Raw genomic sequence first — 55,596 nt, forward strand, 5'->3', positions numbered from 1 at the left:
AATACCTGCTCCCCGGCATCTTCGTCATGACGATCGTCATGAGCTCCCAGATCACCGGCTACACGCTGACCCAGGACCTGCAGAAGGGCATCTTCGACCGGTTCCGCACGCTGCCGATGTCGCCCTCGGCGGTGCTGGTCGGCCAGACCGTCAGCGACGTGATCATGAACCTGGCCAGCGTCATCACGATGGCGCTGGTCGGGCTGCTGGTCGGCTGGCGGATCCACAGCTCGCCGGGGGAGGCCGCGCTCGGCTTCCTCATGCTGCTGCTGTTCTCGTACGCCTTCTCGTGGGTGACCGCGACGGTCGCGCTGGCGCTGCGCACCCCCGAGACGTTCAACAACGTGGCCACCATCGTCTCGTTCCCGATCGTCTTCCTGTCCAACGCCTTCGTCGACAGCGCCCGCCTGCCGGGGCCGCTCAAGCCGATCGCCGAGTGGAACCCGGTCTCCACGCTGATCCAGGGCGCGCGCGAGCTGTTCGGCAACACCAGCGCGGCCATGCCCGTGCCCGACGTGTGGCCGCTGCGGCACGCGGTGGCGGCCTCGCTGCTCTGGTCGGTGGTGCTGCTGGCGGTGTTCGTGCCGCTCGCCACGCGGCTCTACCAGCGGGCGATCAGCCGCTGACCCGCCCGTCGGGCGGCGCGGCCCCCTCGCTCAGCCGCGGTCGGGGGCCGCGCCGTCGAGGACGTGGTCGATGCGGGCGGCCAGCTCGACGTCCCGGGCCGTCACCCCGCCCGCGCTGTGGGTGGACAGCCGGAACCGGATGCCGTCGGAGGTGTGCTCGATCTCCGGATGGTGGTCGAGCACGGCGGCCTCGTTCATCACCGCCTCGGTCAGCCAGCCGTGGCTGTCCGGCGTCACCGGCACGTCCTTGAGCAGGGCGTCGCCCTCGCGGCGCCAGCCCTCCAGCGCCGCGAGCGCGGTGTCGATGTCCTCGTCGGTCAAGAGCCCCTTGGCCATGTCGCCTCCCGTGTCGAGATCCGCTTCTCGCCTACCACGGGCCGGGGCGTTCACACCTCGATCAGTCGGCGAGGTAGCTGATCGAGCTCACCTCGTAGCCGCCGGCCCGGGTGCCGCGCACGTGCATCAGCATCGCGCCGCCCTCGTACGAGTAGGCGCACGCGGACCCCTTGGGCTCGGCCGTGCACCCCTGGAAGTGGTAGGCGACGCCGCGCGGGTCGTACTTGACCTTGAACAGCGTCTTCACCGCGCCCGTGGAGGCGATCTCAAGGGCGCTGTAGCGGTCGCCGCGCCGCCAGGCGGCGAAGAGCCGCGTCGCCGCCGTGGACGGCTTGGTGACGTGCCGCGACTGGTAGACCTTCGTGACCTTGGAGCCGGTCACCACCATCGCGATGCCGTCCAGCCCGCCGGGCACGCGCACGCTCGTGTGCGTGAACCGGCACACCGCGCCGGAGCAGCCGGCGAAGCGGTCGGGCGCGCGGTAGGGGTAGGCGAAGATCGTGGCGACCGCGGCCGGGGTGGCCACCTTCGCGGCGGCCGCGCGGTCGGCGGCCAGCCAGGCCCGGAACAGCTTGTTCGCCACTCCGGCGGGCGCGGCGGCGGCGGTGGCAGGGGCGGCGGAGGCGGGGCCGGCGGTGGTGAGCGTCGTCGTCGCGGCCACCGCGAGCGCGGCGCCGCCGAGAAGCAGTCGTCTGTACACGGCCCGACCTTACGGCCGGCGTCTTGCGCCCCGATTGCCCGCGGCTTGCAGCCGCTTGGATGATCTAATCGACATATGGGATTACCTCGCTCGATAGGCGTCTTGATGCTCCTGGGAGGCAGTCTGATCGGCTGCGCCCCCGGCCACGAGGCCATGTCCAGCGGCGGCCAGGTGTGCGTCGACCGGGCGAACCGGGAGAACGCCCTCTATCTGAAGGCGGTCAGCGCTGTTCTGCCGTGGGGCAAGCGCGTGAGCGTCGACGAGTGGAACGGATGCGACTCCGCCGACAACGGCGCCTCACTGTCCGTCCTGGTGGACCCGGAACTCCGACGTGATCAGTTGTGGCAGGCGTTCGTCAAGGCGGGGTGGTCGCCGGCCTCGCAGACCTGCGGCACTCCACCCTGCAGATTCCAACTTGTCCACCAGGTGGGCAAACGGCTCGTCGGGATCGCCTTCGACGAGACCGGACGAGAGGGCCTGCGGGTCGTCGCGGCCGCGGCCGACTCCTGCTGGGACGACCGCGGCTATCGGTGCGAATAGGCACAGAGACGGCCCCGTGATCACGGGGCCGTCTCTGTCTGATCAGCCGTCTCAGCGGTGGTCGGTCACCTGGCGGGCCTGCTCGCGCGCGTGCTGCGCGGTGTCGCCGGCGGCCTCGGCGGCGGTCTCCCGCACCTGCTGCGCGGCCTGGCCGGCCACCTCCTTGGCCTCCTGGCCGAGCTGCCGCACGCTCTCCATCCCGGCCTCCCTGACCGGCTCCAGCACGTCGCCGACCTGCTCGCGGAGCTGGCCGACGGCCTGCTCCTCGGCCTGCGTACGCGGGATGAGCGCGGCGGCCAGCAGCCCCGCGCCGAACGCGATCAGCCCGGCGGCCAGCGGGTTGCCCTGCGTGCCGCGCATCGCCTGCTCCGGCGCGGCCCGTACCGCCTCGGCGGCCTGATGGGCGCCGTGCCGTACGGTGTCGGCCGCCTGCTGCGAGCCCTCCCTGACCGTCTGCGCGGCCTGGTGCGCGCCGTGGGCCACGGTGCCCGCGCCCTGGTGCGCGCTCTCGCGTACCCGGTCGGCGGCGTGGGCCGGCGTGCCCATGACCCGCTCGCGGAACGTGCGCGCGGCCCGCCGTACGCCCTCGGTCCGCCGCCGCGCGATGCGGGACGGGCTCGTCCGGTCGGCCAGCCGGTCGACGTCGGCGGCCAGCTCGGCGCGCGTGGCCGCGATCTCGCTTCTCATTTCCTCAGGTCGCGTGCCCACTGCACGTCCTCCTTGAGCGTCTCGATGGTCTGCTCGGGCTTGGGTTCGACCTCACGCATCCGGTTGCGTCCGGTCGTGTACATCACGCCGCCGGCGATCGCCCAGATCACCGCGACGATGAACGCCGCCCAGCCCAGGTCCATGACGTTGCCCAGGCCGAACATGACGGCCAGGGTCAGCAGCAGCGCCGTCATGGAGGCGGCGAACCCGGCGCCGCCGAGCAGCCCGGCGGCCTTGCCCGCCTTGGTGGCCTCCTCGCGGATCTCCGCCTTGGCCAGCGCCACCTCCTGGCGGAACAGTTTGGAGATGTCCTCGCCGATCTCGCCGACCAACTGGCCGATCGTCGGTTCCTCCGGTTGCACGGTCATGGCAGGTCACTCCCGGCGCCGTAGGTGGGGGGAGTGGAGCGCGGCGGCACCTGCCGCGGCTCTTCGGGGCCGGGCACCGCCGGTCCGGGCTCCTCGTACGCGGGCGGGACCACGGGCATGGTCTCCTCGCGGGCGGAGAACGCGTCGCCGACCGGCGCGGGCGGGGCGACGGGCGCGGGCGGGACGACCGGGGCGGGGCCGCTCGGCACGGTGTCGGCGGAGGACAGCGGGGACCGCTGCCCGGGACCGGACGTCGTCTCCGGGCTCTCGTTCGCGGCCTTCATGATCCGGCCCACCAGGAAGCCCGCGGCCAGCGCCCCCGCGAGGAACGCGCCGGGGCGGCGGCGGGCGAAGCTCTGCACGTCGTTGACCATGCCGGCCAGGCCGTTGCGGTCCAGGTAGTCGGCGGCGCGGTGGCCCTGGCCGGCGATCTGGCGTACGACGCCGGTGACCGGGGAGTCGGGCTTGGCGTGCTCCTGCAGGGACGACAGGTCCTCGGACCACTGCCGCAGGCTCTGGGCGGCGCGCTGGCTCTGGTGATCGGACTGCTCGCGCACCCGGTTGCGCAGCTCGTTCACGGCGCGGCGGGCCTGGTGCCTGGCCTCGTCCGCGACCTGCGCCGTGCGTTCCACGGCGGTGCCTGCCACCTCGCGGGCGGCGTCCTTGCCCTGTTGGAGCGTTCCTTCCTGTGGAGAGGCCGGTCGCCCGGTCCCCGTCGGATACTCGCTCATGGGATGCCTCCTCGTGCGACTGATGTCGCCTGCGGCTACCCAGAGTGTCAACAACAAACCAAAACAGCCCCAACGCAGGGCAAAGCGGGCTCCCTACCAGAGCACCCAGGGGCTCTCCAGACCGCCGCCGAACGTGCTGGTGCCGGTCCGCCGCCAGCGCTGGCGTACGTCCAGCTTCGCGCCGCCGGGCTGGGCCTTGACCTGGAACGGCCCGCAGGTCGCCACCCCGCCTGCGGTCGCGGGGGAGACGCCGGTGCAGATGAACGGCTCCGAGGCGTTGGTCTCCGCGTCGGTGTCGTAGAGCTGGACATGGATGTCGGAGCCGGCGGCGTTCGCGCCGCGGACCCGGCCCTGCAGGTGGAAGACGCCGTCGACCAGGGCCACGCACGGCGACATCTCGACGCCGTCCGCCGTCCGTCCCCAGGAGCGGCACTTCCACTGGGGGGACGTGTCGGGCCGGCTGGGCGGCTCGGCGTCCTCCACGGGGTCCTCGGTCACGGGCGGCGAGTGGACGGGGCGGGGGGTGCGTACGGACTTGGTGGGCGGGTCGGTCATGGGGCGCTGGGCGGCGGTGGCCGGCGTGGTGGTGCGCGGGGTGCGTACGGGCGCCGCCGGGGTCTTCAGCGCCCGCATGGAGCCGTTGTCCGGCGTGACCGCGGTGGTGGTGGCGGGCGGCGGGACCGAACCGAGGGCGGCCAAGGCGTCGGCCATCCCCTTCGGGTCCGGCTCCCGCCACGGCGCCACGACGGCCACCGCGACGCCGGTGAGCGCCAACGCCGCGACCGTCGCCGCGACCACGACCAGAGGCCGCCGCCCCCGCCGCCGCCCCGACACGCCCGTGACCTCACCGCCCACCCCAGGCGCGGCAGGAGACCCCGCGAGACCCGACCCCCCGGCCAGGCCGGCCGCCCCAGAAGGTCCGGCGGCCCTCTGCGGTCCGGTCGGGCCCGACGGCGCGGACGTGCCGGTGCCCCCGTGTGGTCCGGTAAGGCCAGATGACCCAGGTACGCAGGCTGCCCCTTGCGGTCCGGACGGGCCTGCCGGCCCGGACACGCCCATCGCTCCAGAGGAGCCGGGGGAGTGGGGCAGGCCGGGAGGGCCTGGGACGCCGGAGGCACTGGGGCCGCTCGAAGGGGCGAGGAGCGGGGGCAGGGGCTCGGGGGTGGGGGATGCGGCGAGGAGCGGGGGCAGGGGCTCGGGGGTGGGGGATGCGGCGAGGAGCGGGGGCAGGGGCTCGGGGGTGGGGGATGCGGCGAGGGGTTCGGGGGCGGAGGGGAGGGGTTCGGAGGTGGTGGAGGGGGAGTCGGTGCGGGGGATCGGGGGGAGGGCGGGGTGGGCGGCCAGGGAGGGGGCCGCCTCGGCCAGGGCGCGTGCCACCGCCGCCGCCTCCGGCCGCGCCCCCGGCTCCTTGGCGACGCAGGCCGCGACGACCTGCCACAGCACGTCCGGCATCCCTGGCAGCCGCCGCGGCATGCTGGCCGCGTGCTGCCGGAGCAGCGCCATCGGGTGCTCCCCGACGAACGGCGGCCGCCCGGCGAGCAGCTCGTAGAGGATCAGCCCGAGGGCGTACACGTCCACCGCGGGCGTCGCGGAGTCGCCGCCGGCCACCTCGGGCGCCAGGTACGCGGGCGTGCCGATGATCGACGACGTCTGCGTGAGGCCGGGCCCGTGCACGATGCGCGCCACCCCGAAGTCGGTCAGCCGGGCCGTCCCGGTGCCCGCCTCGATGAGCACGTTCCCCGGCTTGACGTCGCGGTGCGCGACCCCGGCGGCGTGCGCGGCGGCCAGGGCGGCGGCGACCTGGGCCAGCAGCCGGGCCGCCTCCCCGGGCGGCAGCGTGCCGCGCCGCCGGAGCAGGTCGCGCAGGTCGCCGCCCTCGACGAGGTCCATGACCAGGGCGAGCCTGTCGCCCTCGATGACGAAGTCGCGCACGGTGACGATGCCGGGATGGCGCAGGGCGCGCATGACGTTGCGTTCCTGGACGAAGCGCAGCACCAGGTCGGGATCGCCGGCGAGCCCGTCGCGCAGCAGCTTCACCGCCACGACGTCGCCGGTGTCGCGCTCGCGCGCCCGCCACACCGTGCCCATGCCCCCGGCGCCGATCTCGTCGAGCAGCGTGTAGCGGCTGCCCAGGGATGACTCCGGTCTGTCCTGCCCCATCAGTTTGATCCCCCTGTGCCGTGCGCTGAAGATCAAACTATAAGGATTTCACCTTGGCGAAACCTTAAGCGAACAGCGAACGGGTACATTGCCGCCATCCTCACGAACATGGACCCCTTCATCGGCACAGCGGCCACCGACCTGCCTCCCGCACGCGGTCTCGCCGCCACTTGGTGGTGGCCGAAGCCGCAGGTCGGCAACACGCACCCGGGTGCGACCTCGCCGCTCGGCATGGTTTCCGCCTGCGCCTACTCGGGCGCCTACCCCACCGGCTACGGCCGCTACGCCAAGAACACCGAGGGCGTGCCCGAGGAGATGTTCGAGCGGCTGCAGGCATCCGGATTCACCCACTTCCAGCAGTCCGGCACCGGCGCGATCCGCAAGTACTACAACTACGTCCGGGTCACCCCGATGGTGCAGCCGCTGGACGACCTCAACGAGTCCTGGCCGCTGCACGACGAGGTGGCCGAGGCGGGCTACTACGCCGCCACCCTCGACACCGGCATCCGCTGCGAGCTGACCGTGGGCACCAAGGTCGCCGTGCACCGCTACACCTTCCCCGAGCACTCCAGCGCCCGCGTGGTGATCGACCTGTCCTGCGGCGGCCTCGGCATCGACCTCGGCCGTACGGTGCCGGTCCGGGCGCAGGCCGAGAGCATGGGGCTCGGCCGGGCGCAGGGCACGGTGGTGATGGAGGGCGTCCCGCTGTCGGTCTACCTGGAGGTGGACAGTCCCGGCTGGCGGCAGATGCTCTGGTACGACCGCCGCCTCATCCACGGCGGCACCCGCCTCGACTTCGACAGCATCCGGCAGACCACGCTGCGCCCGTTCGGCATGCTCTTCATGGGCCCGGCGCGGGCGGGGCAGACGGTCGAGGTGCGGCTCGGGTTCTCGCTGCGCGGCTGCGAGCAGGCCCGCGCCAACCTCGAACGCGAGTGCGGCCAGTCGAGCTCCGCCTTCGACACCGTGCGCCTGCGCACCCGCGCCCGCTGGGGCGACCATCTCGGCCGCGTCCAGGTCGAGGGCGGCACGCCCGCCCGCCGTACGGTCTTCGGCACCGCGCTCTACCACGCGCTCATCAAGCCGTGCTTCGGCGACGACGAGAGCCCGTTCTGGCCGACCCCCGGGCCGTTCGCGTTCGACGTGTGCACCATGTGGGACATCTACAAGACCCAGCTCCCGCTGCTGTCCGCCATCGTCCCCGAGCGGGCGAACGACCTGCTGGAGTCGCTGATCCGGGTCTGCGAGGAGGAGGGCAACTTCCCGATCGGCTACCGCATGGCCCGCGGCGCCGACCGGTTCTTCCGCCAGGCGAGCGCGCTCGTCCACACGGCGCTGGCCGACGCCCACGCGCTCGGCCGCACCGCGCTCGACTGGAACTGGGCGCTCGTGCACATGGTCGGCGACCTGCGCCGCATGTACGGCGAGGACTTCTTCGAGCACGGCGTGGTGCACCCCATCACCCACACCCTCGACCTGGCCTACGCCCACCACTGCACCGCCAAGGTCGCCCGCGCGCTCAACGACCGCCGGCTGGCCGACGACCTGGAGCGGCGCAGCAGCCAGTGGACCAACGCCTTCGACCCCGGCACGGGCCTGCTGCGCGACTCGGAGTTCTACGAGGGCGGCAAGTGGAACTACTCCTTCCGCCTGCTGCACGACATGGCCGCCAGGATCGACCTGGCCGGCGGCGACAAGGAGTTCATCGACAAGCTCGACCGCTTCTTCGGCTACGGGGCGCGGCCGGTGCGGCAGCCGGGCCGGCGCCCGGACCCCGCGGAGATGGCGGCGGGATACGCGCTCAACCGGTTCGAGGGACTGAACAACGAGCCCGACATGGAGGCGCCCTGGGCCTACCACTACGCGGGCCGCCCCGACCGCACCGCCGAGGTGGTGCACGCGGCGCTCACCTGGCAGTTCGGCACCGGGCCTGGCGGCCTGCCGGGCAACGACGACTCGGGCGGCCTGAGCTCCTGGTACGTGTGGGCGTCCCTGGGCCTGTTCCCGGTCGCCGGGCAGAGCCTGTTCCTGGTCAACGCGCCCGCCTTCGAACGGGCCGTGCTCCGCACCGGCGACGGCGAGTTCGTCGTCGAGACCAGCGGCCATCGCGAGACCCCGATCGGCGTGGACGGCCCGGAGGGCCACCCGCCCCCGCAGTACGTGCAGTCGGCGACGCTCGACGGCAAGCCCCTGCACGCGACGCACCTGGACGCCGTCACCGTGCACCGCGGCGGCGTCCTCCACCTCCGGCTCGGACCGGAGCCGTCGGCGTGGGGCCGGGAGCTCCGGCCCCCGTCTCTTTCCGATCCACCCGCGACATAGGAGGTAGCGCGATGCTCCCCCCACATCGCCGTCTCGTCATCGTGGTCAGGGCCGACCCGGTCATCTGCGGTCACTCGGGCGAAGCACGCAATCTCGCCGAGGTGGCGCTGACCCGCGGGTTCACCGACGTACGGCTGCTGACATGGCCGATCCCCGCGCTGCAGGCGGCAGGGCTGCCGCTCAAGCCGCTGGACCGGCTGCTGCCGTACAGTCCCGGCATCACCGTGGAGCGGCCGGGACCCGTCGGCGACTACCGGGTGCCGGACGGACGCCATCAGGCCGGGCTCACCGGGCGGCTGGTCGAGCTGCTGGCCGAGCCGGTGCCGACCGTCTGCCTGTCGATGTACCTCGCGCCGCACACCTCGGTCGTCGTGGACGCGGTCGCGGCGGCCCGCGCGGCCGGTTACGCGCCCGACGTCCACACGGTCGCCAAGGCGGTCGGCTCCGACGTCACCAACGTGATCCGCTCGTGCCTGCGCGAGGGCCGGTTCGGCGCGGCGACCGTGCTGTTCACCACGTTCCTCACCAACGACGAGGTCGTCGCGGTCTCCGACTACACCAGGGACGAGATCATCGCCTCGGCCGAGCAGGTGGACGCGCACTGCGGCACCGACTTCGCCGAGCAGTGCCGGCGGCGGGTGACCGTCAGCTACCCGCCGATCGACTCCACGGCCTTCCTCGGCCTCGACCGGGCGGAGGTGGACGCGGCGCTCGCCCGCCGCGGGCTGGACCGCGACGGTTACGTGCTGTTCCTCTCGCGGGTGACCCGCGCCAAGGGCATCTACGAGCTGGTGACGGCCTTCGCGCGGACCCGCTGCCGCTCGCGGGTGAAGCTGGTCGTCGCGGGCACGGGCCCGGCGCTGGCCGAGGTCAGGGCGCTGGCCGCGGCGGACGAGCGGGTGGTCTTCCTCGACGATGTGGACGACCGGGAGAAAGCGCTGCTCATGAACGGGTGCGCGGCCTACGCGCTGCCCACCAAGCCCGAGCCCGACTTCGTGGAGACCTTCGGCATCGCCCTGGCCGAGAAGATGCTGGCCGGCGGCGGGCCGATCATCACCACCACGACGGGCGGCGCGCCGGAGGCGGTCGGCGACACCGCCGTCATCGTCCGGCCCGGCGACGTCCCGAGCCTGGTGGCGGCCCTGGACCGGGTGGTGCTGGACCTGTCGGCCGCCGAGCGGCACGACATGGAGATGCGGGCCCGCGCCCGCGCGCTGCGCTTCGACCGGGCGGCGGTGTTCGACGACCTCTTCCCGCCGACACCGGCGATCGAGGTCGCCTGACGCTCCTACGGCGGGCGGGCCTCGCGTCCGTGCGAGGCCCGCTTGCCGCCGGCGGGCGGGTGAGCGCCTACAGCGGCGGCCGGCGGTCGCCCGGCTTGGTGCCGTGGGTCGTGTCGTCCTCGTCGATCTCCACGTGCTCCTTGCGGACCTGTCCGCCCACCGTCTTCTCCTGCTCGACGGACTGCTTGTGCGCGTGGATGTGCTCCACGGGCCGGGTCTCCTTGCCGATGACCGCGCGCTCCTCGTGCAGGGTCATGGTCTGCTCGTCCTCGCCGATGTCGTACGAGCCCGTGACCGCCTCGCCCTCGCGGATCGGCTCGCGCTCGATCACCACCTCCTCGTGGCTGAGCGGTACGGTCTCCTGCACGTTCTCGGTCTCGACGTACTTGCGGAGCCGCACCCGGCCGCTCTCCACGGTCTCCTTGCCGATGCGGAGACGCTCCTCGGACATGGTCATGTCGATGTCGGAGTCGGCCATGTCCCCCGTGCGGCCCATCTCCGTCTTCGCTTCCATGCCGCTGGTCCCGGTCCCGGTCGTCTCGTGTTCACGGCGTACGCGTTCCATGTCGCCCATGTCCTCGCGGTCGCCCGTCGTGCTGGCGGTGGGCTTGGTCGGCATGGTGGGCGTGGCGGTGGGCCCGGCGGTGGGTGTGGCCGGACCGGGGACGGGTCCGGGGCGGGCCTCGCCGGTGGGCGAGGTGCTGCGCTGCTGCGGGACGGCCGGCGGCTGGAGGCCGTAGTGCTGGTAGAGCCGCGCCTCCTCCTCGATGGTCAGATGGCCGTCCACGTCGATGTTGGGTGCGTCCTTGATCTTCTCCTTGTCGAAGGGGACACGGATCTCGTCCCCGCTGCGGTGGCAGCCGGAGAGGGGCACGAAGGTCTCCTTCATGCCGAACATCCCCGTCCGTACGGTGACCCACTCCGGGTCGCCGGTACGGTCGTTGAGGTACACCTGGCCTACCTGGCCGATGGACTGCCCGTCCGACCCCACGAGGTGGCAGTCGAACAGGTGCCGGATCTCTGTTTGCAGTGCCACGACGATTTCCCCCGTTTGCTCGTGTGATTCAGGAGGGACGTACCCGCAATCCTCACAAAACACCGCAATTCGGACATATGGCACAGTCAAGGTTGGGCCGGTCGCATGGAGAGGGGCCCGTCGCGTACGGCGGGCCCCTGGATGAGAACGTCGGCGTGCTACCGGCGCATGTTGCGATTGCCGACGTGCTCGGCGGTGCCGACGTCATGGTGCTCGCGACGCCGCATGCCGGCGAAGCCCAGAAGTCCGAGCAGGCCCAGCAGGCCCCACAGACCGGCATTGCCGCCGCCGTCGTTGCTCTGCCTGTTGTTGTCCTGCGGCGCAGGAGTGACCTGACTGTGCGCCACGGGCGCGACCGGCGTCTCGGCCGTGGCCGCAGCGGCCGGGGCGAGCGTCAGGAAGAACGCCAGTCCCAGTCCGGTGAGTGTCTTGCGCATTGGGTTCCCCCGATCCGGCGGCCCCGCGATTGCCGAGACCGCCTGTTCTGCCTCCCTTGAAGGAAGGCCCCAAGCGGGGCGATCTCTGTCTCCCCCTGCTCATCAGGTCCCATACCGTCATGAATCTGTCTCAAACGCCTTCTACTTTCGGGCGGAGGGCCCCGGCGAGAGGGCTCCGACCGGCTTACTCGCCGGAGTGACCTGCGTCTCTCCCCAGCACGTAAGGTTTCAGATCTCTTCCTTCGGGCAGTAGCACGAAGTCAACACATCCGACTGAGCCCCCCGGCTCCGACCCCTTCTGCCTGGAGACGATCATGCCTTCGACCGCAACTCCCGCCGATCCTGCCGGATCCCGCATGTTCTGCTCTGGTGACCCGTCCAACCTGGCCGGCAACGCCCACTGGTGGAACGAGTTCGGTGAGGACGGCAGGGGCACGCTCTACCGGTGCGAAGTGTGCGGGGTGACCGACCTGGGGTGAGGTGCCCGATGTGAGTAGCCTGCCGGATTGATGGCAGGCTGTCCCGCATGGAAAACTCCCAGCCCCTCCCGGAGGAGGCCGTCCTCGAGGAGCTCCAGCGGCTCCGCTCCAGCATCGACAACCTCGACGCCGCCCTTGTGCACCTGCTGGCGGAGCGGTTCAAGTGCACGCAGGAGGTCGGCCGGCTCAAGGCGGAGCACCGGCTGCCGCCGGCGGATCCCGAACGCGAGGCGCGGCAGATCCGCCGGCTGCGCGGCCTGGCCGAGGAGTCGAAGCTCGATCCGGTCTTCGCCGAGCGGTTTCTGAACTTCATCATCGCCGAGGTCGTACGCCACCACGAGCTGATCGCCAGCAGCATGTCGGAGAGCCGCGCGCGGAACTGACGAACGCCCAGGCAGCGGCCGGTGGGCACGGAACCCCGCCCGAGTCAAGACTTTCTTGACGAAGATCGGCGGGGTATGTTCGGCCCACCGGCGAAAGAAACTTTCATCCGAAGAGGTGAAATGGGCAAGAAGTTACACCCGCTGCTGACTCTGCCGATCGTGGCGCTCGCGCTGCCCCTCATGTCCGCCCCGGCGCAGGCCGCCACCGGCTACGACCGTTGCCATGAGGGCTATTACTGCCTGTTCAGCGGCCTCGACGGCACGGGCGACATCGTCGAGCTGAACACCAACGTCCCCGACCTGGCGGTCTACGGCATGGCCGACCGCGCCAAGTCCGACTGGAACCGCACCGACTCCGTCATCCACCTCTACTCCGAGGCCAACTGGGGCGGCTGCACCGCGGCGACCGGGCCACGCGGGAAGGGCAACTTCTACAGCACCTACCGCGACTTCTTCAACGGGGTCCGCATCGGCGGCCCGAACGGCCCCTCCTGCGGGATCTCGGACGAGTTCCGCGTCAAGTCGCACCTCTGACCTCACCGCTCCGCGCTCTCAGGCGGTGCCCGGCACTGCCGGGCGCCGCCCTTTTTGCGTCCCCGATCCGTATGCTGTACGGTACGGCGTACGGCAAGCACGAGCACAAGGGAGTCGCACATGTATCAGCCGAGCGCCGAAGAGCTGAAGAGCATCGAGGAATGGTTCGCCGAGTACGACGCCCTGGCCGAGCGGGGCGAGCTCGACAAGCTGGCCGACCTGGGCGTCTTCCCCATGAACGTGGCCACCGACGTGCCCGGCGGCCACGCCGCGGTCCGGCAGTGGACGCGCGAGGAGTACCTGGAGACGATGAAGGAGGCGATGGGCGGCGGCACGGCCGGGCTGGACCTCCGCTCGCGGCGGACCCCGCACTTCCTGAGCCCGAACCTCGTGGTCGTCGAGACGCGGGCCACCATGACCGTCGAGGGCCAGGAGCAGGAGATGCACTACGCCGACCTGCTGGTGCGCACCGAGGACGGCTGGGCCTTCCAGACGATGATCCAGGGCGGCTGGGGCTACGGCTGGCCCGCCGCCAGGCGCGGCTGAGCCCGGGGCCTCACAGGTACGGGCCCGTGCCGCGCGGCCGGTCCGGCAGTGCGTGGCCCTGACCCTCGGGCCGCGCCGGCCGGGCGCCGGCCTGCTGGAGCGCCAGCCCGGCCTTGATGCCCTGGAAGACGCCGTCCAGCCAGCCCACGAGCTGGCCCTGCATGATGCGCAGCTCCGCCTGGCTCGGCAGGCCGGGCGGCTCCTCCGGCATCAGGCGTTCGAGCTCCTCACGCAGCTCGGGCGCCACCGAGTCGCCGATCTCCTCGATGGCCCGCAGGTGGATGTGCCTGAGCTGGTCGCGGGCGCGCTCGTCCAGGGTCGTGTCCTGGGCCTCGTCCAGCAGCATGCGCACCATGTCGCTCATGCGCAGCAGCCGGGCCGGCTCGGTGACGCGGGCGATCTCCCGTTCCGCCGCGGTGGCCTGCGGCGACACCGCCGGGGGGCCGTGCTCTCCAGGGCGGGGCGGGCCGGGTGTCGATGTCATGAGCCGTCCTCCGGGGTGCTGTTCGCGCGTGCGATCTCGGTTCCTCACCCCCTGCCCACGAACGGCGGCCTGATTACCCGCCCTCCGTGGGCTGCGGGCGGCAGCACTCGCAGGTCGGGACCCGGCCGAGCTTCGCGGCCACCCAGTCCGTCCCCATCTGCACGCCCTCCACCGCGCGGCCGACGTGGTAGTAGAGCCTCGGCGGCACCCGCCCGAGCAGCGTGCCGTGCCGCTGGCCGAGCAGCGCGACGAACTGGTGCGGCGGAAGGGCGGCGTAGCGGGGCAGGTTCTCGTACCAGCGGGCGCTGTTGCGGGCCGAGCGCTGAGTGGGCCGGATGGAGGGGATGCGCTTGCGCGAGTAGAGGGCGAGCGCGGCCTGCGGGTCGGGCTCCTTGTGCAGCGCGTCGGCCAGGAAGGCGGCGTCACCCAGCGCGAGCGCGGTGCCCGCGCCGATGGAGTAGTGGGTGGTGTGCGCAGCGTCCCCCAGCAGGACCAGGTTGCCGCGGTGCCAGCGGCGGTTGGTGAGGGTGCGGAACCTGAGCCAGTGGGCGCTGCCGTCGGGCTGCTCGCGGCCGATCAGCGGGTGCCCGTCCAGGACGCCGGCGAACAGCTTCTCCAGCACCGCCAGGCTGTCGGCCTCGCTCGCCCCGTCGAGGCCGAGGCCCGTCCAGGTCGCGGGCGCGCACTCGATCACGCAGGTGCTGTGCTCGTCGCCGTACGGGTAGCCGTAGCACCAGATCCAGCCGTGCGCGGTCTCCACGAACGAGAAGACGAACGAGTCGAAGATCCTCGTCGTGCCGAGCCACATGTAGACGTTGCGGCCGACGGCGAACTCCGAGCCGAAGTGCTCGGCGTGCGGCTCGCGCATTCTGCTGTTGATCCCGTCGCCCGCCACGACCACGTCCATGCCGGCCAGCTCGGGCGCGTCGGGGCCGGTGATCTCGTGCTCGTACGCGATGTGCACACCGAGCTCGCCCGCGCGCCGGCCGAGGATGTCCAGCAGGGTGCGGCGGCCGATGCCGAAGCCGTCGTCGCTGTGCTCCATCGTGAGCGTCGCGCGCTCCTGGAGCTCGACCACCCAGCTGTCCCAGTGGACGGAGTTCTCCCTGATGGCCTGGGCGGACTGCGGGTCGAGGGCGTACAGGTTCTGCAGGAGCTGCACCCAGTACGTCACGCCCCAGCCGTAGGTCGAGCCGGCCGGGTTCCGCTCGTAGACCGTGATCTCGTGGGACGCGTTCATCCGCTTCATGAGGATCGAGAAGTACAGGCTGGCGGGCCCACCGCCGACGCAGGCGACCTTCATCATCGAGCTCCCATTACCCATATTGTGACCGGTATGTAGCAGAAAGTAGCAGGCCGGTTACAGGGTGAGGTCTACTCTCATAGAGCCCCAGGTCATGACCTCGCCACGGGGTCGTAGAGGGCCCGCGCAGACGTTCGAAGCCCGCCAGAAGTTCACGAGGCACGTGCCAAAAAATCTTTGGCGCGGCACTCCGGGGTGGCTCGCGCCGCAGGCAGGCCGGTGAAATTACGTTCTGTCGTGGCTCCTATCCGTGAGTTACCCAAAGGGGGAAACCGAATGCTTCGTCGTGCTCTGGCGGGCTGCCTCGCCCTTGCGGCCGCCGGTCTCGTCACCGCCGCCGGCTCCGCAGCAAACGCCGACATCAAGGCGCCGAACGCCCGCGCCGGGGCGATCGTGGACTCGTACGGCGCCGTGATCGACGGCAAGAACGTCATCCGCTCGTGGCGCCCGAGCGAAGGCAGCTACTGCGTGCAGATCGCGCCCCCCATCGACACGAGGGACGCGCTGATCCTGCTCACGTCGCGGACCGAGGGGCGGGTGCCGTCCATCGCCTACCGCTTCCCGTCGCAGCAGTGCGACAACCACCCCAACACCGTCGCGGTGCGTGTCCTCTCCACTGCGGGCAAGTCCGCGAACGGCGGCTTCGATCTGCTCATCCCCTGACGTCGGTCAGGCCGTGACGGCCGCGCGCCCCACCCGGGGCGCGCGGCCGCGCCGTTTCCGCCGGGGCTCGTCAGGGGATGTGGGCCACGGCTCCGTAGTTGCCCGAGGCGGCGGGCTGGTCGGCGCAGGCGGCGTCGTCCCCCGGGACCGGGTCGCCGGCGTGCCACTCGGGCACCCAGACCAGGCCCGGGTCCACCAGGTCAAGGCCGTCCAGCAGGGCCTCGACCTCCTCCTTCGTACGGATGGCGAGACGCGGGAGCGTCATGGCGAGCATGTCGCGGACGGCGGGAAGCAGCTCCTGGGGGACGGCGTCGAACGTGGTGTGCGCCAGGGCGAGGAAGCTGCCCGCCGGAGCCGTGTGGCGCAGGCGCTTGATGACGTAGTGGGCGTACTCCTCGTCGTCGAGGCTCTGCGCGGACAGCAGCAGGACCGCTATGGGCCGGTCCCAGTCGAGGAAGGTCTGGACGACCCGGTCGCCGAGCATCTCGTCGATCTCGTGGGCGTCGCCGTCCACGACCCGTACGAGGTCGGAGAAGGGCTCGATGGTGGCCTGGGCCATGGTGACGACCATCGGGTTGTTCTCGACGTACACGGTCCGGACGGCGGAGCTGGGGGAGGCCTGGCGGGCGAGGTCGTGCAGGCGGCGGCCGGGCGGGAGGCCGCTGGGCACGCCACTTCCGATGATCATGAATTGGTCGACGCCCTCGTGGGCGGCCAGATGGCGGATGACGCGGGAGAGGAATTCCAGGACGGCACGGGCGGCGGTGGTGACGACGGGAGCGGCCTGCTCGAAATGGCGCACCATGTCCTTGTCCGACTGGAAGTTGTTCTTCCCGCCGGCCGCGGCGTCGAAAAGACGCGTCATGCGCGCCTGCGTCGTTTCGAGCTTGGCCAGGTTTCGGACAGCCCTTTGGTGCATGAGCGTTGCCCCTTTCCCTCGCCGCCACCCGTCCGGGGTAGGCGATCTCCGGACCTCACTCGATGACTCTGACCATATGTTCCAACAATTCCAGTCAATCGCAATGCGGTAGACCGGTTATTTCGGGAAATGTTTGTGACCAGAATCGCGGCGACAGGGGTCTGTGAGGGTTGTTCGATCAAGAAATGGTGTCGCATTTCTGCACGTAGGTGGCGGTTTGCCGGAACGGGAAGAAGGGGGTCGGCGGGCCGCTGAATGATCGAATTCGGGGGCTGTTCCGGGGTTGTGATATTTCGGGCTTATGGGCTGAGTGAGGTTTGTGGGGTTGAGGGGCCCGCGTGTGGTTTCACGTCGGCGGCCTCGGCGGTCAACCCGCCGTGTCCGGAACGGACGGCCGCGGGCCGCCGGCCGCCGCCGCGACAGCAGGGGCGGGCGGGAGCCGGCACGGACGTCGCGCGGCGCGGGACGAGGGGATGGCGAACCCTTACAGATCGCGGAAAACAGGGTGATCGTGGAGACGTCCCCCTATAACCGCCTATAACCTTCCCGTCGGCAATCGATCCGGGAAGGAAATGGGGGTGGCCGGCCATGGCCGAGCAGGGGGACCCGCGGCGCGGGCCGAGGTTATCGAGCGTGACCGGCCAGGCGGGGGAAAGCCACCGGACGACGGCCTTCGAGCTCTTCTTCGACCTGGTCTTCGTGTTCGCGGCGACCCGGGTCACCGTCCTCATGGGGGGCGAGCACAGCGTGCACGGGCTGTTCCAGGGGCTGCTGCTGCTCGCGCTGCTGTGGTGGACGTGGGAGGGCTACACCTGGCTCGGCAACCAGGCACGCGCGGACGACGGCGTGGTACGCGGCGGCATGGCGGTGGCGAGCGCCGCGGTGATCGTCATGGCGCTGACGGTCCCCGAGGCGTGGCGCGACGCTCCCGGCGGGCTGGACGGGCCGCTCGTGCTCGTGGGCGCGTACGTGCTGGTGCGGGCCACGCACCTCACCGTGCAGTTCGCCGTGGACGGGGCCGTCGTGGGGACGGCGGCGGGAACCGGGGCGGTGGCCGGGGGCGGCGAAGGGGCGCGCCGCCGGCTCGGGCTCTCCTGGGCGACGTTGCTGGCGGTCGTGCCGCTGCTGGTGGCGGGGGCGCTGCTCGGCGGGTGGGCGCAGACGGCGCTGTTCGCCGGGGCGCTCGCCGTCGACCGGGCGGGGACGCACCTGGCCGCGCGCCGGGGCGGCCTGTGGATCGGCGACGCGGCGCGGTGGAGCGAACGGCACGGGCTGTTCGTGCTGCTCGCCATCGGCGAGTCGGCCGCGCTCGCCGGCGTGGGGGTCGCGGAACGGGCGGTGAGCGTCCCGCTGCTGGCCGGGGGCGTGCTCGGGATCGCGGTGGCCGTGTGCCTGTGGTGGCTGTACTTCGACGTGGTCGCGCCGGCGGCCGAGCACCGGCTGGTGCGCGCGCTCGGCGTGATCCGCGTCAAGATGGTCGTGGAGGGCTACACCTACGGGCACTTCCCCATCGTGGCCGGCGTCATCGTGACCGGGCTCGGCGTCCAGGGCGTGCTGGCCCACGCGGGCGAGGGCGTGGCGCTCGGCGGCTTCAACGCCTCCGTCCTGTACGGCGGCGCCGCACTCTACCTCGGCGGGCACGTGCTGTTCGGCGGTTTGATGCACGGCGTGCTCAGCCTGCCGCGGCTGCTCGCCATCGGCGCGCTGCTGGCCGGGCTGCCGGTGGCGATCGCGCTGCCGCCGCTGGCCGCGCTGGCGGGGCTGACGCTCGTCCTGGTCGTGCTGGTCGCCGTGGAGACCACCCGCTTCGCCGAGCAGCGCCGCGACCTCCGGGAAGCCTGAGCGGACCGGGCCGCGCGGTCGGGAACGCGGTCGGGAACGCGGTCAGGAACGCGGCGCGACGACCCGCCAGGCGGCCGGGCGGAGGGTCCAGGAGCGGCGCGGAGCGGGCGGGCACAGCTCGCCGTCGGCGTTGGCGGGCACCGGCTCGCCCTCGACCACGACCGCGCGTCCCCGGAACGTCGCCACGTCGTCCCGCTCGGGGTGCCGGCCGAGCCGCAGCAGCACCCCGTACGCCAGCCGCCCCCACGGCGAGACCGCGTAGGAGACGATCACGTCGGCGAGGCCGTCGTCGGGGCGCGCCTCGGGAGCCAGGGGAGTGCCGCCGCCGATCGAGGCGCCGTTGCCGACGCCCACCATGAGGACCCGCCGCCGCCCGTCGGCGACCAGCTCGCCGTCCACGCGCACCCGGAGCCGCCAGCCCTTGCTGCGCACGCCCGCGAGCAGCGCGCCGGCGGCGTACGCGGCCCGGCGCAGGACCGGCTTGAGCGGCGTCGCCCGCCGGCTGGCCTCCGCACCGACGCCGACGTGCACGGCATTGATCACGATCCCCCCGCTCCCGCCGGCCGCGTCCTCGCCGGGCCCGCTCCCGCTGGGCGCGTCCTCGCCGGGCCCGCTCCCGCTGGGCGCGTCCTCGCCGGGAACGCCGCGGGCGGACGCGTCCCCGACGCGCCCGTTCTCGCCGCGCCCGTTCTCGCCGCGTCCGTTCTCGCCGGGCGGGTCCTCGACGAGCAGGTCCAGGGGGCGGGGCGTGCCGTCCAGGACGACGTGGGCGGCTTCCTCCGGGTCCAGGGGGATGCCGAGCGTGCGGGCCAGGTCGTTGCCGGTGCCCATCGGGATCAGGCCCACCGGGCGGCGCTCCAGCTCGCCGCGGGCCAGCAGCGCCGCCACCACCCGGTGCAGGGTGCCGTCGCCGCCGAGCACCACGGGCTCGCGGTCCGGGTGTTCGGCGAGCGCCCGGTCCAGGTCGTCCGGCCGTTCCAGGGCGCGGAAGACCACGTCCGCCCCGCCCCCGAGCACGCCGAGCACCGCCCGGCGGGTCGCCTCGTCGTCCCCGCCCGCGGCCGGGTTGCCCATCGCCAGCAGCCTGCGCGCCATCCCACTCCTCCCAGGGACCGCCCCGGTGCCCCGCCACGGGCGGGCCAAACGCGGTCAGGCCGGCAGGATGCGTACCTCGGCCGCCGGCAGGGCGCCCCACCAGCGGGCGTAACTCAGGTACACGCGCGGGTCGCGGCCGGCCAGCAGCGCCAGCAGCTCCCTGGCCTCGGCGGCGAGCCCGTCCCACGTCGTCTCGGGCAGCGGGTGGAAGGCGGACGCCTCGATGCCGCCCTCCGCCGGCCGCCACACCCCGGCCACGTGGCCGTCCACCAGCAGCGTGGGCAGGACGTCGCCGTTGGCGCGGATGACGAGCTTGCGGTACGCGGGCGGGATGACGCGGGCCCGGTCGGCGTGGGCGAGCAGCAGGTTGTCCCACATGGCCATGAGCCGGGGCGGGGCGGGTGTGTCCCCGCCGGGCCGCGGCGCTCCCGGCACGTCGAACAGCTCGGTGCCGTCCGGCCCCTCCAGGCGCTCCAGCCGGTCGGACAGCGCCTGGATGGCCGCGCGCGCCCGTGGTCGGTGGACCAGCGCGAACTGGGCCACGTCCAGCACCGACGCGGGCCCGAACGCCTCCAGATAGCGCAGGGTGAGCTCCCGCAGGCAGTCGTCCTCGTCCCCGGGGACGGAGCCCGGCCGGGCGGCCAGGTACGCGGGCCGAGGCCCGAACGACCACGCCCCTCCGGTCGGCGCGTGCCGCAGCGGCGCGATCGAGCGCATCACCCGCAGCACGCCCTTCGGCGACAGGGGCGCGCGCTCGGCGATCCACGCCTCGATCTCGGCGCCCGTACGCGGCCGGTCGGCGGCGAAGGCCAGCAGGTCAGGCACGAGAGCGTCGGCCTCGGCGGGCGTGAGGCCGGTCTCGGCGAAGCGCCGGTCGCCGAGCCGTGAGCCCCGCAGCGTCCGCCGCAGGGCGAGGTGCATGGCCGGATGGTCGTCGGCGTGCACCACGTGCAGGGTGATCCGCATGAGCGTGGCCTTCACCAGCGAGCCGTCGGCGAACGCCGCGTCCAGCGCGGCCGGGTCGAACCCGGCGAGCCGGTTCCAGAGCGCGAGGTAGGGCGAGGCGGGCTGCTGCGCCTGCAGCCCCACCAGGCGGCGGACGGCGGGGGCGACGTCCAGCGCCTCCCGGCGCAGCAGGAACTGCCGGGCCAGGGTGGCGCGGTTGAGATCGCGGAGGGTCAGGGGCATGGGGACAATCTAGGCGTTCTGCGGCCGGCGCAGCCGCCGTCCCAGCCGCTGCGCCGGCGCCTCGATCAGGCGGTACGTCACCCCGCTCAACGGGACGAGCACGAGGTAGTACACCCAGATGTCGGGCGCGAGGTGCAGCAGGAGCGGATGCAGCAGGTAGAGCGAGAAGCTGACCACGCCGAGCCAGGTCAGCCAGCGCGGGAAGGCCCGCCCGCGCAGCGCGAACGCCAGCCCGAACACGGCGAAGGCCAGCACGAGCGCCGGCGCCCAGCCGGGGTCGTCCTTGGCCGGGATCCCGCAGCCGAGCACGGCCGCCACGGCGACGGCCGCCGCGCGCCACGGGATCTCGCCGCGTTCGGCCCGGTACACGGCGGTGCCCGCGAACATGGCGGCCAGGATGATCACGCCCTGCCAGGTGCCGCCCCGGCTGCCGGCGACCACCAGCGCGAGGCCGAGCAGGCCGCCCGTGACGGCGGCCGCCGTACGGGCCCGGCCGCCGGCCAGCGCGGTCACCACGACGGCGGCCACCACGGCGAGGCAGAGCAGCGCGGCGAGCAGGTCGCCGCGGCCGATCACGGCGCGCGGCATGAGCAGTCCTAACGGCACGGCGGCGACCGCCAGGGCCACGGAGATCCCCGCTGACCTGCGGGCCCGGCCGGTCACGTAGAGGGCCACGCTGATGAGGTAGAACGCCATCTCGTACGACAGCGTCCAGGTCACGGACACGACGGCGGGCAGGTTGAGCAGCTCCTGGAGCATCGCCACGTTGCCGAGCGCGACGAGGGGGAGCGGGCGGGAGCCGAGCCCGGAGGAGAGCGGGACCAGTCCGGCGGCGGCCAGCAGGAGCGCCGCGCAGCAGGCGGTGAGCAGGAGCGGGAGGAGGCGGAAGGCGCGGCCGGTCCAGAAGCCGCGTACGTCGCCGCGCCGCTCCAGCGAGGCGGGGATGATGTAGCCGCTCACCAGGAAGAACACGAACACCCCCCATGTGCCCAGATCGACGCGCGCGTCGACGACGGCGTAGAGGGCGGGGACGAAGGTCCAGCCGCCGTGGTGCGCGGTGACGGCCAGCGCCGCCGGCCCCCGGAGGGCGTCCAGCCAGGCCAGCCGGGCAGGGGGCAAGGACATTCGTCGGAGTCTAGGCCATCAAGGACGATGCTAAACCTGCGATTTATGGGGGAGTGTCATCCTTTAGGGCGCGATGTCGGGGGTGATGGCCGTGCCGAAGCCAGGAGAGCCCGTCAAAGTGGGGGTGGAGGAGGAGTTTCACGTCGTGGACCTGCGGACCCGCCACCTGGCGGCCCGGTCGGGACTGCTGCTGGAAGCGCTGCCCCCTGCCCGGTTCACGCACGAGCTGCAGCGCTCGATGGTGGAGTCCAACAGCCTGCCCTTCCGGGGGCTGACCGACCTGGCCGGTGACCTGTGCGGCATGCGCGCCGCGCTGGTCCGCGAGGCGGAGGCGCTCGGCCTCGGCGTCGTGGCCGCGGGCAGCCCGCAGCTCGTGGACGAGGACCAGCTCAAGATCTTCCCCGACCCGCGCTACGAGCGGATGCTCATCGACTTCCAGGTGCTCACCCGCGAGCAGCTCATCTGCGGCATGCACGTGCACGCCGAGGTACGTGACCGGGAGCTGGCCGTGGCCGTCGCGCACCGGCTCGCGCCGTGGCTGCCGCCGCTGCTCGCGCTCAGCGCCAGCTCCCCGTTCTGGGACGCCGCCGACACCGGCTACGCCAGCTACCGCACCCTCGTGTGGCAGCGCTGGCCCACGACCGGCCCGATGGCGTCCTACGGCTCGGCGGCCGAGTACCAGCAGATGATCGACACGCTGATCCGCTCCGGGGTCATCGCCGACCCCGGGATGATCTACTTCGACATCCGGCCCTCCTGCCACCTGCCCACGGTCGAGCTGCGCATCTGCGACTCCTGCCCGCGGCTGTCGGACGTCGTACTGATCGCCGGGCTGTTCCGCGCGCTGGTCGCCACCGAGCTGGAGGCGGCCCGCCGAGGGGACGGGCGCGAGGTGCGCCTGGAGGCGGTACGCGCGGCGACCTGGCAGGCGGCCCGCTCGGGGCTGGAGGGCGAGCTGGTCGACCCGGTGGAGGGGGTGCCGCGCCCGGCGGCCGAGGTGATCGCGCTCCTGCTCGACCGGGCACGCCCGCACCTCCTGGAAGCGGGCGACTGGGAGCTGGTCTCGGCGCTGGCCCGGCAGGCGCCGGCACGCGGCAGCTCGGCGGCGCGGCAGCGGGCGGCCCACGCCCGGCGCGGCCGCCTTGAGGACGTCGTGGACCTCCTGCTCGCCGAAACCCGCTCCTGCGACTGGTCCCCAACCCCACCCGACCCCCGCCCCGACCATCAGCCCGACGCCCGACCCGGCCCCGAGCCCGAACCTCAGCCTGATCACCGGCTCGACCCCGGACCCGAGCCCACCCCTGGGCCTGACCACCAGACCGTCCACCGAACCGACCCCCAGCCCGGCCACCAGACCGACCACCGAACCGACCCGCGGCCGGACCGCCAGGCCGACCCGCGGCCGGACCACCAGCCCGGCCACCAGACCGGCCACCAGACCGGCCACCAGCCCGAGCTGCGGCCCGGCTCCCATTCCGACCCCCATACCGACCCCCATACCGACCCCAGGCCTGATCACCGGCCGGCGGTCTGACGACAAGGAGGACTTTCGTAATGTGCGGCCTGTGCGGTGAGATCCGCTTCGACGACGAGGAGGCGGACATCGCCGCGGTGGACCGGATGACGGAGGCGATGCACGACCGAGGGCCCGACGGCTCGGGGTTGTGGTCGCAGGGCCCGGTCGCGCTGGGCCACCGCCGCCTGAAGATCATCGACCTGTCCGACAAGGCGGCCCAGCCGATGGTGGACGGCGAGCTGGGGCTGACGGTGGTGTTCAACGGCTGCCTCTACAACTACGCCGAGCTCCGCGACGAGCTGCGCCGCGACGGTTACACCTTCTACTCCACCTCCGACACCGAGGTGCTGCTGAAGGCCTACCACCGGTGGGGCACCGCCTGCGTCGAGCGCTTCAAGGGCATGTTCGCCTTCGCCGTCGCCGAGCGCGACACCGGCCGCGTGGTCCTGGGCCGCGACCGGCTCGGCATCAAGCCGATGTACCTGGCCGAGAACGGCCGCCGGCTGCGCTTCGCCTCCTCGCTGCCCGCCCTGCTGGCCGCCGGCGACGTGGACACCGGCGTCGACCCGGTGGCCCTGCACCACTACATGACCTTCCACGCGCTGGTGCCGGGCGAGCGTACGATCCTCGCCGGGGTGCGCAAGCTGCCCGCCGCGACCGTCCGCGTGGTCGAGCCGGACGGCACGAGCCGCGAGCACCGCTACTGGGACCCGCCCTACACCCGAGGCGCGCTGCCCGAGCACGCCGGTCTCGACGCCGACGAGTGGCGGGAGGCCGTCCTGGACGCGCTGCGCGCGGCGGTGCGCCGCCGCATGGTGGCCGACGTGCCGGTGGGCGTGCTGCTGTCCGGCGGCCTGGACTCCAGCCTCATCGTGGCGCTGCTGGCCGAGCAGGGGCAGGAGGGGCTGGCCACGTTCAGCATCGGCTTCGAGGCGGCGGGCGGCGAGAAGGGCGACGAGTTCGCCTACTCCGACCTGGTGGCCGAGCGCTTCGGCACCGCGCACCACCGCATCCGCATCCCCGACGGCCGCCTCGTCGACGGCCTGGAGCGGGCGGTGCTGGCCATGAGCGAGCCGATGGTCAGCCACGACTGCGTCGCCTTCTACCTGCTGTCGGAGGAGGTCGCCCAGCACGTCAAGGTGGTGCAGTCGGGCCAGGGCGCCGACGAGGTGTTCGCCGGCTACCGCTGGTTCCCGCCGCTGGCGGACGTGCCGCGCGAGCGGGCCGCCGAGGTCTACGCCCGCGAGTTCTTCGACCGCCCGCACGACGAGCTGGCCCGCGTCCTCGCGTCCGGGCACCTGCTGGACCACGACGCGAGCGGCGCGTTCGTCCGCGAGCACCTGGCCAGGCCGGGCGCCGACACCGCGCTCGACGCCGTGCTGCGCCTGGAGACCACCGCCATGCTGGTGGACGACCCGGTCAAACGGGTGGACAACATGACGATGGCGCACGGGCTGGAGGCCCGCACCCCGTTCCTGGACCACGAGCTGGTCGAGCTGGCCGCGGCCTGCCCCGCCGAGCTGAAGCTGGCGCACGGCGGCAAGGGCGTGCTCAAGGACGCCGCCCGCCGCCTGCTCCCCGCCGACGTCATCGACCGGCCCAAGGGCTACTTCCCGGTGCCGGCCATCCGGCACGTGGACGGCCGCGTCCTGGACCTGGTACGCGACGCGCTGACCAGCCGGGCGGCCCGCGAGCGCGGCCTGTTCCGCCCCGACTACGTCGCCCGCCTGCTCGCCGACCCCGACGCCGACGGCACGCCGACCGGCGTGAACCCGCTCTGGCAGCTCGGCCTGCTCGAAATGTGGCTCCAGGCACACGGGGTATGAGGGGGCGCATGACGCCGGATCTGGGCGGGCTCGCCCACGTTCCCTCGCCTGCCAGTCTGACCGCCGAGAGCTGCCTGGCGCCGGCGCTGGCCCCCGACGACAGTGCCGTGGCCTATGTCAGCGACCGCGACGGTCACCCCAAGGTCTGGGTGCAGCCGTTGCGGGACGGGGCCGAGGCGTGGCCGGTGGACACCGGGCCGCAGCCGGTCGTGGACGTGAGCTGGGCGCCCACGGGCGGGCACCTGGCCGTGCTGGTCGCGCCGGGCGGCGGGGAGCACACGCAGGTGGAGGCGGTGCAGACGCACGGCGGCGACCTGCGTACGCTGGCGGCGCCGCCCGGCGGGTCGGCGTCGATGGTGCGCTGGACCGGGCGCGGTGAGACGCTGCTCGTCGCCGAGACCGCCGCCGACGGCGTGACCAGCGCCGTCCTGGTGGACGCCGTCACCGGCGGGCGCAGGCCGATCGCCGCCGGCCACCTGCTGTGGCCGGCCGCGGTGAGCCGCGACCATTCCAGGATGCTGCTGCGGCGCGGCCCGCGCGGCGCGCGCCGGATGTACGTGGCCGACCTCGCGAACGGCGTGGAGCAGCCGCTGCTGCCCGGCCTGACCGGCACCACCGACCTCGGCGTGCTGTCGCCGGACGGCCGCACCGCCTATCTGGTCACCGACGCCGGCCGTGACCGCGCCGCGCTGCTGGCCGCCCGCCGCGGCGCGCTGGCTCCGGCGGAGGTGCTGGCCGAGCGCGAGGACGCGGAGCTGGACCGGTTCGCGCTGAGCGCGGACGGCCGCCGGGCGCTGCTGGTGTGGAACCGGTACGGCCGCTCCGAGCTGGACCTCCTGGACCTGGGCCGGGGCGAGCTGCGGCCGTTGCCGCCGCCGCCCGCCGCCGTGGTCACCTCGGCCCGCCTCTCCTGGCACGGCACCCTGGCCGCGCTCGCCGCCGAGAGCCCGGAGGAGCCGTCCCATGTGCTGGTGTGCGACCTCGGCACGGGCCGCTACCGGCGGGTGGCGGGGGCCGGTCCGTTGCCGGCGGCGGCCGGGGCCGAGCCGGTACGCCTGCGCGCCCGCGACGGGCTGGAGCTGACCGCCTGGCTGTACCGGCCGCCGCACGTGACCGGGCCCGCTCCGTACGCGCTCTACCTGCACGGCGGCCCGGAGGACGAGGAGCGGCCGACGTTCAACCCGCTGTTCCAGAACCTGCTGGCCGCCGGGATCGGGGTGTTCGCCCCGAACGTGCGCGGCTCCGGCGGGCACGGCCGCGCCTTCCGCCGCGCGGACGACGGGGCGCTGCGCTTCCGGGCCATCGAGGACGTGGCCGACTGCGCGGCCGAGCTGGTCCGCCTGGGGCTGGCCGATCCCGGCCGGCTGGCCTGCATGGGCTGGTCGTACGGCGGCTATCTGACGCTGGCCGCGCTGGTCGCCCATCCCGGCCTCTTCCGTGCGGGCGTGGACGTGGCCGGCATCGCCGACTTCGAGACCTTCTACGCCCGCACCGAGCCGTGGATCGCCGAGGCCGCCTACAGCGAGTACGGCCACCCGGAAGCCGACCGCGACCTGCTGCGCGCCCTGTCGCCGCTGCGCGCGCTCGACCGGCTGGCCGCGCCGCTCCTGCTCGTGCACGGCGCCGCGGACACGAACGTGCCGCTGTACGAGGCCGAGCAGGTCCTCGCCGCGGCCCGCGCGCTGGGCCTGCCCTGCGAGGCGCTGTTCTTCGACGACGAGGGTCACGAGATCCGGCAGGTCGCCAATCGGATCAGTTTCGTGGCCAAAGTGGTGGACTGGCTCTCACATCAGCTCAGAACGGTCGAGTACCGCCCAACCGGTCGCAAGGACTTCGGTCGCGCTCGGTAATCAGGCGATTTCCGTCAGAAGCCACGGGTACCGGATGTTCGACCCGTGGCGCCCGCATGACGGAGAGTGGCGATGACGACGTACCGGCCTGGCGAGGAGCCGCTGACCTCACCGCTGGCGCCCGTGCGCCACCACCGCAAGGGCGCGGTGATCGTGTCGTGGCTGACGAGCACCGACCACAAGGTGATCGGCTACCTCTACCTCATCACGTCGTTCGCCTTCTTCACCCTCGCCGGGATCATGGCGTTGATCATCCGCGCCGAGCTGGCCCGGCCGGGCCTGCAGGTGGTGAGCCAGCAGGCGTACAACCAGCTCTTCACCCTGCACGGCACGGCGATGCTGCTGCTGTTCGCCACGCCGCTGTTCGCGGGCTTCGCGAACGTGATCATGCCGCTCCAGGTCGGCTCGCCGGACGTGGCCTTCCCCCGGCTGAACGCGGTCAGCTATTGGCTGTTCCTGTTCGGCGGACTGATCGTGTTCAGCGCCATCTTCACCAACTTCGGCTCGCCCGACTTCGGGTGGACCGGGTACACGCCGCTGTCGCGCGCCACCTACAGCCACGGCCAGGGCGGCGACCTGTGGGTGATGGGCCTGGCGTTGTCCGGTCTCGGCACGATCCTCGGCTCGGTGAACTTCTTCACCACCATCATCTGCATGCGCGCGCCGGGCCTGAGCATGTTCCGGATGCCGATCTTCACCTGGAACGTGCTGCTGACCAGCATGCTCGTGCTCATGGCGTTCCCGGTGCTGACGGCGGCGCTGCTCGCGCTGGAGGCCGACCGCAAGCTCGGCACGCACGTCTACGAGCCGGCCTACGGCGGGCCGATGCTCTGGCAGCACCTGTTCTGGTTCTTCGGCCATCCCGAGGTCTACATCATCGCGCTGCCGTTCTTCGGCATCATCACCGAGGTCATCCCGGTCTTCAGCCGCAAGCCGATCTTCGGCTACGTGGGGCTGGTGGGCGCGACCGTGGCCATCGCGGGGCTGTCGATGACGGTGTGGGCGCACCACATGTTCGCCACCGGGCAGGTGCTGCTGCCGTTCTTCTCGTTCATGACGTTCCTCATCGCGGTGCCGACAGGCGTGAAGTTCTTCAACTGGGTCGGCACGATGTGGCGCGGGCATCTGTCGTTCGAGACGCCGATGATGTTCGCGATCGGGTTCCTCATCACCTTCCTGCTCGGCGGGCTGACCGGGGTCATCCTCGGCTCGCCGCCGCTGGACTTCCACCTGACCGACTCCTACTTCGTCGTCGCGCACTTCCACTACGTGGTGTTCGGGACCGTGGTGTTCGCCATGTTCGCCGGGTTCTACTTCTGGTGGCCGAAGATGACCGGCAGGATGCTCAACGACCGCATCGGCAAGTGGCACTTCTGGCTGCTGTTCATCGGCTTCCACACCACGTTCCTGGTGCAGCACTGGATCGGTGTCCTCGGCATGCCGCGCCGCTACGCCGACTACAGCGCCGCCGACGGGTTCACCACGCTCAACGAGATCTCCTCCGTCGGCGCGTTCATCCTGGGCCTGTCGACGCTGCCGTTCCTCTACAACGTCTGGTGGACGGCCCGGCACGCGCCGCGCGTCACGGTGGACGACCCGTGGGGGTACGGCAACTCGCTGGAGTGGGCCACCTCCTGCCCGCCGCCCCGACACAACTTCGTCAGCATGCCGATGATCCGCTCGGAGCGGCCCGCGTTCGACATGCACCACCCGCACACCTCCTACCGCCGCCACGAGGAGGACGAGCTGCCGGGCCCGGAGAGCGGCGCCGGCATCGAGCGGTGAGCCTGTCCGACCGCGAGCGGCGGCTGCTGGCGGAGATCGAGCGGGACCTGCGCTGCGGCGACCCCGGCTTCACGCGCCGGATCGACGCGCTGAACCGCCAGGGGCCGCAGCGCTACGCCTGCCACGTGAGCAACCGCCAGATGGTGGGCGTGCTGCTCGTCGTGGTCGTCCTGAGCCTGCTGTCGGCGGCGATCCTCGTGCTGACCGCTCCCACGAGCACCCCGCGCGGCGGCTCGGGGAGCGGCCGGGCTCACACGAAGGCGCTCAGCCCCGTCACCGCGCGGCCCACGATGAGGGTGTTGATCTCGCGGGTGCCCTCGTAGGAGTAGAGCGCCTCGGCGTCGGCCACGAAGCGGCCGATGTCGTAGTCGAGCACGATGCCGTTGCCCGCGAGCAGCTCACGCGCCCAGCCGACGACCTCCCGCATCCGCGTCGTGCAGTACGCCTTGGCCAGCGCCGAGTGCTCGTCCCGGTAGGTGCCGGCGTCCTGGAGCTGGGCCAGCCGCACCACCATGCCGAGCGAGGCCGTGGCGTTGCCGAGCATCCGCACCAGCAGGTCCTGCACGAGCTGGAACTTGCCGATCGGCCGGCCGAACTGCTCGCGCTCCTTCGCGTAGGCGAGGGCGATCTCGTACGCGGCCAGCATCACGCCGACCGCCTGCCAGGCCACCCCGCTGCGGGTACGGCGCAGGATGCCGGCCGTGTCGCGGAAGGAGTTGGCGCCCTCCAGCCGGTTCGCCTCGGGCACCCGGCAGCCGTCGAGCGTGATGTCGGCGTTCTGGACCGAACGCAGCGCCATCTTGTTCTCGATCTTGGTGGCGGTGAAGCCGGGCGTGCCCTTCTCCACCACGAAGCCCTTGACGTGCCCGTCGTCCGCGTCGCGGGCCCAGACCACGACGAGGTCGGCGAAGGTGGCGTTGCCGATCCACCGCTTGGCCCCGTCCAGCACCCACGTGTCGCCCTCCCGCCGGGCCGTGGTGCGCATGCCGCCGGACACGTCCGAGCCTCCGTCCGGCTCGGTCAGCGCGAACGCGCCGATCTGCTCCATCGCGCTCATCGCGGGCAGCCAGCGCGCCCGCTGCTCGGCCGAGCCGCAGGCGGCGATGCTGCCCATGGCGAGCCCCGTGTGCACGCCGTAGAAGGTGGCCATCGACGGGTCGGCGTGCGCCATCTCCATCGCGAGGAAGCCGCTGAGCAGGCTGCTCGGCTTCGGCCCCGGCAGCTCCTCGAAGGCGAGGCCGGCGATCCCGAGCGAGGCGTACTCCTTCACCAGGTGGGTGGGGAACTCCGCGCGGGCCCAGTAGTCGTTGGCGATGGGGACGACCTTCTCGCGCAGGAACTCCCGCACCCGCAGCAGCGTCTCGCGCTCCTCGCCGGCCAGCAGCTCCTCGAACGCGTAGAAGTCCCCCGTCAGCAGCTCCGCCATCTCCGCCCTTCCTCCTGTCGTCCGTCAGTAGGGACGGCCGGTGCCCTCGCCGGGCAGGTAGCCGCCGTCGTCGTCGGCCGTGCGGCCGGAGCCGCCGTCCGGGTCGTCCTCGTCGGAGGCCACCCAGTCCACGCCCGCGCCGATGTGCTCGCCGCCGGGCAGGCCGGGCTCTGGCTCCGAGGGCGGCTCGCCCTCGTCGTCGATCACCATGCCGTGCTCGGCCTCGTTCACCGGGCCGGTGACGCGGAAGCCGGGGTCGCCGCCCTCGCCCTGCGGCTCCAACCGGTCCGGCGGCATCGGGTGCGGGCTCGGGCCGTAGGTGGCGACGTGGTCCTCGATCTCGTCGGTACGCGCCGCGACCGCCTTCTCGTCGGAGCCCGCGGTCGCCGGCCATTCGTCGTCGCGGCCGGTGGTGTACCCCATCGGCGTCGCGTAGCCGCTCGTCGGCTCGGCGTCGTCGCGGGGCTTGGACCCGGGGCTCGGGTTCGAGCCGCGGATCGAGGCGGGGCCGACGTCGCCGCCCATGTTGTGCAGCTCGGCGTCGAACGTCGTGCCCCGGTCCTGCTCGCGTCGTTTGTCGCGTTGCTCGCGTTCCGCAGGTGTCTCCGTGGTGTGCTTCTCGTCAGACATGCCCCCTCCTCACTCGGGCTCGACCCGCATGGCGGCCTCTTCGGCGCTGTAGCCGCCCGAGTCCGGGCCCACCTCCGTGGCGATCTCGTCGGCCTCGGCGTCGGCGCGCGTCCCCTCGTCGGGCGCGACCAGCCGGCCGGCCCGGCGCGGCTCGTCCCAGACCTGGCCGGAGGGCTCCTCGGGCTGCGCCTCCCAGCCGGGGTCAACGTCGTCGTCGCGCTCGTAGCCCGTGTCCAGGTCCGCGCCCACGCCGAGGCCGCCCTCCTCGGTCACCCGCTCGACCTCGGGCGCGTCGTCCTGGTCGGTGGGCAGCCGGTCGGCCGTGGCGGACTCGGCCACGCCGAACACCGGCTGGTCCTCGGGAACCTCGCGGTCCAGCCGGCCGCTCAGCGACTCGCCCTGGATCTGCTCGTCGATGGTGGTGCCGAAGTCCTCCACGGCCACCGGGTGGTCGGCCGGCAGCGGGGCCTCCTGCGGGTCCACCGCCCACTGCTGCTGGGGCGTGCCGTCCTGCAGGTCGGGGATGCCCTCGTCCTCGAAACGGGAACGAGGGTCATGCTCGGGTGTGTTGTGACTCATGTTTTCGCCCCTACCCATACGTCGCAAAAGGCCACTTAACGGGCGTGATCCTCTTCGGCCACGACCCGGAACGTGTCGAGGGAGGAGTCGGCCGCGTCCGGGACGACCATGCCGCCCGCCAGCCCGCTCCGCAGGTAGCGCAGGATCTCGCCGTTCAGGCGCTCGCCCGGCACCACGGCGGGGACGCCCGGCGGGTACGGCGTGATGAGCTCGGCCGAGACCCGCCCGGCGGCCTGCCGCCAGGGCACGTGCTCGACCGGCGCGAAGAAGGCGTCGCGGGGCCGCATGGCCTGCTCCAGCCGCAGCCCGCCCGGCGGCGGGATCTCCACCCGCGGCGCGGGCGGCAGCTCGCCGGCCCGCGCGCTCAGGTCCCGCAGCGCGGCCAGCAGCCGTTCCACCGTCTCCTCGTCGTCGGCGTGCGTGAGCTGGACGCCGACCCGGCGGTGGTCGGAGTGGCCCAGGTTGATCCGGTGGTTCTCGCGCATCCAGTCGGTCGCCTGGTAGCCGCCCGTGCCGAGGCCGCTGACGTCCACCAGGAGCTGCATCGGGTCGGCGTCGAAGGCCCGGCCCTCGCCGCAGAGCTCCTCACGGGAATGCACGTGCAGGCCGTCGATGGCCTCGATCTCGATGCGCAGCGCCTCGGCCAGCTTCAGCGCGCGGTCGTACAGCTCGCGCCCGTGCTCGACCATCTGCCGCCGCCAGCCGTCGAGCGTGGCGTAGATCAGCGCGGAGGGGCTGGTGGTGCTGAACAGGTCCGCGCGCTCCTTCAGCAGCTCCGGCGCGACGAGGTCGCCCTGCAGATGGAACACCGAGCTCTGCTCCAGGGCCGAGCCCATCTTGTGGATGCTGGTGACGCACACGTCCGCGCCCGCGTCCATGGCCCAGGTCGGCAGGTCGGGGTGGAAGGGCAGGTGCGCGCCCCACGCCTCGTCCACGAGGAGCGGTTTGCCACGCTCGTGGCACAGGCGGGCCAGCGCGGCGAGGTCGGTGCAGGTCCCGTACGGGGTGGGCGTCACGACCAGCGCGCCCTTGGCGTCGGGATGCCGGTCGAAGGCCGCCGCGAACGCCTCGGGGCCGGGTGCGTGGGCCAGGTGCAGCTCCGTGTCCCATCGGGGCTCCACCCACACGGGGACGCTGCCCGACAGCACCAGCTCGGCCACCACCGACTTGTGCGCGTCCCTGCCGAGCAGCAGCTTCTCCCCGGGCCCCGCCACCGCGAGCATCGCGGCCTTGACCGACAGGGAGCTGCCGCAGGTGGAGAAGAACGTCGCCGACGCGCCCACGGCGTCGGCCATGAGCTCCTCGGCCCGCTGCAGCACGCCGCCCGACGACGAGCGGTCGTCCAGGCCGCCGGTGACCAGCACGTCGTCGCGGAAGACCGCCTCGCCCATCACCTCGGCGACCCTCGGATCGATCCCCCGCGCCTGCTTGTGACCCGGCGGGGTGAAGGGGAGCTGCCCGCTGTCGTGATAGGCCTGCAATGCCTGGAGGACAGGCGCCTGTGACTGATCCATGGGCCCGCTCTTGCCCTGACGTGCGGAGCGGAAACGCCGGAGGGGGCCGGGTGCGCACCCGGCCCCCTCCGTACCGTACGGTCAGGCGGCCGGCGGGAACCGCTCCCACACCCGGTGCGCCGCGAGCAGCCCGATCGTCTCGCGCAGGACCTGCTCGCCGTCCTCGCCGACGATCACGCCGGGCGCCTGCTCGGGCACGCCCGCCTGGGTGAGCGCCCGCGCCGCCGTGCCCCAGCCGCCGATCGCCTTGGCGTGCCGGTAGACCTCCATGACCATGAGCACGACGCGCGGGTCCACGCCCCCGTCCGGCAGGAGGTTGCCCGCCTTGGCGTCGCGCGCCCCGAAGGCGTCCTTGCCCGGCGCCGGCGCGCCCGCCAGCAGCAGGGCGTCGAACTCGACCGAGCGCGCGGTCAGGAACGTCCGCTGCACCGGCATCGTCCCCAGCATGCCGCCCTTCGGCGCGACGATCAGCGGCACCATGCCGGCGGCCAGCACGGCCGTCCGCACCGCGCCGACCACGCCGAGGTCGCAGGACTCGTCGGCGACGATGCCGATGATCCGCCCGTCGGTCGGCCACTCGCGGCCGACCTGCGACAGCGCGGGGCTCGGCGCGATCTCGGCCGGCGGCTCGGTCGGCTCGGGCACGGGCAGGCCCAGCCCCTGGGCGACCTCGCGGCACAGCACCGGGTCGATGTTGGCCAGCACCCTGAGCTGCCGCTCCTTCACCGCCTGCTCGTAGCACTTGCCCAGCTCGAAGGTGTAGGCGTCGATGATGTGCTCCTTCTCGACAGGAGACATGCTGCGCCAGAACAGCCGCGGCTGGCTGAAGTGGTCGGCGTACGAGGCGGGCGCCTCGCGCACCTTCCGCCCCGCCACCTCCACCGGCACCTCGACGTAGCCGCCCTCGGCCGCGCCCGCCTGGAAGGGACAGCCGCCGTCCAGCGAGTTCGGCCGGTACGGCGCCACCCCCCGGTGCACCGCGTCCTGGTGGAAGCCGTCCCGCAGCATGTCGTTGACCGGGGCGTGCGGCCGGTTGATCGGGATCTGCGGGAAGTTGGGCCCGCCGAGCCGGGTGAGCTGCGTGTCCAGGTAGGAGAACAGCCGGGCGGCCAGCAGCGGGTCGTCGGTGACGTCGATGCCGGGAACCAGGTGGCCGGCGTGGAAGGCGACCTGCTCGGTCTCGGCGAAGAAGTTGGAAGGGTTGCGGTTGAGCTCCATCAGGCCGATCGGCTGGACCGGCGCCAGCTCCTCCGGCACGATCTTCGTCGGGTCGAGCAGGTCGATGCCCTCGAACATCTGGTCAGGGGTGTCGGGGAAGGTCTGGATGCCCAGCTCCCACCGCGGGTACGCGCCCGCCTCGATCGCGTCGGCGAGGTCGCGCCGGTGGTAGTCGGGGTCCACGCCGTTGATGAGCTGGGCCTCCTCCCACGTCAGGGAGTGCACGCCGAGCTTCGGCTTCCAGTGGAACTTCACCAGCGTCGTCGCGCCCTCGGCGTTGACCAGCCGGAAGGTGTGGACGCCGAAGCCCTCCATCATCCGGAAGGAGCGGGGGATGCCGCGGTCCGACATGTTCCACATCGTGTGGTGGGTGGCCTCGGTGTGCAGGGAGACGAAGTCCCAGAACGTGTCGTGGGCGCTCTGCGCCTGCGGGATCTCCCGGTCGGGGTGCGGCTTGCCCGCGTGGATGACGTCGGGGAACTTGATGCCGTCCTGGATGAAGAAGACCGGGATGTTGTTGCCGACCAGGTCGTACACGCCTTCGGTGGTGTAGAACTTGGTCGCGAAGCCGCGGGTGTCGCGTACGGTGTCGGCCGAGCCGCGCGAGCCGAGCACCGTGGAGAACCGCACGAAGACCGGCGTCTCGACCCCTTCGGCGAGGAAGGCGGCCTTGGTGATGTTCGCGGCGGTGCCGTACGAACGGAAGACGCCGTGGGCGGCCGAGCCGCGCGCGTGCACCACCCGCTCGGGGATCCGCTCGTGGTCGAAGTGCATGATCTTCTCGCGCAGGTGGAAGTCCTGCAGCAGCACCGGGCCGCGCGGACCGGCCTTGAGCGAGTGGTCGGTGTCGGGCAGCCGCACCCCCTGGGCGCTGGTCAGGAACGCGCCGCCCTGCGCCATCGCGTCCTGCGACGCGCCCGTCGGCTGCCCCGTGGGGGAGAAGGTGTCCGGGCCCGTCTGGTCGGGCTTCGGCGCCAGCGGCTCGCGCGGCTCGACCGGCTCCTCCAGCGAGGGCGGCTCGCTGTTCGGCACGCCGGGGATCTCGGCCTTCTCCGGGTGACCGTGGTGGGCGACGGTGTCCACGACCTTCTCGACCGCCGACTTGATCGGGTTTGACTCGCTCATGGATAGCACTCCTCGGCACGCGCCGTGACATGGATGTCTTTGCTGTCAGGCGTCGTTCGCTACCCAGGCCGGTCGCGGCCATTCCGAGAAGTCCAGGTCAAGCCCGTGACACCGGTCACCGCGCAGGTGGCAGGCAGATCGTGAGCGCGCCGGGCGCGGCCTCGGCCTCGATCTCCGTGACGCTGTCCCGGTCGCCGCCGTCCAGCTCGTACGTCAGCGGCGAGCCGAACTTCGCCGACACCTTGCGCGCCCGCGTGATCCGCACGAACGGCGACTCGTCGGAACGCCCGGCCGCCATCCTGCCGAGCACCCGCGCCCACTGCACCGGGCCCTTGGCCGTCGAGACGCCCACGTCCAGCCAGCCGTCGTCCGGCCGGGCGTCGTCGAACGCCTCGATGCCGCCCGCGATCGTGCTCACGTTGCCCAGCAGCAGGCAGCTCGCCATGCCGTCGAACCAGGTGGAGCCGTCGATCTCGATCGTCATCGGCACCAGCGGGCCGCCGACGCCCTGGACGGCCGCCTTGACGTAGCTCAGTTTGCCGAGCTTCCGCTTGGCCGCCCCGTCGGTCGCGGCGATCATCTCCGCGTCGAACCCGGCCCCGGCCATCACGGCGAAGTGCTCGCCGTTGACCACGCCCAGGTCCAGCCGCTCGCGCCGCCCGTGGAAGCCGATCCGCACGGCCTCCTCCAGGTCGATGGGGATGCCGAGGTTGCCGGCGAACAGGTTCGCGGTGCCGGCGGGCAGGATGGCCATCGGCACCTTGGAGTCGGCGAGCGCGTCGGCGCAACGCTGCACCATGCCGTCGCCGCCCCAGACGAACACCAGATCGGCGCCCTTCTTCAGCGCCTTGCGCACCTTCTTGGGCGCCTTCTTGCTCTTCGGCACCTCGTACCAGAGCAGGTCGCCGACGCCTTCCTCGGTGATGAGCACCCGGAGCCGGTCCAGGCCGGCTCCTAACGTCTTCTTGCGGTGGGCGATCACCGCCACAGTGGGGGACATGTGGGTGCGACTACCCCGGCCGCGGCTTCTCAGACAGGAGCATTAATCGCGCGCCCGCTGGGTAGCCGTGGCGGACGCGCAACCGAGGGAAAGGGCGGGAGACGTGAGACTTCCACAGCTCAAAGATCCTGATCGCGGTCTCGGGCTGCGGCTGGCGCTGGCGAGTCTCGCCGTGGCGCTGATCATGATCCCGTTCACCCTTCTCCTCGTCGTGGCCAAGATGCCGCTGAACGACCTGGACCACCAGGTGGCGGTGGACCTGCACGCGTACGCGCTCGCCCACCCCGGCGTGACCACGGTGCTGATCGTCTGGACGGACCTGTTCGGGCCGTGGCCGTGGCGGATCGCGGTCGGCCTGTACGCCGCCTGGCTGTTCTACCGGGGCGCGCCGCGCCTGGCCGCGTGGGCGGTCACCACGATGGTCGTGGGCGGGCTGCTCGGGCTCGCGCTGAAGATCGTCGTGGCCCGGGCCAGGCCGCACCTCCCCGACCCGGTCGCGCTCGCGCCGGGCGACTCGTTCCCGTCGGGCCACGCGGTCAACGTGACGCTCGGCGTGGGCGTGATCGTCCTGCTCCTGCTGCCCTCGCTGCCCCGGTGGGGGCGGCGGCTGGCGTGGGCGGCCGGGTGGTTCGTGGTGCTGTCGGTGGCGTACACGCGGGTGGCGCTCGGCGTGCACTGGGTGAGCGACGTCGTGGGCGGCATCGTGCTCGGCGTGGCGGTGATCGCCGCCACGGCGGCGGCGTTCGAGATGTGGCGGCGCGAGCAGGGGCGCAGACCGGCCTCGCCGGTGAGCGAAGGAGTGGAACCGGAATCGGTGAAGGTGACCCATGAGTGAGCACGTGAAGTACTACGCCTCGACGATCTTCTTACCGCTGGTGCTGCTGGCCGCCGTGACGTACGGGGTCGGCCGGGCGATCCTCGCCTGGCCGACCGGGGAGGCCGGACTGAGCCGGGCGCTGGCCGCCGACCGCACCTCCGAGTGGAACACCCTCACCGACTTCGGCAGCAGCCTGTCCGACACGCCCTACATCGTGGCGCTCACCGCGATCGCCGCGATCGCCTTCCGGCTGGTGTGGAAACGCTGGCTGGAGTCGGTCTTCCTGATCGTCGCGGTGTGGAGCCAGTCACTGGTGTTCCTCGGGACCACCGAGGTCGTCGGCCGCCACCGGCCGCCGGTGGAGCACCTGGACCCGGCCCCGCCCACCTCCAGCTTCCCGTCCGGGCACGTCAGCGCGGCGGTCGCGTTCTACTGCGGCCTCGCCCTCGTGCTCGCCACGCACACCCGCAACCGGGCGCTGCAGGTGGTGATCTGGGTGCTCGGCGTCGCCGCGCCGCTGAGCGTGGCGTTCTCCCGCCTGTACCGGGGCATGCACTTCCTCACCGACGTGACCTGGGGCCTGCTGCTCGGCCTGGTCTGCGTGGTCGTGGCGGCGCGGGCCATCCTGTTCCGGCGGGTCGGGGCGGAGGGCCGGCCGGCGGTCGCCCTGAAGGCGCAGGCGCAGGCGTCCTGACGCCAGGGCGGCGGCCAGGCACGCGGGCGGGATGGCGGGCAGCACGTACCGGTGGTCGAAGTCGAGCGCGGCCACCGGCGCCACCAGCAGGAACATCGCGAACGCCCACGGCAGCAGCACGGCCCGCCGCTCCCGCCCCGCGGCCACGCCGAGCCCGCCCACGACGAGCAGCACCCCCAGCAGCGGGCCGTGCAGCGCCCACGGGTACCGGTAGGCGGCCAGGACCGACGCGTACGGCTCGATGGACGACATCCCGCTGATGTCCTGGTCGTACTCGGCGCGGACCTTCCCGATGAGGGCGTGCTCCTCGGGCAGCGACCACGACCCGACGGGGAAGTCCGCCGTGGCCGTGACCCGCTTCGGATGCGCGACCGGCTCCCAGGTGAAGGCCAGCGAGGTGTCCTTGATCACCTCACGCAGGTAGTCGAGCGGCTGGGCGGCGATCGCGGCGAGGGCGAACGACCTGGCCGCGTCGTTGTGCGTGAAACGGTCGCCGGGCAGGCGGTTGAGCGCGGCGCCCGGCGCCCAGACGTACTCGGAGGCGGCGTCCACGACGGTGCCGTTCGGGCAGAGCGGGGCCAGGTCGGGCGGCGGCTTGATCACCGAGCAGTCGGCGAACGTCATCGTGCGCGCCCACAGCGCCACCCCGTCGGAGCCGCTCAGGCCGAACCTGCCGTGGTGCTGGGCGTACCAGCCGGCGTAGGCCAGCAGCGGCAGGCCGCCCGCGAGCGCCAGCGCGACCAGTGGCCGCCAGTGCCGCCAGGGCGTGCGGCGCAGCAGCAGCCAGAGCGCGGCCAGGCCGAGCAGCGGCACGGCGGCGGTGCGGGTCAGCCCCGCCAGCGCGAGCAGCAGGCCCGCCGCGGCCGCGGCCCGGACGGAGATCTTCCCGGGCCGCCACATGAGCACCAGCAGCGCGGCCGTGACCAGGAAGATCACCTGGAGGTCGGACAGCACCGCGTGCTCCAGGCGGACGAACGGCGGGGCGAACAGGACCGGCAGGGTCGCCAGCGCCGCCCCCCAGCCGGGCAGCGAGCGCCGGCGCAGCAGGGCGTACATCATCACCGCGACCCCCAGGCCCATCACGTGCTGGACCGCGACCACGAGCCGGACACTGTGGAAGGGAAGCAGCGCCCACAGGAACCACGAGTACCCGGCGGGGTGGAACGCTCCCTGCGGCCGCATGTGCACGGCCGTGTCCAGGTAGGTGAAGGAGTCGTACCAGTAGACCTGCGCCGTGTCGTAGCCGAGCATGACCAGCACGCGCAGCGCGGCGGCCAGGGCGAGCACGCAGCAGAACAGCCGATGCGTCCGGAGCAGTCGGGCTGTCACGGACGTCCTCCCGTACGTCGGGCCGGTCGGTTCCGGCCGTAGGCAGGGCAGTCCAGCGGATGACCGATAACCTGATCGTCACGAGATTTGGTTATGCGGGCGTTATGTGGGTTCGGCGAGGATCTTCGCCGTTCATGGATCTCGCGAGGGGGCGCGCGTGCGGGTGCTGGTGGCTGAGGACGAGAAGATGCTCGCCGACTCGATCGCCGAGGGGCTGCGGGGCGAGGCGCTGGCGGTGGACGTCGCCTACGACGGCGAGGCGGCGCTGGAACGCCTCGCCGTGCACGACTACGACGTGCTCGTCCTCGACCGCGACCTGCCCCAGGTGCACGGCGACGAGGTGTGCAGGACCGTGGTGGAGAAGGAGTGGCTGGTCAGGGTGCTGATGCTGACCGCCGCCAGGGACGTGCGCGACCGCGTGCGCGGGCTGTCGCTGGGAGCCGACGACTACCTGCCCAAGCCGTTCGCGTTCGAGGAGCTGGTGGCCCGCGTGCACGCGCTCGGCCGGCGCGCGAGGAGGGCCGACCCGCCCCTGCTGGAGCGGGCCGGGGTGCGGCTGGACTGGGCGCACCGGCAGGTGTTCCGCGACGGCGTGTACGTGCCGCTGGCGCGCAAGGAGTTCGGCGTGCTGGCCGAGCTGCTGCGCGCCAGGGGCGCGGTCGTCTCGGCCGAGGACCTGCTGGAGAAGGTGTGGGACGAGCACATCGACCCGTTCACCAACACCGTGCGCACCACGGTCATGAAGCTGCGCAAGAAGCTCGGCGAGCCCCAGGTCATCGAGACCGTCCCCGGATCGGGCTACCGCATCCCGTGAGCGCGCGTCTGCGATTCGCCGTGTCCTGCGCCGTGGGGTTCCTCGTCCTCGGTGCCTTCGTGCTCGCCGGCGTGTGGCTCGTCGTGCGCTCCAACCTCGAATACCGCGCCGACCTGCTCACGCCCGCCTGCACGCAGGACGGGGTCTGCAGGAACGACCCGCTGTACGAGGTGGGGCGCCGGCAGGCGATGCGGGTGCGCGCCGCCTACCAGCGCGACACCCTCAAGGCCGTGCGCGACCTCGGCGCGCTCGCCGTGGTGGCGGGGGCGGCCGGGGCGTTCGGGGTCGGCTGGCGGACGGCTGGCTGGGTGCTGCGGCCGCTGCGGCGGATGACCGAGACCGCCCGCCAGGTCGCCCAGAGCCACGACCTCACCGAGCGCATCTCCTACGAGGGCCCGCGCGAGGAGGTCAAGGAGCTGGCCGACGTCTTCGACACCATGCTCGGCCGGCTGGCCCGCGCGTTCGACGCGCAGCGCAAGTTCGTCGCGAACGCCTCCCACGAGCTGCGCACCCCGCTGACCATCAACAGGACCCTCGTGGACGTGGCCGTGCGCCGGCCCGACGCCACCGACGACGTCAAACGGCTCGGCGAGTCGCTGCTGCTGGTCAACGCCCGGCACGAACGCCTCATCGACGGCCTGCTGGCGCTGGCGGAGGGCGAGCAGGCGGTGCTGGACCGGCGGCCGTTCGACCTGACGGACGTGGCCGAGCACGTGCTCGACCAGGCCGCCGCCGAGGCCGCCGAGCGCGAGGTGACCATCCACCGGCTGCTCGACCCCGCGCCGACCACCGGCGAGGCGGTGCTGGTGGAGCGGCTGGTGCAGAACCTGCTGGAGAACGCGATCCGGCACAACCACCCGAAGGGCGAGGTGTGGCTCTCGACCCGGCGCAGGGCCGAGCGGGTCGAGCTGGTCGTGGCCAACACCGGGCTGCCCGTGCCCGCCTACGAGATCGAGACGATCTTCGAGCCGTTCCGGCGGCTGCACGGCGACCGGCTGCGCTCGGACCGGGGGAGCGGGCTCGGCCTGTCGATCGTCAAGGTCATCGCCGAGGCCCACGGCGGCACGGTCACGGGCTGGCCGCGCGAGGAGGGCGGCCTCACCATCACCGTCGAGCTGCCGGTGGACCCGGCCGCGTGACCGCCTGGTCGTCGAGGGTGCCGTAGGCCGTGGCGCGGAACAGGAAGGACGCCCACGAGCGGTAGGGCCGCCACGCGTCGGCCAGCTCGCGGTAGGCGGCCGGCGGGGCGTCCTCGGGCAGTCCGTACGCCTCCCGCAGGATCGCGAACAGCCGCGGCTCGTCGCCGGGGAAGGCGTCCGGCGCGCCCGCGCCGCGGATCAGGATGAGCCCGGCGGAGAACGGCCCCACCCCGGGCAGGGCCCGCAGCTCGGCCAGCGCCTCCTCGGGGGCGAGCGAGCGCAGGTGCTCGGTGGTGAGCACGCCGTCGAGCGCCGCCCGTGCCAGCCCGCGCACCCACTCCTCCTTCTGCGCGGGCAGCCCGAGCCCGCCCGCCTCCAGCAGCGACACCGGCGGCGGGAACGCCTGGAACGCCTGCCCGTCCACGACGACCTCGGCGCCGAAGCGGGCGGCGATGCGCTGCTTGACGCGCGAGGCGACGAGCATCGACGAGCGCTGCACGATGACCGCCCAGCACGCCGCCTCCCACGGGCTCCAGAAGCACAGCGGGCGCAGGCCGGGACGCCGCCGCTGCACGTCGCCGAGCACGGGATCGGCCTCGCCGGCCTTGGCGAAGCCCGTGCCGTCGACGTCGAGCGAGAAGATCCGCGCCACCTCGCCGCGGATCGACGGGCCCGCGGGCCGTGTGGTGGCCACCTCGACCCCGCCGGGCGCCGCCGTCACCCGCACCCCGATCGGCTTCCAGTCGTGCTCCGCGCAGTAGGCGAAGCGCAGCGCCCGCCCGTCGGAGGGCAGCGCGCTGGTGGCCGGCCAGTCCTCGGCGAAGCGCAGGCAGCCTCCGAAGTCGAACGGACCGTCGGCGGTGATGGTGAATCCGTGCGGGGTCATACCCGTAGGGTAGAAGCCGCCCCCGACAGACCCGGTTCGCTCCACCGGAACGCCTCGGATTCCCGGTAAAGTCCATAGGCAATGAGGAGAATCCTAAAGAAGGGGCAAGCGGCGATGTCCGGCACCCAGTCCAGCCCTACGCTCGGTCCCATGCCGATCGACGAGAACGCCCTTCTGCCCGACCCCGACCGCGCCCGCGTGGCGATCGGGCCGCCGTCGCCGGGGGAGGGGCACTGGGCGGGCGCGCCCAGTGCCGTCGCCGCCGGCGGGCTCATCCACCTGGCCTACCGGCTGCGCCGCCCCGTCGGGCAGGGCCGCGGCTACGCGGTGGCGATCGCCCGCTCTGTGGACGGCGAGCGCTTCGAGACGCTCGCCACGATCACGCGGGAGGAGATGGACGCCGAGTCGCTGGAGCGGCCCACCCTCGTCCACCTGCCCGACGGGCGCTGGCGGCTCTACCTGAGCTGCGCGACGACCGGCACCAAGCACTGGCGGGTGGAGGTGCTGGAGGCCGACGAGCCCGGCGCGTTCGACCCGCGCACCCGCGTGACGGTCCTGCCCGGCGACCCGAAGACCGGGGTCAAGGACACGGTGATCGTCCGGCGCGACGGCGTGTGGCACCTGTGGGCCTCCTGCCACCCGCTCGCCGATCCCGACGAGGCCGACCAGATGGTCACCGACTACGCCACCAGCGCCGACGGTCTGGAGTGGACCTGGCAGGGCACGGCGCTGACCGGCCGGCCGGGGATGTGGGACGCGCGCGGCGTCCGCGTGAGCGCGGTGCGCTTCGACGGCGACCGGGTGGTGGCCTTCTACGACGGCCGGGCCGGCGCGGAGGAGAACTACGAGGAGCGCACCGGCATCGCGGTCGGGACCGACCCGGCCGCGCTGACCCCCGTGGGCGAGCGGCCCGCCGCGCGCTCGCCGTACGGCGGGGGCGGCCTGCGCTACCTGGAGCTCGTGGACCTGCCCGGCGGCGGGACCCGCCTCTACTACGAGTACACCCGCGAGGACGGCGCCCACGAGCTGCGCACCGAGCTGCGCTAGCTCACCCCCGGCCGCGGCCGTTGCGTGACTGCCGCTGTCCCGGCGGCCGGACGCCGACCAGGCCGCCGGAGCGTTCCCTCGGCCGCAGCCAGTCGCCGAAGTCCTCGCCGGTGACCCGCTGGAGCAGCGCGACGTCCTCGGCGAAGTACGGGATGAGCCGCTGCCGCTGCTCCCACGACAGCGGGCGGCGGGCCTCGCCCCGGTGCTGGAGCAGGCCCTCGATCGGCCGGGCCAGGGCGGGCAGGCGGCGGGCCAGCGTGGACAGCACGGCGTGCCGGGCGCCGGGGGCGGGGTGCGCGGTGACGTTCCGCCGGGGCACTTCCGTGAGCAGCCCCTGCCGCACGCCGAGGAAGGCGCAGATGCGGTCGAGGGTCTCGGCCGGCCGGTCCACGACGTCCCGGTAGCGGAAGATCAGCACCTGCTCGCGCGGGAACAGCTCGAACAGGCCGGCCAGCTGCTCGCCGTAGCGGCCGAGGCCGACGTAGTGCCAGAAGTGCGACCAGCCGGCGGCGACGCGCTCCGGCTCGGCCTCGCAGGCGCGTACGAGGTCGCCGATCGGCTCCAACCCGGCCGACCAGAGGTGCGTCCAGTTGGAGTGGGCGCGCTCGACCGGGTCCCGGAGCGTCACGATGATCCGGACATTCGGGACGAGGGCCCGGATCCGGCGGCGCGCTCCGGCGTCGTAGAGGTAGAACGGGGTGGACTCGCCGGTCAGCGCGCCCGGAGGGGCGCCTGCGAACAGCGCCTCGTACTCCTCGCGCCGCCAGACGTGCTCCCGGTAGGTCTCCACGTCGCCGGGGCCGCCGTGCTCGGGCGGCGGGCCGTCGGTGAGGAAGAACTTCGGTTCCTTGATCGTGGGCAGGTAGAGTTCGGGATGCTGTCGCAGCGCTGTGTGCAGGGCGGTCGTGCCGGCTTTGGGCACGCCCGCGATCAGGAAATCGGGCAGGGCCACCGTCTTCCCTCCAGACGACTCGGACAACACCCTAATTTTCCTACCAGAAGTGTGGGATAATCAAACGTATGGGTTTGGACAAGACCCGCTCGCCGCGCGAGCGTGCCGAGACGCCCTTGACCGCCGCCATCCTGGCGGGCCGGTGGATCCGCACCGCCGCCCGCGACGACGCCGCCGGTCGCACCTGGGCCGCCAACCCGGACGCCCGCGGGCGCTCCGCGCTGGCCGCCCCCGAGCCCGCCTCCCTCTACGCAGGGGCGGCCGGCATCGTCCTGTTCTTCCTGGAGCTCGCCGCGGCGACCGGGCACGAGGCGTACCTGGAGGACGCCGCGGCCGGGGCCAGGCGGCTCGCGGCCACCTGGCGCGAGCAGCAGGACCTGACCCTCTACCACGGGCTCACCGGCACCGTCGTCGCGCTCGCCGAGGCCGGCTGGGCGCTCGGCGACGAGCGGCTGGAGTCGGCGGCCCGGGCCGCGGCCGAGCACGTCGTCCGGTCCGCCCGGCCGCTCCCCGGCGGCCCCGGCTGGACCGGCGACCCCGCCCAGCGCGGCGACGGCGGCATCGTGCTCGGGCTGCTGCGTGCCGCCGCCGCGCTCGGCGTGCCGGGCCACGAGGCGATCGCGGTCGAGGCGGGGGAGCGCATCGCCGGGCTCGCCGTCCCCGGCCACCGCTTCGGCGACTGCCCCGACCTGCCCACGGACGCCGTCACCCCCGGCTTCCTGGCCGGCACCGCGGGGACCGCGTTCCTCCTCGCCCGCCTGTACGGCCTCACCGGCGAGGCACGCTTCCTGGACGCGGCCAACCGGGGGGCGGGCTTCGTCCGCGAGATCAGCGTGCTCTCCGAGCGGTGCGCGCTGGTGCCCCACCACGTGCCGCAGGGGCGCGGCCTGCACTACCTCGGGTTCTGCTCCGGCTCGGCGGGCGTGGCGCGGATGTTCCAGGAGCTGCACCGGGTCACCGGCGAGCGGGGCCACCTCGAATGGGTGGAGCGGCTGGCCGGCGGCATCGTCCGCAGCGGCGTGCCGGAGCGGCGCACCCCCGGCTTCTGGAACACGGCCTGCCAGTGCTGCGGCTCGGCCGGGCTGCTGGAGCTGTTCACCGGCCTCTGGGCGGAGACCGGCGACGAGACCTACCTCGGCTACGCCCGCAGGCTCGCCCGCCACCTCATCGGCGCGGCCACCGACCACGACGGCCGCGGGTTCCGCTGGTACCAGGCGTACCGGCGGTTACGGCCGGGCGAGGTGAGCGCGGACACCGGCTACATGGTGGGCGCGGCCGGCATCGGCTCCGCGCTGCTCCACCTCGACGCCGCCCTGCGGCCCCGTGACGCCCGCCGCGTCATCCTCCTGCCCGACAACCCGTTCCCCTCGATCCCCGTGCCGGCGGCGCACCTGACCGACCCCGGCCCGAGGTGACGGTCCGGTTCCGTCGGGTAGGGGCCGGGTAACCGACACGAGGGGGAGGCATCATGAGCCGCATCGCGGAATGGCTGAAGAAGGCCGAGAACCTGGCCCGCGGGCACTCGAAGCAGGCCGACCAGATGCTCGACCGGGCCGAGCGGTACGCCAAGGAACGCACCGGTCACAAGTACGACGAGCACATCGAGAAGGGCGCGGACGCCGTACAGCGCCGTTACGGCGGCGGCACCACGGGCGGCACCACGGGCACCGGCCGGACCACCGAGGGCGCCGGCCCGACGCCGGCCGAGCGCGAGCAGATGTCCGCCGAGCGCGACCCCACCGGCGAGCCCTACCGGCGCGGCACCCAGGGCTGACCCAGGCACGATCACCGGCGCCACCGGGGCTCCGGTACGGTGATCGCATGGTCACCGGAGGACTGCTCGTCGCGGGCACCACGTCCGACGCGGGCAAGAGCGTCGTCACCGCGGGCATCTGCCGCTGGCTCGCTCGCCAGGGCGTGCGCGTGGCGCCGTTCAAGGCGCAGAACATGTCGCTCAACTCCTACGTGACCCCCGGTGGCGCCGAGATCGGCCGGGCCCAGGCCGCGCAGGCGCAGGCCGCCGGCCTGGAGCCGGTCGCCGACATGAACCCGATCCTGCTCAAGCCGGGCGGCGAGCGCCGCAGCCAGGTCGTCCTCATGGGCCGGCCGATAGCCGACGTGGACGCCATGGAGTACGGCGAGCTCAAGGACCTCCTCCGCGCCACCGCCCTGGAGTCCCTGGCCCGGTTACGGGCCCAGTACGACGTGGTGGTGTGCGAGGGCGCGGGCAGCCCCGCCGAGATCAACCTGCGCCGCACCGACCTCGCCAACATGGGCCTGGCCAGGGCCGCCGGCCTGCCGGTCGTCGTGGTCGGCGACATCGACAGAGGAGGCGTGTTCGCCGCCTTCCACGGCACCGTCGCCCTGCTGGAGCCCGCCGACCAGGCGCTCGTCGCCGGGTTCGTGATCAACAAGTTCCGCGGCGCGAGAGAGCTGCTGGAGCCCGGACTCGACATGCTGCGCGAGCTGACCGGCCGGCACGTCTACGGCGTGCTGCCCTGGCTCGACGGCCTCTGGCTGGACGTCGAGGACTCCCTGGCGCTCGACGCCCGCCACGTCGCCGCCCGCCCGCCGCACGGCCGGCAGACCCTGCGCGTCGCGGTCGTCCGGCTGCCGCGCATCTCCAACTTCACCGACCTCGACGCGCTGGCCGCCGAACCGGGCGTCGTGGTCCGCTTCGTCACCGGTCCGGCCGAGCTGGACGACGCCGACCTCGTCGTGCTGCCCGGCTCGCGCGCCACGGTCGACGACCTGCGCTGGCTGCGCAGGACCGGCCTCGCCGCGGCCGTCGCCGAGCGGAAGGGGCCGGTGCTCGGCGTCTGCGGCGGGTTCCAGATGCTCGGGCGCGAGATCGTGGACGAGGTCGAGTCGGGCGCGGGCCGGGTCGAGGGGCTCGGACTGCTGCCGGCGCGGGTCGAGTTCGCCCCGGAGAAATGCCTCGGCCGGCCCGAGGGGACGGCGTACGGGCAGCCGGTACGCGCCTACGAGATCCACCACGGGCGGGTCACCGTGGAGGGCGGGGAGCCGTTCCTCGACGGCTGCCGGGTCGGCGACGTGTGGGGCACCACCTGGCACGGCGCGCTGGAGAACGACGGCTTCCGCCGCGCGTTCCTCGCCGACGTGGCCGCGCGGGCCGGGCGCGAGTTCGTCCCGGCGCCCGGCACCGACTTCGCGGCGCTCAGGGAGGCCAGGCTGGACGCGCTCGGCGACCTCGTCGAGCACCACCTCGACACCGGCGCGCTGCTCCGGCTGATCAGCGACGGCCCGCCGGAGGTCCCGTTCCTTCCACCGGGAGCTCCCGCCGCGCGGTGATCCAGGCGTCGGCGCGCTCCCAGTTGTCGTACAGCCAGCGCACGGCCTCCTCGCGCCCGCGCGGCACCTCGCCGGCCGGGACCCGCCACCACGTCGCCGAGATGCGCACGGTGTAGGGCAGCCTGCGCCACACGTCCCCCAGCGTGACCAGGTCGTCCAGGCCGGTGTGCGCCACGAACACCACGTCGGCCCCCGGGCAGGAAGCGATCGCGGCGAGCGCGCCGTTCGGCCGCGGCGGCAGCACGTGCTCCATGCGGCGGGCCCGCGCGGCCTCCTCCGTCAGCCCCTTCGCCTCCAGCCGGCGGATCGCCACCTGGCGGCGGCGCGGGCTGAAGTTCGCGCCCTCCGGGAAGATCACCAGGGCGTCCCGGTCGCCCATCGTGCCGGACAGGCGGCGGATCTCCTCGACGATGCGCCGGCGGCCGGAGCGGCGGGGGACGAACGCGTTCGGCAGCCGGTTGACCATCACGTCGAGCGTGGGGTCGTACTGGAGCGCGGCCTTCATCACGATCCTCGGCCGCCGGCCGTGGGCGGCGAGCAGGCGGTGGATCAGCAGGAACGAGTCGCCGGGGCCGGCGTGCCTGGACAGTACGATCAGCGGCCGGGGCGGCGCGTCGTCCGCGCAGGGCGGGCTCTCGACGTCCACGGTCAGGCGGAAGATCCGTTCGGCGGCGCCGTACAGGCGCGACAGGAACCACCCGACGAGCGCGTAGTGCCGCTCCTGGCGGCGGGCCCCGCCCGCCACCCACAGCCACAGGCAGGCGATCAGCACCAGGGACTCCAGCGTCAGCCAGGCGACCGCGAACCACACGAACCGCGGCGCCCGCCGCTGCGGCGGCGGCAGCCCCATCGAGGCGACGGCCGCGACGACGAGCCACAGCGGCAGCGTGACCAGCATGGCCACCGTCACCAGGACGATCAGCGGCGCCAGCACGATCCGGCGCAGGATGCGTGGGGGGAGCAACACGGCCTCCCTGGACGTAGGTTGTCCTCCCTCCTCTGCCCTCATCCGCCATGGTCGCTCAAATACCGGGCGGACGCCTGGTACGCCCGCTCGATGCAGGCCGACACCTGCGCCCCGTCCCGGTAGCGGAGCGGCGACACCGGCTCGGCCGCCCCTGCGGGCAGCACGTGCACCTCCACGCCCGGCGGCAGGCTCGCCATGTCCTCGGCGAAGCGGTGCCGGCGGGCGATCTCGAACGCCACCATCCCCACCTCCCAGAACCGCCGCGGCGCCGTCAGCGGACGCTCGATCCTGCCGACGTGCAGCACGTACACGCGCTTGGCCCCGAGCCGCACCGCCCGGCCGACCGGGATGCTGTGGACCAGGCCGCCGTCGTAGAAATGCTCCCCGCCGATCACCATCGGCGGCAGCAGGCCAGGCACCGCGCACGACGCCAGCACCGCCGGCACCAGCGGCCCCGCCGTGAACCAGTGGGCCGCCGCCCGCTCCACCGACGCCGCCACGCACTGGAACGGCACCGCCAGCTCCTCGATCCGCTCCACCCGCACGGTCTCGGCGAGCACGTCGCGCAGCGGCCCGATCGGATGCAGGTGGGTGCCGGTCCTCGCCAGCGTCGACAGCCGGGCCACCCACGAGCCGGCGAACGCGGTGCGGACGATGTCGGAGCGCCACAACCCGGTCAGCCGCTCCACCGCCTCACCAGGCCCGGCGGCGATGACGGCCCCGTTCAGCGCGCCCACGGACGTGCCCACCACCAGGTCGGGACGGATGCCCGCGGCGTCCAGCGCCCGCAGCATGCCCACCTCGTGCGCGCCGAGCACGCCACCGCCACCGAGCACGAACGCCGTCTCCACGCCCTCACCCTCCCGCTGCCCTTGCCGTTCCTCGGAAACGAACGGCCCGCAAACCTTGCCGGATCCGCCCGCTGACGCCCTACCCACAACGGCGGGACGATGCCGCCATGACAGCAGTGGTGCAGGCCGAAGGGCTGACCAAGTACTACGGCAGCCGCCGGGGCCTCGCGGACCTCACGATGGAGATCCAGCCGGGCGAGGTCTTCGGCTACCTCGGACCCAACGGCGCCGGCAAGACCACGACCATCAGGCTCCTGCTCGACGTGATCAGGCCGACCAGCGGCCTCGTACGCGTCCTCGGGGGCTCACCGCGCGAGCCCGCCGTCCGCGCCCGCATCGGCTACCTGCCGGGTGACCTGGTGCTGGAGAGCCGCGACCGCGCGCTCGACTACCTGCGCTTCCTCGGCCGGGTACGCGGCGGCGTCCCCGGGTCGCGCATCGCGGCACTCGCCGAGCGCTTCGACGCCGACCTGTCGGTGCCGATGCGCAAGCTCTCCAAGGGCAACCGGCAGAAGATCGGGCTCATCCAGGCGTTCATGCACGATCCCGAGTTCGTCATCCTCGACGAGCCGACCATGGGGCTCGACCCGCTCGTGCAGCACGAGTTCCTGGCGCTGGTGCGCGAGGTGCGCGCCTCCGGGCGTACCGTCCTCATGTCCTCGCACGTCCTCGCCGAGGTGGAGAGCGTCTCCGACCGGGTCGGCATCGTACGCGGCGGGCGGCTCGTCGCCGTCGAGAACGTCGCGGCGCTGCGCGAGAAGGCGGTGCGCCGGGTCGAGCTGCACTTCGCGGCGCCCGTGCCGCGCGCCGACTTCGAGGGGCTGCCCGGCGTACGCGACCTGCGCCTGGAGGGCGCCGCCCTGTCCTGCACCATCGACGGCCGCCCGGACGCGCTCGTCAAGGCCGCCGCCCGCCACACGGTGGTCCACCTGGTGAGCGCCGAACCCGACCTCGAAGAGATCTTCCTGACCTACTACAGCGACGAGGAGCGGTCTCGATGAACGGCCCGCTGATCAGCAAGAGCCTGCGCGACCATCGCGGCGTGACGTTCTGGTGGACCGTCGGCATCAGCGCCTTCGTGGCGCTCTACCTCGCGGTCTACGGGAGCATCAAGGAGAGCCCGGACGTGTACGGGCCGGCGATGATCGCCAAGTTCCCCGGCCCGCTGCGCGACCTCATGGGCGGCCTCGCCGACATGACGAGCGGCGCCGGCTACCTCCAGACCGCCGTCTACCAGCTCTTCGTCCCCATGCTGTTCATCGCGTGCGCGACGCTGCTCGCCAACCGGGCGCTCGCCGGGCCCGAGGAGAACGGGACGCTGGAGCTCGTCCTCACCCTGCCGGTGGACCGCAGGCGGCTCGTGCTCGCCAGGCTCGCCGCGCTGGCGCTCGGCCTGCTCGCGGTCGCCGCCGTGACGCTGCTGGTGGCGTGGGGGATGAGCGCCCTGGTCGAGAACGGGGTGCCGTTCGGCCGCATCCTCGCCGGGCACCTCGGCGTGCTGCTCCTCGGCCTGTTCCACGGCACGGTGGCCCTGGCCGTGGGCGCGGCCACGGGGCGGCGGCTCGTCGCCTCGGCCGTGGTCGGGGTGTGGGTCGTGGCCGGCTACATGGTGGTCACCGTCGGGCGCTCCTGGGACGCGATCTCCTGGCTCAAGTGGGTCTCACCGTTCCACTACTACGCCGAAGGGCGGCCCCTCTTTGAGGGGGTGCCGGTGGGGGACTACCTTGTGCTGGCGGGAGCGACGGTCGTGCTCGCGCTCACCGCGGTGCTCGCCTTCGACCGGCGCGACGTAGGAGTGTGATGACCCCACCACCCCTACCTGCGGCCCCCCGCGACGACCCCCCACCCCCCGGCACCCCCTCCGCCAGGGGCGTCTCCTCGGATGCGGGACCCTCAGGCCCGTCCACCTCCGGTCCAGGAGCCTCCGGCATGGGAACGTCCGGCGCGGGACCTTCAGGCCCGTCCACCTCCGGCACGGGGGCCTCCGAGGCAGGACCTTCCGGCCCGTCGTCTCCCGGCCCGTCGGCCCCCGGCGTGGGGGCCTCCAGCCAGGCTCCCTCCAGCCAGGCCCCCTCCAGCGTGGGGTCCTCTGCCACCGAGGTGCGGGGTGGCTTGCTCGACGCATGCCGGCGGATTCTGTCCGAAGCGGCGGGAACGGGGCGGGCGCCCGACCGGCGTGCGCTCGACTCGTGCCGCGCCGCCGGCGTACGGGCCGCCGAACTGGGGGTGCCGCTGCGCTCGCTCGTGGACGACGCCCTGGCCGCCGCCGACGGCCTCCCACCCGTCCTGCCCGCCCTCCGCCGCGCCGTCTCCGCCCTCATGGAGGGGTACGAACAGGCTCAACTCGCCGCGATCCGGGACGAGGAGGAGGCCCGCAGGGAGTTCGTGGACGACCTGCTCCAGGGCCGGGCCGAACGCCTGGCCGAACGCGCCGAGCACTTCGGCCTGCGCCTCGCCGAGTCGTACGTCGTCGCCGTGGCCGGCAACCTCCCCTCCACGACCCTCGCCCAGGACAGGAACGCCGTCGAACGCGCCCTCGTCGCCCGCTTCGGCTCGCACAACGTCCTGGTCGCCGTCCGCGACGACCTCCTGGTGTGCGTGGCCCCGGCCACGCTGCCGGCCGCCGTCGGCGAGTTCACACACCACGTACGGGCCCGCTTCGCCACCGGCTGGCGGGTCGGCCTGGGCCGGGCGCACCGGGGCCCGGGCGGCGTCGTCACCTCCTACCGCGAGGCCGCCCAGGCCCTGGCGCTGGCCGACGCCCTGTCACTCAAGATCGACGTCGTACGCGCCGCCGACCTGCTGGTCTTCCCCGTCCTGCTCCGCGACCGCAGCGCCATCGAAGACCTGGTGACCAGCGTCCTCAGCCCGCTCCTGGAGGCGCGCGGCGGCCACGAACCGCTGCTGGAGACCCTGGAGGCCATCTTCGCCTCCCACGGCAACCAGACGGCCGCCGCCCGCAAGCTGCGGCTGAGCCCGCGCGCGGTGACGTACCGCCTGGAGCGCATCCGCCGCCTGACCGGCTTCTCCCCGGACGACCCCACCCAGCGCTTCACCCTGGAGACCGCCGTCCTGGGCGCCCGCCTCCTCGGCTGGCCGAACGGCTGACCAAGCTTTTCGGGCAGCCGTTCGGCCGCCGTGCCAGACACATGCTCGACACCGGAAGATCCGTATGCCTGAGATCATGCCGCTGCTCTCTTCCTGAGAAGATCTGCACATGTTTGATGCCCTGCCGGCACCACTGCGCGCCATCATGGCGAGGTACAACAGTTTCCTCAGTGGATACCAGGAGATGTTCTGCTATACGGTCACCACTCCACTGAGGCTGGACGAGGCGTTGCAGCGAATGGGTTTACAAGCCGGGGATCTTCAGCCCAGGGCGGAACATGACCTCCTCGATCATGACGGATGCGTTTTCATTGATCAAGTGGAAGATGCTGTCGTGACGTGGGACTGGCAATCCGTCGCGGGTCTGTATCTACGCACCGACGACGCGCTGCGACACGGCGTCACACGCGGGATCGCCCAATGGGACTTCTACAATCTCGATTTCTCATTCAGCTCACCGGCCGGCCCAGGTTTCGGCTGGAGTGAGGCATACCTCTTCGAATCGGATGACGCCGCCGAATCCATACGAGAAGCAGCGACGCCCTTCGAGGGCCCGTATGCCCGCTACCGGCCGCTCTTTGCCCCATATCTAGGCGAACTTCTTAAGCATCTTGATGACGATGACGGCGAAGCGGATCCCGCCTACCTGCAGGCCGCGATTCTCACCTCCTTCGAGCTGGAAACTCGAATTCGACTGGACGAGGAACTGCTCCGCAGCCTCCGCTATTCGATTCACGTACCTCAACATCTCAGACATTGACGAACAGACGAGATCGACGTCCGCATCAGCGAAAGTTCTCCGTCACAGTGTCTGCTGAACGCTGACGAGCCACTCGCTCGACTCGTGCCGCGCCGTCTCCGCCCTCATGGAGGGGTACGAACAGGCTCAGCTCGCCGCGATCCGGGACGAGGAGGAGGCCCGCAGGGAGATTGTGGACGACCTGCTCCAGGGCCCGGAACGCCGTCGAACGCGCCCTGGTCACCCGCTTCGGCTCGCACAACGTCCTGGTCGCCGTACGCGACGACCTCCTGGTGTGCGTGGCCCCGGCCACGCTGTCGGCCGCCGCTGGAGCGCCTCCGCCGCCTGACCGGCTTCTCCCCGGACGACCCCACCCAGCGCTTCACCCTGGAGACCGCCGTCCTGGGCGCCCGCCTCCTCGGCTGGCCGAACGGCTGAGCAAGCCCTACGGCAGGCCGGTCAGCGGATGCCCACGTAGAACCGGGTCTGGTCGCTGCGGTGCAACGCGTAGTAGGCCTCGAACCTGATGTCGTCCTTCGTCCACGCGACCGATTCGATGCCGAGCAGCGGCGTCGAGGTCGACACCTCCAGCAGCGCCGCCTCCTCGGCGTCGGGGAAGACCGCCTCGATCCAGCGGTCCGCCGCCGCGGGTTCGAGGCCGTAGCGCCGCCGCAGCACGTCGTACAGCGACTGGTTCTCCAGGATCGCGCGTTCGAGCCCCGGGACCAGCCGCGCGGGTAGCGCGGTGACGACGAGCAGCCACGGCTGGCCGTCGACGCGGCGCAGCCTGCGCAGGCGCACGACCTGCTCGCCGGCCGGGATCCGGAGCAGGGCCGCCTCGCGCTCGTCCGCCTCGCCCAGCGTCTGGCTGATCGCCTGGGTGGTCACCCGGCGGCCCGACTCGCGCAGGTCGTCGGCCGAGCCGGACATCGAGCCGATGAACCGCAGCTCCGTCTTGCGAGGTGCGACGAAGGCCCCCCTCCCTTTGACCTTGTAGATGAGCCGCTCCTGGACGAGCTCGCGCAGCGCCTCCCTGACGACCGTGCGGGACACCCCGAACAGGTCGCTCAGCTCGGCCTCCGACGGCAACGGCTGATCCGGCAACCGGACGCCACTTTCGATCTCCGCGCGCAACGCCCGCATGAGCTGCATCCACAGCGGCTCCGCCCCTTCGCGGTCGAGAGGCGGGTAGGTCAACGTCACTGAACCTCCTCGTCGGCACGGCACAGCCTATGCCATGACCATCGCCTGTCATGACAAGTTTGCCAGAAAAGTCGCTAGTCCCCCTATTGACATGGCCGTAACGCCCACTTAGTTTCCTTGTCACTACAGACCTGTAATGACAGGTCCCCGCAACTGAGGCGTTCGCTCACGCCACTACCCCCCGACTGCGACCCTGCCCTCACGGGAGACACCATGCACATGCGCCCATCACGCCGATCCTGGCGCGCCGTCCCCGCGGCGCTCGCCACCCTGGCCGTCCTGACCGCCGGGTGCGGGACCGCCGACGCCGGCGACGCCGCCGCCGGGACGGCCGCCGCCGGCGGCGGCGGCAAGCCGTTCATCGCGTTGAGCAACGGCTTCATCGGCAACGGCTGGCGGCAGACGATGATCGCCAAGTTCGAGGCCGCCGCAGAGCAGGCGCAAAAGGACGGGCTCATCGGTAAGTACAAGGTCGTCAACGCGCCGGGCGAGAACTCGGCCACCGAGCAGGTCGCGCAGATCAAGAGCCTGCTGCTGCAGAAGCCGGACGCCCTGCTCATCGATCCCTCGTCGCCCACCGCGCTCAAGCCGGTGATCCAGCAGGCGTGCACCGCCGGCGTCAAGGTCGTCGTCTTCGACTCCGCCATCGACGCGCCGTGCGCCCACGTGCTGCAGAACAGCTTCGCCGACTGGGCCACGCAGGCCGCCAAGCCGCTGCTGGACGGCATCGACGGCAAGGGCTCCGTCATCGTCAGCCGCGGTGTCGTCGGCTCCCAGCCCGAGGCCGAGATGTACGAGACCACCAAGAAGATCCTCGCCGAGCACCCCGGCGTGAAGACCGTCGCCACCGTGACGGGCATGTGCGACGGCGCCACGGCGCAGAAGGCGGTGCTCGGCGTGCTGTCCAGCGTGCCGAAGGTGGACGGCGTCATCGGCTGCGGAGACGGCTACGGCGTCGCGCAGGCGTTCGCCACCGCGGGCAAGCCGGTGCCCGCGGTCACGTTCGAGACCAACGGCCGCGCGCTGAACTACTGGAAGGACAAGAAGATCGACAACGGCTCCGTCGCGGTCATGTCCGACCCGGGCCAGTCGGTCGCCGCTCTGTGGGAGGCACTGGACCTGCTCGACGGCCGGGACGTGCCCAAGCAGCTGACCTTCCCGATCGTCCTGGTGGAGCAGAAGGACCTCGACGCCTGGGCCGGCGCGCTCAAGCCCGACGAGTACGCCGCCTGGCCGTGGACCCGCGAGCTGTTCCGGCAGCAGGTGGAGGCCGTCAAGAGCGGGGGCGAGTCCGTCCGGCCGCCGATCCCGTCCGCGGCCGGCTGACCGGCCCGCCGAACCCGCACCACAAGCGAGCACAGCACGGAGGAGACCGGGGCATGCACGTGGACAACCTCCCCGCGCCGCCGGGGACCGAACGGGACCGGGCCGCCCGCCCGCCCGTCGTCACCGCCCAGGGGG

General features: G+C 72.7%; 55 protein-coding genes (2 of these 55 cut by a window edge). 29 read left to right on the top strand and 26 right to left on the bottom strand.

The window, feature by feature from the left end:
- Positions 1-626, top strand: partial view of an ABC transporter permease gene (locus tag AC27IY_RS07915; protein WP_364460182.1) — the 3' portion only. The gene continues 178 nt to the left of window position 1, outside the view; 626 of the gene's 804 nt are visible here — the last part of the coding sequence; its start codon lies beyond the left edge, outside the window; it ends in the stop codon at positions 624-626.
- Positions 627-656: 30 nt separating this feature from the next.
- Here the strand turns inward: AC27IY_RS07915 and AC27IY_RS07920 are convergent, their stop codons facing one another.
- Entirely contained in the window at positions 657-962 is a 306-nt protein-coding gene (locus AC27IY_RS07920; RefSeq protein ID WP_344206994.1) for a 4a-hydroxytetrahydrobiopterin dehydratase, read from the bottom strand.
- 61 nt (positions 963-1,023) lie between these two features.
- Positions 1,024-1,662: a hypothetical protein gene (locus tag AC27IY_RS07925; protein WP_487177559.1), complete on the bottom strand. Its 639-nt coding sequence runs from the start codon at positions 1,660-1,662 to the stop codon at positions 1,024-1,026.
- A 102-nt stretch (positions 1,663-1,764) separates the two neighbouring features.
- Here AC27IY_RS07925 and AC27IY_RS07930 point away from each other — a divergent pair, with 102 nt between their 5' ends.
- Complete coding sequence (locus AC27IY_RS07930) at positions 1,765-2,202, top strand: hypothetical protein (protein WP_487177560.1); 438 nt, start codon at positions 1,765-1,767, stop codon at positions 2,200-2,202.
- 51 nt (positions 2,203-2,253) lie between these two features.
- Here the strand turns inward: AC27IY_RS07930 and AC27IY_RS07935 are convergent, their stop codons facing one another.
- From AC27IY_RS07935 to AC27IY_RS07950, 4 genes are all read right to left on the bottom strand, one after another.
- Complete coding sequence (locus tag AC27IY_RS07935) at positions 2,254-2,889, bottom strand: DUF3618 domain-containing protein (RefSeq protein ID WP_364460194.1); 636 nt, start codon at positions 2,887-2,889, stop codon at positions 2,254-2,256.
- Positions 2,886-3,278, bottom strand: a complete 393-nt coding sequence (locus tag AC27IY_RS07940; protein ID WP_344206999.1) for a phage holin family protein — start codon at positions 3,276-3,278, stop codon at positions 2,886-2,888. The genes AC27IY_RS07935 and AC27IY_RS07940 overlap by 4 nt, the downstream gene beginning before the upstream one ends.
- The gene (locus AC27IY_RS07945; RefSeq protein ID WP_423474845.1) at positions 3,275-4,009 is read right to left on the bottom strand and encodes an ATP synthase subunit B family protein; all 735 of its coding nucleotides are present in this window, start codon (positions 4,007-4,009) and stop codon (positions 3,275-3,277) included. Before AC27IY_RS07945 ends, AC27IY_RS07940 begins: the two co-directional genes overlap by 4 nt.
- A 93-nt stretch (positions 4,010-4,102) precedes the next feature.
- On the bottom strand, positions 4,103-6,169 hold the full coding sequence (locus AC27IY_RS07950; RefSeq protein ID WP_487177561.1) for a protein kinase domain-containing protein: 2,067 nt from the start codon (positions 6,167-6,169) through the stop codon (positions 4,103-4,105).
- 108 nt (positions 6,170-6,277) lie between these two features.
- On the opposite strand from AC27IY_RS07950, the gene AC27IY_RS07955 reads away from it, so the two are divergent.
- Both AC27IY_RS07955 and AC27IY_RS07960 read left to right on the top strand, forming a co-directional pair.
- A complete protein-coding gene (locus AC27IY_RS07955) occupies positions 6,278-8,491 on the top strand; it encodes a GH92 family glycosyl hydrolase (RefSeq protein ID WP_423445791.1) in 2,214 nt (737 codons plus the stop codon).
- A gap of 11 nt (positions 8,492-8,502) precedes the next feature.
- Positions 8,503-9,774, top strand: a complete 1,272-nt coding sequence (locus tag AC27IY_RS07960) for a glycosyltransferase (RefSeq protein ID WP_487177562.1) — start codon at positions 8,503-8,505, stop codon at positions 9,772-9,774.
- A gap of 67 nt (positions 9,775-9,841) precedes the next feature.
- Here AC27IY_RS07960 and AC27IY_RS07965 read toward each other — a convergent pair whose 3' ends face one another.
- Both AC27IY_RS07965 and AC27IY_RS07970 read right to left on the bottom strand, forming a co-directional pair.
- Entirely contained in the window at positions 9,842-10,810 is a 969-nt protein-coding gene (locus tag AC27IY_RS07965; RefSeq protein WP_487177563.1) for a DUF2382 domain-containing protein, read from the bottom strand.
- A 158-nt stretch (positions 10,811-10,968) separates the two neighbouring features.
- Positions 10,969-11,247 (bottom strand): WGxxGxxG family protein, encoded by a 279-nt coding sequence (locus AC27IY_RS07970; RefSeq protein WP_344207004.1) that lies wholly within the window; start codon positions 11,245-11,247, stop codon positions 10,969-10,971.
- A 314-nt stretch (positions 11,248-11,561) separates the two neighbouring features.
- On the opposite strand from AC27IY_RS07970, the gene AC27IY_RS07975 reads away from it, so the two are divergent.
- From AC27IY_RS07975 to AC27IY_RS07990, 4 genes are all read left to right on the top strand, one after another.
- A complete protein-coding gene (locus AC27IY_RS07975; protein WP_177240487.1) occupies positions 11,562-11,726 on the top strand; it encodes a hypothetical protein in 165 nt (54 codons plus the stop codon).
- Between the two features lie 47 nt (positions 11,727-11,773).
- Positions 11,774-12,109 (top strand): chorismate mutase, encoded by a 336-nt coding sequence (locus AC27IY_RS07980; RefSeq protein WP_364460218.1) that lies wholly within the window; start codon positions 11,774-11,776, stop codon positions 12,107-12,109.
- A 120-nt stretch (positions 12,110-12,229) separates the two neighbouring features.
- Positions 12,230-12,643 carry a peptidase inhibitor family I36 protein gene (locus AC27IY_RS07985; RefSeq protein ID WP_344207006.1) on the top strand — a complete coding sequence of 138 codons (414 nt, stop codon included), beginning with the start codon at positions 12,230-12,232 and terminating at the stop codon, positions 12,641-12,643.
- Between the two features lie 120 nt (positions 12,644-12,763).
- Positions 12,764-13,189, top strand: a complete 426-nt coding sequence (locus AC27IY_RS07990) for a nuclear transport factor 2 family protein (protein ID WP_423445784.1) — start codon at positions 12,764-12,766, stop codon at positions 13,187-13,189.
- Between the two features lie 10 nt (positions 13,190-13,199).
- On the opposite strand, the gene AC27IY_RS07995 is transcribed toward AC27IY_RS07990, so the two are convergent.
- Together AC27IY_RS07995 and AC27IY_RS08000 are read right to left on the bottom strand one after the other, a co-directional pair.
- Positions 13,200-13,673 (bottom strand): proteasome activator, encoded by a 474-nt coding sequence (locus AC27IY_RS07995; RefSeq protein WP_344207008.1) that lies wholly within the window; start codon positions 13,671-13,673, stop codon positions 13,200-13,202.
- A 73-nt stretch (positions 13,674-13,746) separates the two neighbouring features.
- Positions 13,747-14,979 (bottom strand): FAD-dependent monooxygenase, encoded by a 1,233-nt coding sequence (locus tag AC27IY_RS08000; RefSeq protein ID WP_487177564.1) that lies wholly within the window; start codon positions 14,977-14,979, stop codon positions 13,747-13,749.
- 273 nt (positions 14,980-15,252) lie between these two features.
- Here AC27IY_RS08000 and AC27IY_RS08005 point away from each other — a divergent pair, with 273 nt between their 5' ends.
- Entirely contained in the window at positions 15,253-15,639 is a 387-nt protein-coding gene (locus AC27IY_RS08005) for a hypothetical protein (protein ID WP_449954880.1), read from the top strand.
- Positions 15,640-15,709: 70 nt separating this feature from the next.
- On the opposite strand, the gene AC27IY_RS08010 is transcribed toward AC27IY_RS08005, so the two are convergent.
- The gene (locus AC27IY_RS08010) at positions 15,710-16,558 is read right to left on the bottom strand and encodes an SAM-dependent methyltransferase (RefSeq protein WP_371248388.1); all 849 of its coding nucleotides are present in this window, start codon (positions 16,556-16,558) and stop codon (positions 15,710-15,712) included.
- A gap of 633 nt (positions 16,559-17,191) precedes the next feature.
- On the opposite strand from AC27IY_RS08010, the gene AC27IY_RS08015 reads away from it, so the two are divergent.
- The gene (locus AC27IY_RS08015; RefSeq protein WP_487177565.1) at positions 17,192-18,400 is read left to right on the top strand and encodes a low temperature requirement protein A; all 1,209 of its coding nucleotides are present in this window, start codon (positions 17,192-17,194) and stop codon (positions 18,398-18,400) included.
- A 42-nt stretch (positions 18,401-18,442) separates the two neighbouring features.
- On the opposite strand, the gene AC27IY_RS08020 is transcribed toward AC27IY_RS08015, so the two are convergent.
- From AC27IY_RS08020 to AC27IY_RS08030, 3 genes are read right to left on the bottom strand one after another with little or no spacing between them, the layout of a single operon-like run.
- Positions 18,443-19,495 (bottom strand): diacylglycerol/lipid kinase family protein, encoded by a 1,053-nt coding sequence (locus AC27IY_RS08020; RefSeq protein WP_487177566.1) that lies wholly within the window; start codon positions 19,493-19,495, stop codon positions 18,443-18,445.
- Positions 19,496-19,549: 54 nt separating this feature from the next.
- Complete coding sequence (locus AC27IY_RS08025; protein WP_487177567.1) at positions 19,550-20,683, bottom strand: winged helix DNA-binding domain-containing protein; 1,134 nt, start codon at positions 20,681-20,683, stop codon at positions 19,550-19,552.
- A gap of 9 nt (positions 20,684-20,692) precedes the next feature.
- Positions 20,693-21,808 carry an acyltransferase family protein gene (locus AC27IY_RS08030; RefSeq protein ID WP_364460245.1) on the bottom strand — a complete coding sequence of 372 codons (1,116 nt, stop codon included), beginning with the start codon at positions 21,806-21,808 and terminating at the stop codon, positions 20,693-20,695.
- A gap of 91 nt (positions 21,809-21,899) precedes the next feature.
- Here AC27IY_RS08030 and AC27IY_RS08035 point away from each other — a divergent pair, with 91 nt between their 5' ends.
- From AC27IY_RS08035 to AC27IY_RS08055, 5 genes are all read left to right on the top strand, one after another.
- The gene (locus AC27IY_RS08035; RefSeq protein WP_487177568.1) at positions 21,900-23,342 is read left to right on the top strand and encodes a carboxylate-amine ligase; all 1,443 of its coding nucleotides are present in this window, start codon (positions 21,900-21,902) and stop codon (positions 23,340-23,342) included.
- A gap of 20 nt (positions 23,343-23,362) precedes the next feature.
- Positions 23,363-25,150 (top strand): N-acetylglutaminylglutamine amidotransferase, encoded by a 1,788-nt coding sequence (locus AC27IY_RS08040; RefSeq protein ID WP_487177569.1) that lies wholly within the window; start codon positions 23,363-23,365, stop codon positions 25,148-25,150.
- 8 nt (positions 25,151-25,158) lie between these two features.
- Complete coding sequence (locus AC27IY_RS08045) at positions 25,159-27,000, top strand: S9 family peptidase (protein ID WP_344207017.1); 1,842 nt, start codon at positions 25,159-25,161, stop codon at positions 26,998-27,000.
- A 72-nt stretch (positions 27,001-27,072) separates the two neighbouring features.
- Positions 27,073-28,785 (top strand): aa3-type cytochrome oxidase subunit I, encoded by a 1,713-nt coding sequence (gene ctaD, locus AC27IY_RS08050; protein ID WP_487177570.1) that lies wholly within the window; start codon positions 27,073-27,075, stop codon positions 28,783-28,785.
- Entirely contained in the window at positions 28,782-29,108 is a 327-nt protein-coding gene (locus tag AC27IY_RS08055; RefSeq protein ID WP_344207019.1) for a DUF3040 domain-containing protein, read from the top strand. The genes ctaD and AC27IY_RS08055 overlap by 4 nt, the downstream gene beginning before the upstream one ends.
- Here AC27IY_RS08055 and AC27IY_RS08060 read toward each other — a convergent pair.
- The 6 genes from AC27IY_RS08060 to AC27IY_RS08085 all read right to left on the bottom strand — a co-directional run bounded on the left by AC27IY_RS08060 (position 29,036) and on the right by AC27IY_RS08085 (position 36,277).
- Entirely contained in the window at positions 29,036-30,211 is a 1,176-nt protein-coding gene (locus AC27IY_RS08060; RefSeq protein WP_344207020.1) for an acyl-CoA dehydrogenase family protein, read from the bottom strand. The two genes, AC27IY_RS08055 and AC27IY_RS08060, sit on opposite strands and share 73 nt — an antisense overlap.
- Before the next feature lie 24 nt (positions 30,212-30,235).
- Positions 30,236-30,841: a hypothetical protein gene (locus AC27IY_RS08065; RefSeq protein ID WP_487177571.1), complete on the bottom strand. Its 606-nt coding sequence runs from the start codon at positions 30,839-30,841 to the stop codon at positions 30,236-30,238.
- Positions 30,842-30,850: 9 nt separating this feature from the next.
- On the bottom strand, positions 30,851-31,420 hold the full coding sequence (locus AC27IY_RS08070) for a DUF5709 domain-containing protein (RefSeq protein WP_344207022.1): 570 nt from the start codon (positions 31,418-31,420) through the stop codon (positions 30,851-30,853).
- A gap of 35 nt (positions 31,421-31,455) precedes the next feature.
- Positions 31,456-32,934, bottom strand: coding sequence for an aminotransferase class I/II-fold pyridoxal phosphate-dependent enzyme (locus tag AC27IY_RS08075; protein ID WP_487177572.1), 1,479 nt, complete (start codon positions 32,932-32,934; stop codon positions 31,456-31,458).
- Between the two features lie 81 nt (positions 32,935-33,015).
- Positions 33,016-35,277: a catalase gene (locus AC27IY_RS08080; protein ID WP_487177573.1), complete on the bottom strand. Its 2,262-nt coding sequence runs from the start codon at positions 35,275-35,277 to the stop codon at positions 33,016-33,018.
- 115 nt (positions 35,278-35,392) lie between these two features.
- Positions 35,393-36,277 carry a diacylglycerol/lipid kinase family protein gene (locus AC27IY_RS08085; protein ID WP_344207025.1) on the bottom strand — a complete coding sequence of 295 codons (885 nt, stop codon included), beginning with the start codon at positions 36,275-36,277 and terminating at the stop codon, positions 35,393-35,395.
- Between the two features lie 103 nt (positions 36,278-36,380).
- Between AC27IY_RS08085 and AC27IY_RS08090 the strand changes: the two genes are divergently transcribed.
- Positions 36,381-37,112, top strand: coding sequence for a phosphatase PAP2 family protein (locus AC27IY_RS08090; protein WP_344207026.1), 732 nt, complete (start codon positions 36,381-36,383; stop codon positions 37,110-37,112).
- Between the two features lie 12 nt (positions 37,113-37,124).
- On the opposite strand, the gene AC27IY_RS08095 is transcribed toward AC27IY_RS08090, so the two are convergent.
- The gene (locus AC27IY_RS08095; protein WP_329591804.1) at positions 37,125-37,298 is read right to left on the bottom strand and encodes a hypothetical protein; all 174 of its coding nucleotides are present in this window, start codon (positions 37,296-37,298) and stop codon (positions 37,125-37,127) included.
- A gap of 109 nt (positions 37,299-37,407) precedes the next feature.
- Between AC27IY_RS08095 and AC27IY_RS08100 the strand changes: the two genes are divergently transcribed.
- The 3 genes from AC27IY_RS08100 to AC27IY_RS08110 all read left to right on the top strand — a co-directional run bounded on the left by AC27IY_RS08100 (position 37,408) and on the right by AC27IY_RS08110 (position 41,070).
- Positions 37,408-37,788: a phosphatase PAP2 family protein gene (locus tag AC27IY_RS08100; RefSeq protein ID WP_364460565.1), complete on the top strand. Its 381-nt coding sequence runs from the start codon at positions 37,408-37,410 to the stop codon at positions 37,786-37,788.
- Between the two features lie 1,486 nt (positions 37,789-39,274).
- Complete coding sequence (locus AC27IY_RS08105) at positions 39,275-39,931, top strand: response regulator transcription factor (RefSeq protein ID WP_091077263.1); 657 nt, start codon at positions 39,275-39,277, stop codon at positions 39,929-39,931.
- The gene (locus tag AC27IY_RS08110; RefSeq protein ID WP_449954847.1) at positions 39,928-41,070 is read left to right on the top strand and encodes a sensor histidine kinase; all 1,143 of its coding nucleotides are present in this window, start codon (positions 39,928-39,930) and stop codon (positions 41,068-41,070) included. Before AC27IY_RS08105 ends, AC27IY_RS08110 begins: the two co-directional genes overlap by 4 nt.
- Here AC27IY_RS08110 and AC27IY_RS08115 read toward each other — a convergent pair.
- Entirely contained in the window at positions 41,036-41,956 is a 921-nt protein-coding gene (locus AC27IY_RS08115) for a DNA-3-methyladenine glycosylase family protein (RefSeq protein WP_344207031.1), read from the bottom strand. The genes AC27IY_RS08110 and AC27IY_RS08115 overlap by 35 nt on opposite strands.
- Before the next feature lie 150 nt (positions 41,957-42,106).
- Between AC27IY_RS08115 and AC27IY_RS08120 the strand changes: the two genes are divergently transcribed.
- Positions 42,107-43,003 (top strand): glycoside hydrolase family 32 protein, encoded by an 897-nt coding sequence (locus tag AC27IY_RS08120; protein WP_364460286.1) that lies wholly within the window; start codon positions 42,107-42,109, stop codon positions 43,001-43,003.
- A 1-nt stretch (position 43,004) separates the two neighbouring features.
- On the opposite strand, the gene AC27IY_RS08125 is transcribed toward AC27IY_RS08120, so the two are convergent.
- The gene (locus tag AC27IY_RS08125; RefSeq protein ID WP_423474820.1) at positions 43,005-43,955 is read right to left on the bottom strand and encodes a sulfotransferase family protein; all 951 of its coding nucleotides are present in this window, start codon (positions 43,953-43,955) and stop codon (positions 43,005-43,007) included.
- 68 nt (positions 43,956-44,023) lie between these two features.
- Between AC27IY_RS08125 and AC27IY_RS08130 the strand changes: the two genes are divergently transcribed.
- The 3 genes from AC27IY_RS08130 to AC27IY_RS08140 are packed head-to-tail and all read left to right on the top strand — an operon-like array spanning position 44,024 to position 47,267.
- On the top strand, positions 44,024-45,370 hold the full coding sequence (locus tag AC27IY_RS08130; RefSeq protein WP_487177574.1) for a lanthionine synthetase LanC family protein: 1,347 nt from the start codon (positions 44,024-44,026) through the stop codon (positions 45,368-45,370).
- A gap of 53 nt (positions 45,371-45,423) precedes the next feature.
- Positions 45,424-45,729 carry an antitoxin gene (locus AC27IY_RS08135; protein ID WP_449954833.1) on the top strand — a complete coding sequence of 102 codons (306 nt, stop codon included), beginning with the start codon at positions 45,424-45,426 and terminating at the stop codon, positions 45,727-45,729.
- Positions 45,730-45,776: 47 nt separating this feature from the next.
- Positions 45,777-47,267, top strand: a complete 1,491-nt coding sequence (locus AC27IY_RS08140) for a cobyric acid synthase (RefSeq protein WP_487177575.1) — start codon at positions 45,777-45,779, stop codon at positions 47,265-47,267.
- Here the strand turns inward: AC27IY_RS08140 and AC27IY_RS08145 are convergent.
- On the bottom strand, positions 47,209-48,231 hold the full coding sequence (locus AC27IY_RS08145) for a 1-acyl-sn-glycerol-3-phosphate acyltransferase (RefSeq protein WP_487177576.1): 1,023 nt from the start codon (positions 48,229-48,231) through the stop codon (positions 47,209-47,211). The genes AC27IY_RS08140 and AC27IY_RS08145 overlap by 59 nt on opposite strands.
- A 41-nt stretch (positions 48,232-48,272) precedes the next feature.
- Positions 48,273-49,085: a patatin-like phospholipase family protein gene (locus AC27IY_RS08150; RefSeq protein ID WP_423445733.1), complete on the bottom strand. Its 813-nt coding sequence runs from the start codon at positions 49,083-49,085 to the stop codon at positions 48,273-48,275.
- 107 nt (positions 49,086-49,192) lie between these two features.
- On the opposite strand from AC27IY_RS08150, the gene AC27IY_RS08155 reads away from it, so the two are divergent.
- The 4 genes from AC27IY_RS08155 to AC27IY_RS08170 all read left to right on the top strand — a co-directional run bounded on the left by AC27IY_RS08155 (position 49,193) and on the right by AC27IY_RS08170 (position 52,953).
- Positions 49,193-50,086, top strand: a complete 894-nt coding sequence (locus tag AC27IY_RS08155; protein WP_423445731.1) for an ABC transporter ATP-binding protein — start codon at positions 49,193-49,195, stop codon at positions 50,084-50,086.
- Positions 50,083-50,886, top strand: a complete 804-nt coding sequence (locus tag AC27IY_RS08160; protein ID WP_423445729.1) for an ABC transporter permease subunit — start codon at positions 50,083-50,085, stop codon at positions 50,884-50,886. The genes AC27IY_RS08155 and AC27IY_RS08160 overlap by 4 nt, the downstream gene beginning before the upstream one ends.
- A 311-nt stretch (positions 50,887-51,197) precedes the next feature.
- Positions 51,198-52,193 carry a PucR family transcriptional regulator gene (locus tag AC27IY_RS08165; protein WP_487177577.1) on the top strand — a complete coding sequence of 332 codons (996 nt, stop codon included), beginning with the start codon at positions 51,198-51,200 and terminating at the stop codon, positions 52,191-52,193.
- Between the two features lie 109 nt (positions 52,194-52,302).
- Positions 52,303-52,953: a hypothetical protein gene (locus tag AC27IY_RS08170; protein ID WP_487177578.1), complete on the top strand. Its 651-nt coding sequence runs from the start codon at positions 52,303-52,305 to the stop codon at positions 52,951-52,953.
- Positions 52,954-53,391: 438 nt separating this feature from the next.
- Here AC27IY_RS08170 and AC27IY_RS08175 read toward each other — a convergent pair whose 3' ends face one another.
- Positions 53,392-54,135 carry a GntR family transcriptional regulator gene (locus AC27IY_RS08175; RefSeq protein WP_423445725.1) on the bottom strand — a complete coding sequence of 248 codons (744 nt, stop codon included), beginning with the start codon at positions 54,133-54,135 and terminating at the stop codon, positions 53,392-53,394.
- Between the two features lie 213 nt (positions 54,136-54,348).
- Here AC27IY_RS08175 and AC27IY_RS08180 point away from each other — a divergent pair, with 213 nt between their 5' ends.
- Entirely contained in the window at positions 54,349-55,461 is a 1,113-nt protein-coding gene (locus AC27IY_RS08180; RefSeq protein WP_487177579.1) for a substrate-binding domain-containing protein, read from the top strand.
- A gap of 53 nt (positions 55,462-55,514) precedes the next feature.
- A protein-coding gene (locus AC27IY_RS08185) for a sugar ABC transporter ATP-binding protein (protein ID WP_487177580.1) crosses the window boundary here: on the top strand, positions 55,515-55,596 show its start. The gene runs 1,595 nt beyond the window's last position; 82 of the gene's 1,677 nt are visible here — the first part of the coding sequence; the start codon lies at positions 55,515-55,517; its stop codon lies off the right edge, out of view.

The sequence above is a fragment of the Nonomuraea sp. B208 genome (assembly GCF_057536035.1).

Coding starts and splice junctions, on each gene's coding strand:
- AC27IY_RS08025 (WP_487177567.1), bottom strand. CDS start 20,683: ATGCCCCTGACCCTCCGCGATCTCAACCGCGCCACCCTGGCCCGGCAG.
- AC27IY_RS08155 (WP_423445731.1), top strand. CDS start 49,193: ATGACAGCAGTGGTGCAGGCCGAAGGGCTGACCAAGTACTACGGCAGC.
- AC27IY_RS08140 (WP_487177575.1), top strand. CDS start 45,777: ATGGTCACCGGAGGACTGCTCGTCGCGGGCACCACGTCCGACGCGGGC.
- AC27IY_RS08005 (WP_449954880.1), top strand. CDS start 15,253: ATGCTTCGTCGTGCTCTGGCGGGCTGCCTCGCCCTTGCGGCCGCCGGT.
- ctaD (WP_487177570.1), top strand. CDS start 27,073: ATGACGACGTACCGGCCTGGCGAGGAGCCGCTGACCTCACCGCTGGCG.
- AC27IY_RS08135 (WP_449954833.1), top strand. CDS start 45,424: ATGAGCCGCATCGCGGAATGGCTGAAGAAGGCCGAGAACCTGGCCCGC.
- AC27IY_RS07940 (WP_344206999.1), bottom strand. CDS start 3,278: ATGACCGTGCAACCGGAGGAACCGACGATCGGCCAGTTGGTCGGCGAG.
- AC27IY_RS08075 (WP_487177572.1), bottom strand. CDS start 32,934: ATGGATCAGTCACAGGCGCCTGTCCTCCAGGCATTGCAGGCCTATCAC.
- AC27IY_RS07985 (WP_344207006.1), top strand. CDS start 12,230: ATGGGCAAGAAGTTACACCCGCTGCTGACTCTGCCGATCGTGGCGCTC.
- AC27IY_RS07990 (WP_423445784.1), top strand. CDS start 12,764: ATGTATCAGCCGAGCGCCGAAGAGCTGAAGAGCATCGAGGAATGGTTC.
- AC27IY_RS07960 (WP_487177562.1), top strand. CDS start 8,503: ATGCTCCCCCCACATCGCCGTCTCGTCATCGTGGTCAGGGCCGACCCG.
- AC27IY_RS08080 (WP_487177573.1), bottom strand. CDS start 35,277: ATGAGCGAGTCAAACCCGATCAAGTCGGCGGTCGAGAAGGTCGTGGAC.
- AC27IY_RS08170 (WP_487177578.1), top strand. CDS start 52,303: ATGTTTGATGCCCTGCCGGCACCACTGCGCGCCATCATGGCGAGGTAC.
- AC27IY_RS08020 (WP_487177566.1), bottom strand. CDS start 19,495: ATGGCGCGCAGGCTGCTGGCGATGGGCAACCCGGCCGCGGGCGGGGAC.
- AC27IY_RS08010 (WP_371248388.1), bottom strand. CDS start 16,558: ATGCACCAAAGGGCTGTCCGAAACCTGGCCAAGCTCGAAACGACGCAG.
- AC27IY_RS08085 (WP_344207025.1), bottom strand. CDS start 36,277: ATGTCCCCCACTGTGGCGGTGATCGCCCACCGCAAGAAGACGTTAGGA.
- AC27IY_RS08000 (WP_487177564.1), bottom strand. CDS start 14,979: ATGATGAAGGTCGCCTGCGTCGGCGGTGGGCCCGCCAGCCTGTACTTC.
- AC27IY_RS08120 (WP_364460286.1), top strand. CDS start 42,107: ATGCCGATCGACGAGAACGCCCTTCTGCCCGACCCCGACCGCGCCCGC.
- AC27IY_RS07950 (WP_487177561.1), bottom strand. CDS start 6,169: ATGGGGCAGGACAGACCGGAGTCATCCCTGGGCAGCCGCTACACGCTG.
- AC27IY_RS07975 (WP_177240487.1), top strand. CDS start 11,562: ATGCCTTCGACCGCAACTCCCGCCGATCCTGCCGGATCCCGCATGTTC.
- AC27IY_RS08065 (WP_487177571.1), bottom strand. CDS start 30,841: ATGTCTGACGAGAAGCACACCACGGAGACACCTGCGGAACGCGAGCAA.
- AC27IY_RS07980 (WP_364460218.1), top strand. CDS start 11,774: ATGGAAAACTCCCAGCCCCTCCCGGAGGAGGCCGTCCTCGAGGAGCTC.
- AC27IY_RS08040 (WP_487177569.1), top strand. CDS start 23,363: ATGTGCGGCCTGTGCGGTGAGATCCGCTTCGACGACGAGGAGGCGGAC.
- AC27IY_RS08160 (WP_423445729.1), top strand. CDS start 50,083: ATGAACGGCCCGCTGATCAGCAAGAGCCTGCGCGACCATCGCGGCGTG.
- AC27IY_RS08070 (WP_344207022.1), bottom strand. CDS start 31,420: ATGAGTCACAACACACCCGAGCATGACCCTCGTTCCCGTTTCGAGGAC.
- AC27IY_RS08030 (WP_364460245.1), bottom strand. CDS start 21,808: ATGTCCTTGCCCCCTGCCCGGCTGGCCTGGCTGGACGCCCTCCGGGGG.
- AC27IY_RS07970 (WP_344207004.1), bottom strand. CDS start 11,247: ATGCGCAAGACACTCACCGGACTGGGACTGGCGTTCTTCCTGACGCTC.
- AC27IY_RS07935 (WP_364460194.1), bottom strand. CDS start 2,889: ATGAGAAGCGAGATCGCGGCCACGCGCGCCGAGCTGGCCGCCGACGTC.
- AC27IY_RS07995 (WP_344207008.1), bottom strand. CDS start 13,673: ATGACATCGACACCCGGCCCGCCCCGCCCTGGAGAGCACGGCCCCCCG.
- AC27IY_RS07945 (WP_423474845.1), bottom strand. CDS start 4,009: ATGAGCGAGTATCCGACGGGGACCGGGCGACCGGCCTCTCCACAGGAA.
- AC27IY_RS08060 (WP_344207020.1), bottom strand. CDS start 30,211: ATGGCGGAGCTGCTGACGGGGGACTTCTACGCGTTCGAGGAGCTGCTG.
- AC27IY_RS08180 (WP_487177579.1), top strand. CDS start 54,349: ATGCACATGCGCCCATCACGCCGATCCTGGCGCGCCGTCCCCGCGGCG.
- AC27IY_RS07920 (WP_344206994.1), bottom strand. CDS start 962: ATGGCCAAGGGGCTCTTGACCGACGAGGACATCGACACCGCGCTCGCG.
- AC27IY_RS08130 (WP_487177574.1), top strand. CDS start 44,024: ATGGGTTTGGACAAGACCCGCTCGCCGCGCGAGCGTGCCGAGACGCCC.
- AC27IY_RS07955 (WP_423445791.1), top strand. CDS start 6,278: ATGGACCCCTTCATCGGCACAGCGGCCACCGACCTGCCTCCCGCACGC.
- AC27IY_RS08115 (WP_344207031.1), bottom strand. CDS start 41,956: ATGACCCCGCACGGATTCACCATCACCGCCGACGGTCCGTTCGACTTC.
- AC27IY_RS08045 (WP_344207017.1), top strand. CDS start 25,159: ATGACGCCGGATCTGGGCGGGCTCGCCCACGTTCCCTCGCCTGCCAGT.